The following is a 57,671-nucleotide window of genomic DNA, read 5'->3' on the forward strand; positions in this document are numbered from 1 at the left end:
CGTTCGATTTGTCGCCCAGCACCGACTTGTCGGCGAGCTCGATGCCGACGGCGTCGACCGATTTCGCGCCCTTGCCGAGCAGATCCTTCTCGAACAGGAACTTGCGCACCCGATCCATGGTCGCCCCAACCGTCTTGCTGCGCGTAAAAGCTTCGGCATCGGTGGCCTTGTCGAACAGCTTGGTGGTCGAGAGCTGGCTGTCGAAACCGGCGAGATCGGTGCCGGAGGCCTTGGCCATTGCCTCCTTGGCGGCCCTCGCGGCGGGATCGTTCGCCGTCATCTTGGAGATCGTCTCGTACCAGATGCCGACCAGCGCCTTGGCGAAGTCGGGATTGTCCTTGGCGACCGCCGTGTTCACCACCATCAGGTCCATGATCTCGCCGGGGATCTGCGAGGAATCGAACACCTTCTTGGCGTCGGGCGAGCCAAGGACTTCGGTCACAATCGGATTCCAGGTCACGACTGCAGTGACATCAGGTGTCTTGTAGGCCGCCGCGATATCGGCGTCGGAGGTGTTGATGACCTTGACGTCCTTCTCGCTCAGCTTGCTGCTCTCGAGCGCGCGCGCCAGCAGATAATGCGACACCGAGAATTCGACCAGGTTGACAGTCTGGCCCTTGATCGCGGCGAGATCGGCCTTGTTCTTGAGGATCACGGCGTCGTTGCCGTTGGAGAAATCGCCCATCACGACCGCAGTCGTATCGACGCCGCCGGCGGCGGGAATCGACAGCGCGTCCATGTTGGTGATGGTGACGGCGTCATAGCCGCCGGCGGTGTACTGGTTGATCGATTCGACGTAGTCGTTGAACTGCTTGACCTCGATCGCGATGCCGTATTTGTCCGCCCACTTCTTGACGATGCCGGTGTCGGCCGCATAGCCCCACGGCATCCACCCGACATAGATCGACCAGGCGACCTTGAAGCTTTTCTTCGGTGCGGCGTCGGCGCTAGAAGCGGCCGCGAGCGCAACTGCGCAGCCGATGACTACAGAGCGGAGGAAGAAATTGAATTTGTGCATTGCCGATCCCTCTTGCGAAAACTTCACAAAAAGGGACTGGCGAAAAGACCATCGCTCCGCCAATCCCTTGGCTAACGAGGTCTCCCGGGCTTTTATCCCGCCGTGCACCTGCGGGGATGTCTCCCCCGCAAGCGGCTGCTCTCGGACCAGCACCTTGTCTCTCAAGGTCGGAACCCTAGCGGCCAACTCAACGCCCGTGATGCACGACACGTGCCACAGCGCCGGTATTTGAATCTCATAAGATTTTTTGGTGCGGGTCGCTGCGCCGCGATGGCCGTTTGCTCAAAAACTACGCAGGCCTGCCCAGAAATGGCGCTGTCATTTCGCCGGCAACATCCGCAGCATCACGCTATCGCTGATGTCGAGAGCGACGTTCGATGCGCAAGCTTTTAAGTGCCCTCTGGCGCGGACTGCATGGCCGCTACGGCCTGACGCCGCGATGCGACGTCGGCGGTCCGAAGCGGACCACGACGCGGGCTCTCTAATGCGCAGCCATACCCTAGATCGACGCTAGTTGGACGCGCGCAAGGTAGATGGCAGCAAGCCTGTCCTATCGCGTCGCGCCCCGACGACGTGACTTGATTCGATTGACCTGGGGCTCGCAGATCGAGCGACGGAGACTCTGTTCTCGCGCTCAGCCCGTCAGAGATGAGGCTCGCCGGGCATTGGGGCTACCCCTTCTGAGCCGATCAGCCTGCTGGCAGAAACGTTCTTGATTGGTTGGCTGCAAGATTCGCCTCGGGAATTGGTGGCAAGTCCGCTCTCCCGCAGGACTGCTCCGGGGAAGATCCATCAATCTGGCACTTGTAGGACTCCCGATCCGCTGTCATCTTGGAACCTGCGGCACTCGCATGGCTGTTGCCCGAAACGGGCCGGCATCACCATAAGCAGGGGCGAACCAACGCGCCGGTTTTTGGGATCGAGACCGACATGGCCGGTGGCGGATCGTTTGACACGTTCCCCAAATTGCTGCTGCGGAATGCAGCGCAGTTGGGCACGCGTCCGGCGTTTCGCCATAAGGATCTTGGCATCTGGCAGAGCTGGACCTGGGCTCAAGTTGCCGAGATCGTGCGCGCCTACGCCGCGGGTCTGCATCGCCTTGGCTTGCGGCCGGGCGACACAATCGCCGTGGTCGGCTCCAATCGGCCGAAGCTTTACTGGACCATGATGGCAGCGCAGGTGCTGCGCGCGATTCCCGTTCCGGTTTACGCGGATGCAGTGGCCGACGAACTTGCTTTTGTTCTCGCCCACGCCGAGGCGAAGCTGGTCGCGGCGCAAGACCAGGAGCAGGTCGACAAGGTCATGTCGGTGTCCGATCGACTGCTGCAACTCGACAAGATCGTCTATGACGAGCCGCGCGGCCTTGACGGCTATGATCATAGTCGAACGATTGCAATCGGCGATGTCATCGACGACGGCCGCGCGGCACTTGCCGCTGACGCGGCGCTGGGCGAACGAATTGATGAATTGGTTCAGACAGGCAACGGTCCTGATATCGCGGTCATCCTCTATACGTCGGGAACGACCGGCGCGCCGAAGGGCGTCATGCTGTCGTCGCGAGGCTGCATCGATGCCGCAATCGATACGACGCGATTCGACGGACTGACCGACCAGGACATGGTGCTCGCCTATCTGCCGCTGGCCTGGGCGGGCGATCACTACGTCAGCTATGTGCAGGGCCTCGTGGCTGGATACTGCATCGCGTGTCCCGAAAACAGCGACACGATTGAGCAGGATCGGCATGAGATCGGACCAACCTTCTACTTGGCTCCGCCACGAATTTTCGAGGCCATGTTGACGCGGCTGATGGTCCGCATGGAGGACGCTGCGCCGATCAAACGGCGGATGTTCAACTACTTTCTCGACGTCGGGCGCCGGTATGGCGAGCAGGTCCTGACCGGAAGGCCTGTGCCGCCGTCAGGCCGCTTGCTCTACGCGCTCGGGCGCTGGCTGGTCTACGAGCCTCTCAAGAACGTTCTTGGCATGTCTCGGCTGCGCGTCGCATACACTGGAGGTGAGGCGATCGGTCCGGATCTGTTCGCGTTCTACCGCTCGATCGGTCTGAACCTGAAGCAGCTCTACGGCCAGACCGAAGCGTTCCTCTATGTCACGTGCCAGCCCGATGGCGAGATCCACTCGGATACGGTTGGTCCGCCGGCGCCCAACGTCGACATCCGCATTGTGGAATCGGGCGAAGTGCAGTTTCGATCGCCCGGCATGTTCCTCGGATATTTCAAGGATCAGGCAAAGACCGAGGAAGCCATGACGTCCGACGGATACGTCAGGACCGGCGATGCGGGCTTTTTCGACGAGAAGACCGGGCATCTGAAGATCATCGATCGTGCGAAGGACGTCGGTCGGCTGGCTGACGGCACGATGTTTGCCCCGAAATACCTTGAGAACAAGCTGAAGTTCTATCCCAATATCAAGGAAGCGATCACGTTCGGTGACTCCAGGGATTTCGTTTGCGCCATGCTCAACATCGACCCGGTCGCGGTCGCGAATTGGGCGGAACGCAACAACGTCGCCTACGGATCCTATCAGGAGCTTGCCGGGCATTCGATGGTCTACGACATGGTCGCGAAAGACGTCGCCGAGGTGAACCACTCGCTTGCCAAGGAGAAGCTGCTTGCGGGCGCCCAGATTCGCCGCTTCCTCATTCTGCACAAGGAACTCGACGCGGATGACGGCGAACTGACCCGCACGCAGAAGGTGCGCCGCCGCTTCATTGCCGAACGCTATGCGCCGTTGGTCACGGCACTCTACAACGGAGCGCATGACGCCGACATTTCCACGGAAGTGACTTTTGAGGATGGCCGGAAGGGCACGATCGCGGCACGGGTCAAGGTGCGCGACATGCAAGTCATCGGTCCGACAGAATCGCTGGGACGAGCAGCATGAGAGCGCCGGACACCAACGAAATCCTGCTGCAGGTCGAGGGCGTGGCACTGGCCTTCGGCGGCGTCAAGGCACTGCGGGACGTTTCGTTCAACGTCAGAAAAGGCGAAATTCGAGCCATCATCGGCCCCAACGGCGCCGGCAAAACCTCGATGCTGAACGTCGTCAACGGCTTCTATCATCCCAACCATGGCGTCATCACTTTCAAGGGGCGCGCCCGGGCCAAAATGCAGCCTTTCGAGGCGGCGCGCGGCGGCATCGCGCGCACCTTTCAGAATGTCGCCCTGTTCAAGGGCATGAGCGCGCTCGACAACATCATGGCAGGCCGCACCCTGAAGGTGCGTCGGGGGCTGTTTTGGCAGGTGCTGCGTTATGGCCCTGCTCTCGCAGAGGAGGCGGAGCATCGGCGCAAGGTCGAGGAGATCATCGACTTTCTGGAGATCGAGACAATCCGCAAGGTACCGGTTGGGCGTTTGCCATACGGCTTGCAGAAACGCGTCGAACTCGGTCGCGCTCTCGCAATGGAGCCCGACCTTCTTCTCCTCGACGAGCCGATGGCAGGCATGAACCTCGAGGAGAAGGAGGACATGTCGCGCTTCATCATTGATGTGAACAACCATTACGGCACGACCATCGCCTTGATCGAGCACGACATGGCCGTGGTCATGGATCTGTCGGATCGCGTAGCGGTGCTCGATCACGGCGTAAAGATCGCCGACGGCACGCCTGATGAAGTGAAGAGAAGTCAAGCCGTCATCGACGCATATCTTGGCGTCGCGCATTGAGGTGCGTCCATGATCGCACTGGGTCAGTTTCTCGAGGTCCTGATCGGCGGATTGATGTCCGGCGTGCTCTATTCGCTGGTCGCGCTCGGCTTCGTGCTGATCTTCAAGGCATCCGGCGTATTCAATTATGCTCAGGGAGCAATGGTATTGCTCGCGGGATTGGCGCTGGTTCGCTCCCTCGACCTCCTGGTCGCCAACGGCTTTCCGCTTTGGGTCGCGGTCGTCCTCGCTGTCGGGTTTGCCGCCGTGATCATGGCGGCAACGGCCTGGCTCATCGAGCGGTTCGTGATCGGACCTCTGGTCAACCAGGACGGCCTGACGCTGTTCATGTCGACGATCGGCGTGACATTCGTCATCGAGGGCGCCGCGGAGATGATCTTCGGATCGGATGTCTACCCGTTGCGGCTGTTCCCGACCGACGCCTGGTTTTTGTTTGAAGGCTTGTTCCCGGGTGGGATTCTGGTCAACAAGCTGGATGTCTGGGGCGCACTGATCGCAGGCATCCTGGTCGCCGGCCTCGCAATTTTCTTTCAGCGTACCAAGACCGGTCGCGCACTCAGGGCCGTGGCCGACGACCATTTGGCCGCGCATTCAGTCGGTATCCCGATCAGTTGGATCTGGTTCGTCGTCTGGCTTGCCGCCGGCCTCGTTGCGCTGGTCGCGGCGACCGTGTGGGGGACCAAGCTCGGCGTGCAATTCTCCATCACTTTTCTCGCGCTGAAGGCGCTGCCGGTTCTGATCATCGGAGGCCTCACCTCGATTCCGGGAGCCATCGTCGGCGGGCTCATCGTGGGGGCGGGCGAGAAGCTTGCCGAGGCGTATCTGGGGCCATCCATCGGTGGCGGCATCGAATATTGGTTTGCGTTTGTGTTGGCGTTGGCGGTGCTGCTCGTGCGGCCGCAGGGGCTGTTCGGCGAGCGGATCATCGAACGTATCTGAGACAAGGAGTTCGTCGTGCTTTATCGCGAGGCCGGCCAGTTCAAGACGAGCTACGCGGAGGACATGGCGATCTTTCCGATCCGTCAGGACCGTATTGCGCTCGCCGTCTTGCTCGCGATCGCTTTCGTCGGCGTGCCGCTGTTGGCCACCTTCCGTATCTGGCCGTTCCGCACCGACTATCTGTTGTGGGCGATCTTGCTGCCCTTCCTTATCCTGGCGCTCGCCGCCATCGGCACGAACATACTTGTCGGCTATTGCGGCCAGATTTCGCTCGGCAGCGGCGCGTTCATGGCCATCGGCGCCTATTCCGCCTACAAGCTGGCGACAGGCGTTCATATCCCGCTTGCCTGGCTGGGCTTCGCGATCTCGATGCCGCCGTTGCCCGTGCTGGCATCCATTCTGCTTGGCGGGTTCACGGCGGCGGGTGCCGGAATCCTGTTCGGCATTCCCAGTCTGCGGATCAAGGGTCTCTACCTGGCGGTCGCAACGCTCGCCGCGCAGTTCTTCTTCGATTGGGCGTTCCTGCGAATTCCCTGGTTCACCAACTACGCCCCGTCGGGATCGGTCAATGCACCGGCGCTGGATTTCTTCGGCATGGTCGTTCGCACGCCGGTCGAGCGCTACCTGCTGTGTCTGCTCTTCGTGACCGTGATGGCGGTGTTGGCGAAGAATCTCGTTCGCGGCAATCTCGGCAGGCAGTGGATGGCGATCCGCGACATGGATATCGCCGCCGAACTGATCGGCATCCGGCCGCTCTATGCCAAGCTCACAGCCTTCGCGGTCTCTTCATTCATCATCGGGGTGGCGGGTGCGCTCTGGGCGTTCGTCTACCTCGGTTCATGGGAGCCACTTGCGTTCTCGATCGACCGCTCGCTGGAGCTTCTGTTCATGGTCATCATCGGCGGGCTCGGATCGATCATGGGTTCGTTCATCGGGGCGGCTTTCATCCTCATCGCGCCGATCATGCTGAATGTGATTCCAACCGAACTCGGCCTGCCACTGTCGACGCAAACGATCACGCACCTCCAGTTCATCATCTTCGGATCTTTGATCTGTTATCTGCTGATCAAGGAACCCCGTGGCTTCGCCCGGCTGATATCGATCGGCAAGGAGAAGCTCAGACTTTGGCCGTTTCCCTATTGAAGGAGCGATCGCGCCTCAATCGCAACGCGGATGGCGGCCGCTGACAACCGAGAGGAAGGAAGCATCGCAGACCGAAAAGAGAGATTCTAAGGAGGAGGATATCAATATGGCAAGTATTGCACGCAGTGTACTGATACTAGCGACCGCCTTGGCCGGCGCGGCGTTTAGCGCACCGGCCGCAGCGCAAAACGAGCAGTTCATTCCAATTCTGTCCTACCGGACCGGACCGTACGCCGTGAATGGCGCGCCCTACGCAAACGGCGTTGCCGACTACTACAACCTGATCAACGAGCGCGACGGCGGCATCAACGGCGTCAAGCTTCTGGTCGAGGAGTGCGAGACCGCCTACGCGACCGACAAAGGCGTCGAGTGCTATGAGCGTCTCAAGAGCAAGGGTCCAACCGGCGCGGCCTTCATCAATCCGCTGTCGACCGGCATCACCTTCGCGCTCACCGAAAAGACCACGACCGACAAGATCCCGATCATCACGATGGGGTACGGCCGCGCCGATTCCAAGAACGGCGCGGTGTTCCCGTACAATTTCCCGCTGCTCGGCACCTACTGGTCCGCGGCGGATATCGCGATCCAGCACGCCGCCAAGGAGCTCGGCGGGTTCGACAAGCTGAAAGGCAAGAAGATTTCGCTGCTGTATCACGACAGCCCGTATGGCAAGGAACCGATCCCGATGCTGCAGGTGTTGGCGCAGAAATACGGCTTTGAGTTCACGCCGATCCCGGTCACCCACCCCGGTGTCGAGCAGAAGTCGCAATGGCTGGCGATCCGCCAGAATCGGCCGGACTATGTGCTGGTCTGGGGCTGGGGCGTCATGAACAGCACGGCAATCAAGGAAGCGGCCGCCGTCGCCTATCCGCGCGACAAGATGATCGGTGTTTGGTGGTCGGGCGCAGAGCCGGATGTGACGCCGGCAGGTGATCAAGCCGCCGGCTACAAGTCGCTGATGCTTCAGCATGGCGCGGGAAAATTCCCGGCACACGCGGAGATAGAGAAGTACGTCTACACCAAGGGCAAGGGTTCGACAGAACCTGGCAAGATCGGCGAAGTTCTCTACAACCGCGGCATGACGAACGCCATGCTCGGCGTGGAGGCGATCCGCAAGGCGCAGGAAAAGTTCGGCAAGAAACCGCTGACGGGCGAGCAGGTCCGTTGGGGACTTGAGAACCTCATCCTCACCGCTGATCGGATCAAGGAACTCGGCTTTGAGGGGATGTTGAAGCCGGTCAGCATTTCCTGCTCCGACCACGAGGGCGCGCGCTACGGGCGCGTCCAGCAATGGGACGGCAAGGGTTGGAAAGTGATCTCCGACTGGTACACGGCCGACGAATCGCTCATCGAACCGCTCGTGGCCGATGTGTCGGCGAAGTATGCCGCGGAGAAGAAGATCACGCCGCGCGACTGCGCGAAAGAAACCTGAGCCCGTGCAAGTGATCCGGGAGGCAGGTTTGCCTACTCCCGGATCCCGGCCCCTGTTCCAGTTTGGAGGTCTGAGCGTGTCAATCGCCAAGGTCGTCACCGCTGCGACGGAAGCGGCAGCTCTGATTCTATCGGTCAACAATATCGAGGTTGTCTACGATCACGTCATCCTCGTGTTGAAGGGAGTCTCGCTGGAGGTCCCGCGAGGCGGCATTGTCGCGCTTCTCGGCGCCAACGGCGCCGGCAAGACGACGACGCTGAAGGCGATCTCCAACCTGCTGCACGCAGAGCGCGGCGAGGTCACCAAGGGCTCGATCCTGTTCAACGGCGTCGAGGTGAAGTCCATGTCGCCAAACGACGTGGTGCGACGCGGCTGCATTCAGGTGATGGAGGGGCGGCGCGCCTTCCCTCATCTTACGGTCGAAGAGAATCTCCTGACCGGCGCCTTCACGCGCAGGGATGGCAAGTTCGCGATCAAGCAGGATCTGGAACGGGTCTATGCCTATTTCCCCCGTCTCAAGGAGCGGCGCGGTTCCACCGCCGGCTATACGTCCGGCGGGGAGCAACAGATGTGTGTGATCGGGCGCGCGCTGATGTCGCGCCCGAAGATGATCCTGCTCGACGAACCTTCGATGGGCCTCGCGCCCCAAATCGTCGAGGAGATCTTTGACATCGTGAAGGACCTCAACGTCAAGGAAGGTGTATCGTTTCTTCTGGCCGAGCAGAACACCAATATGGCGCTCAGATATGCGAGCCACGGCTACATCCTCGAGAACGGCCGCGTGGTGATGGATGGCGAAGCGCGCGCCCTCGCCGCCAACGAGGACGTCAAGGAATTCTATCTTGGCATCGCCGGCGACAAGCGAAAATCATATCGCGATGTGAAGCACTACAAGAGGCGCAAGCGTTGGCTCGCTTAGCCGACGGCAACGTTTGCCTTTGAGCGGCCACGGAGGCCCTGACACGTGTCACCGCTCAGATCTTCACAGTGTTGACCGCGACACTCTCCTTGTAGGCCGGCCGTGCCGTGACGCGGTCGAGGTACGGCGTCGCGACGTCGCAGACCCCGACGCCGTAATCGATCGCCCATACCAGGCAGGTGGTCAGCAGGATATCCGCGCTGGTGAATTGGTCGCCCATCAGATATTGGCGGCCGTCCGACAACGCGACCTCGACGTGCCGCAGTTGCTGGCGGAAATACTCCGCGGCCTTTCCGACCACATCGGGCGCGTGGCCGTAGATATGCGCGAGGCCCTTGAGGCCGTGGCGGCGCATCACGTAGAGGCTGGTCGAGTCCAGTTCAGCCACGATGAAGAAGCACCATTCCAGCCATCGCGCGAAATCGTGCTCCTCGACCGGGACAAGAGAGATGTTCGGGTTGGAGTAATGGCGCGCCAGGTAGGCGACGATGGCGGCACTCTCGCCGATCGTGAAGTCGCCATCCTGCAGCAGGGGTATTTTCTGACGCGGATTGAGCAACGTGTATTCCGGCGTCTTGGTCTCGCCCGAGCGCGGCAGGATCGGCTTGCAGTGATAGTCCAGTCCCAATTCGTGCAGCGCCCAATGGGCCCGGATCGTCCGCGATGTCCCTACCCCCCACAGCGTCAGCGTTTCCGGCATGGCGTCACCATTTCTCGACGGAGGGCCGCAGATCCAGCTCGTGGCTCCAGCCGTCGCGGCTTTGCTGGTGCACGAACCAGTAGGCCTCGGCGATCGAGGACGTGCGGGTCAGCGTGTCAGGCGGGATCGCCGACGCGTCGATGCCCGTGGCGACCTTCATCCGCTGGTGGATGGCCGGGCTGTCGACGCCGGCATCGATCAGGAGATGGGCGACATGGATGTTCTTCGGCCCGAGCTCGCGCGCCATCGCCTGGGCGACCGCGCGCAGGCCGAACTTGGCGGATGCGAATGCCGCAAAGCCGCTGCTGCCGCGCACGCTGGCGGTTGCGCCGGTGAAGAGCATGGTGCCGCGGCCATGCCGCAGCATGTGCCGTGTCGCCTCGCGCCCGACCAGGAAGCCGGCGAAGCAGGCGAGCTCCCAGGCCTTGAAGAACAGTTTTTCGCTGGTCTCGTGCAACTCCTTCTTGACGTTCGAGCCCGCATTGAACAGGCAGACCTCGATCGGCCCGAACTCGCGTTCGACCCGCTCGCAGAGCTCTTGCACCTCGGTCTCGCGCCGGGCGTCGACGCTGAGCGCATGCACCTGGCCGCCGGCGCCGGTCAACTCCTCCACCAGCGCGCTCGATTTCGCGGCATCGCGCCGCGCGATGCAGACGGTGTAACCGCCGGCCGCGAAGCGCCGCGCCACCGCGGCGCCGATCGCGTCGCCCGCGCCAACCAGCAAGGCAGTCTTGTTTGTCTCGGCCATAGGACATCTCCCACCGACGGCGGTTGTTCTGTTCAAGGATAGTGACGTTGCGTGGCGCGGCCGCTCAGACCGCGCGCACGGCCCTCTCGGCGATCATCTGTTCGATGGCCGCATCGCCGTAGCCGAGGTCGCGCAGCACCTCGCGGCTGTGCTGACCGATGCGCGGCGCCGGACCGCCGATCGCGGCAGCATCGACATCGAACCGCGCCGCGGGCTTGGGCTGCCGCACGGTGCCGACCCCGGGCTGCTCCAGCTCGGCGATCAGCCCGCGGGCAACCACCTGCTCGTTGGCGATGATCTCGCCGCGCCGGAGGATCGGCGCGCACGGCACGTCGGCCGCATCGAGCCGCGCCAACCATTCGGCGGTGGTGTGCCGGCCGATATAGTCCTGCATCCTGTTGATGCGCGCCGTCGCGTTGACCGAGCGCGAGGCCGGCGTGGCGAAACGCGGATCATTGGCCAGTTCCGGATCGCCGGTGGCCCTGCAGAAGCCCTGCCACTCGGAATCGGAGATGGTCCCGCAGGTGAGATAGCCGTCCGAGGTCTGGAACACGAGGTCGGGACGGTCGTTTGGATCCGACGTGGTCTGCTCGCGGCCGACCACCGTGTACTGCATCATGCCTTCCGGCCAGAGATAGGCGATCATCGCGTCGAGCATCGCGACCTGGATGTGCTGGCCGCGGCCGGATTTCTCGCGGGCGTACAGCGCCGCGGTGATCGCCTGCGCGGCATAGACCGCCGTCGTCTTGTCGGCCACGATGGTCCGGATCATCTGCGGACGGTTGGTGACCGGCTGCGCCTGGATATCGCAGAAGCCGGACAAGCCCTGCACGATCGGATCGTAGACCCGCTTCTTGGCGTAGGGCCCGTCTTCGCCGACGCCGCTGATCGAGACGTAGATCAGCCGCGGATTCTTGCTGCGCACCTCGTCCGGACCGAGCCCGAGACGTTCCATCGTTCCGGGGCGGAAATTCTGCACCAGCACGTCGGCCTCGAGCACCAACTTGCCCAGCACGTCGCGGCCGGCATCGGTTTTCATGTCGATCGAGAGCGAGCGCTTGCCGCGGTTCGACGAGATGAACAGCGCCGAGAATTCGCCTGTTTTGTCGACATTGGCCCGGCTGCGGCGGGTGATGTCGCCGCCGATCGGCTCGACCTTGAGAACATCGGCGCCCTGATCGGCCAGAAACATCGTCGCGAACGGGCCCGAGACGACCCCGGTCAGATCAAGTACGCGAACTCCCGCCAATGGTCCTGACATGCGCTGCTTCCTTCTCCGATTTTACGCCATGCCGGCGTACGATGGAGCAGAGGCCCGCGCTTCCGGGAAACCGCCGCGACTTGCAAAAAAGCGCCGAAACTCAGGCCCGGCACTGCTGCCGGAACAGCGACGGGCTCATGCCGGTGGCCTGCCTGAACGCCGACGAAAAATGCTGGGCGTGGCTGAAGCCCGACGCCAGCGCGATGCTGGTCACGCTGTCATCGGTCTCGCCGAGGCGGCGCTTGGCCTGGTCGATGCGGAGATCGAGCACATAGCGGTGCGGGCTGGTGCCCGTGCTCTCCTGGAAGGCGCGCAGGAAATGCCGCTTGCTCAGGCCGGCTACATCTGACAGCGCCGAAAGCGAGATCGTCTCGCCAAGGTTTGCCCGGACGAACTCCTCGATCCTGCGCAGCTTGAGCGCCGGCAATCCGCCGCGGCTCAAGGGCTTCGCAGGTTCTGTGCCGCGCGACAGCCGCGCGATATGGGCCAGCGCCTGGCTGGCCCAGCCCTCGGCGAACAGATCGAACAGATTGTCGGGTGTGGCGGCTTCCTGGCTGAGCTCGGCGAGGCCGCGGCAGAGCTGGTCATGGCCGAACGCAAGCGCCGGCCGTTCGATCACGCCGTTGAGACGGCTCTGCACGAACTTTGGATCGAGGAACACGACCACATAATCGAACGCCGGCCCGACCGACCATTCGCCCTCGATCTCGGTGCCGGCGGGAAACAGCGCGAGATTGGCCGCCTCGGAGAATTCGGATTCGACCGGCCGGCCATTGATCGTGGCGCGCAATTGCGAGCAGCCGTTGCGGAACCAGAACAGGGTCAGTTCAGGCTGGCGGAAATGCCAGTTCATGCGGGGCCGCGAGGTCCGGCTGAGCAGCTCGACCCGGATCGGCTTCGACCGCGCGATGACGGAGGACACAAGTTCACCGCCGACCTGGCGGACATACTGCTCCGGACGCGCTTCCTCCATGGGATATCTCCTCCGCGTATGGCACGGATGGGTAAGTTCTGAATCAGAATTGACTATCCCGGAGGAAAAATCCAGCCCCTTGTCGCTGGACTGTCGCGGCGCACGGAACCGTGATGCTGCTGATTGCGGCTACCGGTAACGTCGCGCCGACCGAAGCGGCGCGGCGAGCGCGCGTGACCCAGCGTCGATCAACCGCGCGTCATCCCCCGGCGGCGATCCGCAGCGCCGTCACCGCGACGCAGGCATTGCCGAACGGAATCAGCATCACTTGCGCGCCGTTCGGCAGCGCGACGGTCGAGAGCTCGCCCAGCGCGCCGCTCTGCCCATTGAGCTTGGCGAGCTCGGCGGCAACTGTCGGGCAGCTCTCCGTGCGTGGCGTCACCCGCACCAGATTGCCTTCACAGGACGATCCAACCGGCGAGGCAAACACTACGCCGGCGGCCTGCTGCGCCGCGCTGCCTTGCGCGTTACCTTGCGCATTGCCTTGCGCGGCCTGGCCAGGTGCGAGCGCGACCAGCGACTGCACCGAATGGGAATTGCCGGCCTTGGCATCCCATTGCGACTGCGCGGTGTAGTTCGAGTTCATCGCGAGACCGCGGCCGAGCGTCCCGAACAGATTGGCGCAGGTCACGATGTTGCCCTGCCGCGCATGATCGTCGAACACCGTCGGCTGCTGCGCCGCCTGCTGCGGCGGCGCCGATACCGCAGGCGATTGCGGCTGTGCTTCCTGCGGACGCGACTTGTGCGGCTGCGGCTTCGCGGCGGCGGCGGGTTTCTTGGCCGGCGCGGGCGCGCCCTGCTGCAGCGGCATCGGCTGCGCCTGGGCAGGCTGCATCTGCTGGGCATAGCCCACGACGCCGGCCGCGCTGAGCGCCGCCACGACGACCGCCGCGAAAATCAGGATGGGGGTCTTCAGTCGCATCGGCGTATTCGTCCTCTTGTCCATCATTTCAGCTTCGCCAGCACACCGGACAGTCCGTCGAGCGGCGCCGTCAGCACGATCGGCCCTGCTTGCGGCAGCTGATAGGACACAAGGCACGGCGTTGCCGCGCGGATGTGCCGCCTCAGCACATTGCCGATCGCAATCGTGGCGAAGCAGAAACTGGCATCGCAGCGATCGGTCTGCGCGACGATGCGGTCCGGACTATCACCCATGGCGAGCTCGATCTGCGCGCCGACCCCGGCGGCTGCAGGGATGCGCATCGCCATCAGCGGCTTGCCGTCGGCGGTCGCAATCAGCGACCAGTTGAAGGCGACCGCGCCCTGCGCGTTGACGATCGACTGCGTGACGTTGCAGACCCGGCGCTTCGATTTCAGGCTCTCGTCGCAGATCAGGGTCCAGTTCCGAAACGGCTGGATCATCCGTCTGAACTCGCCGAGCGTCTCGCCCTCCGGCACCACGACGTCCGACGGCTTCACGGCATAGGCGGACGGCGGCGCGCCCTGCGCGGCCGCACTCCCCGCCGCGCAGAGCCAGATTGCAAAAGCCAGACATGCCAGCCGCCTCGTCGACGCCAGGGTCAATTGAGCGTCAGGCTCACGCCGGCACTGACGCCCCAGTCGCTGCCGGCGGTGGTTGCCGCGGCGTTGCTGCGCAGCCGGCCGTTCTCGCTGGTGTAGCCGATGCCGAAGGCGAGCGCGCCCTGGCTGCGCCAGACGCCGCCGCCCGCCGATGCGCTGATCTTGCCGGGCCGGTCGTCATAGCGCAGCGACGCGGCGGCCATGCCGATCGCGGCCGCACGCCAGGCGTCCTGCCGCACCTCGCCGATCTGGCCGTTGAGCTGCTGGAACGCACTGTTGAGCTGGTTGACGTTGACCGCATCGGTGCCCGCGACGCCCGCCGCCACGTTGCTGATCGTCACCGGCCCGCTACCGCCACTGTTCAGCGTCACCTTGTTGGTGGTGTTGCCGGAGGCATCGGTGTCGTAGCGGATCGAGCCGCTCGCAACCGCCTGGAGCTGACTGACGTTGACCGCATCGGTCGCCGCCGAGCCCGCGGCGACATTGGTGACGCGGCGTTCGGCGCCGGACGAGCCGACCGAGACTTCGCCGGTCGCAACCCCCGCGACGGTCTTGCCGACGACAGGCGTATAGGCCGCATCGCTCAGATTGGCCGTGGTGGTCGAGTTCGCACCGAGCGCCAGCGAGTTGGCCTGCGTCGCCTTGGCGCCGGCACCGATCGCGACCGAGTTGGCCGCGGACGCTGCGGAACCATTGCCCATCGAGATCGCGTTGGCGCCGCTGGCGACCGATTGCGGTCCAATCGCGACGCTCTCCGCGCCGGTGGCGGAGGAATCCGCTGCGGTCGAATTGGCGTGGAAGTACTTGATGCCGCCGCTGCCGGTAGAGATGTTGTTGACGGTGGTATAGAGCGCGTCGAGCGAGGTGTTGGTGGCCCAGAGCTGCGAGCCGTTGATCGCGTCCGTCGAGGTCGCGCTGATCTGCCCCGCGGCCAGGTTGGTGAGGGTACGCTCCGAACCGCCGCTGCCGATGCTGACGGTCGAGGTCGGCGTCGTGCCGGCGAAGTTGTAGGTGGTGCCGCCGATCGTGGTGTTGGCGGTCGCGACCACGGTCGAGGTGGTCGAATTGGCACCGAGCGCGACGTCGCCGGCCTGCGCCGTCGCCTTGGCATTCGGACCGAGCGCGACACTGGTCGGATTGGTCGTCTGGGATCCTGCGCCGATCGACACCGACTGGATGCCGCTGGCCTGCGCATTGGTTCCGAACGCGATCGAATCGGCGAAGTTGGATACCGAATTCTGGCCGATCGCAATGCCGCCGGGTGCGGTCTGCGCCACGGTTGCGCCAAAGCCCATGCCGATGCCGTTGTCGCCATTGACCACGGTCTGCGGACCTACCGCGACCGAGTTGTTGCCGACCGCGAGGGAATCCGCGAGCGTCGAATTGGCGTGGAAGTATTTCGTCGTCGTGGTCGCGAACGACGACAGTGCACCGGTCAGCTGCCGCACGGTGACGGCGTCGCTCGACTGGGTGCCGTCAGCCACATTGGTGATCTGCCGGTAGCTCGTCGCATTGCCGACCGACACCGCGCCGAGCAGCGTGAGATCGGTGGTGTTGAAGGGGATGATGGTGCCACCGATCGTGCCGGACGCCGGCGCGAGCGCGCGGTTGGAGATCGAACCCGAGCCGATCGCGACGCCGTCGGCGACCGTGGCCTGGGTGTTGAAGCCGAGCGCGGTGGAGTTCGCAGCCGTCGCCGAGGCGGCGATGCCGACGGCCATCGAATTCGCACCGGTCGCACCGTTGTTGGTGTAGTTCGCAAGCTGGGTGCCGCCGTCATTGACGCTATAATAATGCGTCAGGCCGTTGCTGACGACGGTCGAGAGGCTGTCGATCGCCGAGGTGGCGGCAAACAGCTGCGAACCGTTGATCGCATCGGTCGAGCCGTTGCTGATCCGTCCCGCGGCGACGTTGGTGATGGTGCGCTCGGCACCAACGGCGCCGACGCTGACGGTCGAGAGCGGCGTCGTGCCGGCGAAGCTGTAGGCGGTGGTGCCGATGGTGATGCCTGACGTGCCGACCGCGGCAGCCGTGACGCTGCCGGAGCCGAGCGCGACAGCGCCGGCGTTGGCGGCGGTCGCGTCGGTGCCGAGAGCTATCGAATCGCGACCGGATGCCTTCGGACCGCCGCCAAAGGCGTTGCCGATCGCGATGGCACCATCATTCGTGGCCTGCCCCGCACCGATGGCAACGGCCCCGGTCAGCGGCGAATTGCTGAGCGACGCGGCAAGCGCGCCCGAACCGAGCGCCGTATCGGATGACGCCCGTGCCGCGGCGCCAGTGCCGACCGCAACACTGCTCGCGCCGGCGGCACTCGCACTGACGCCGGCCGCGAGCGCATTGGCGCCGGTGGCTCCGGCGTTGTTGTAGTTGGTGTCGGTTCCCGGCGTCGTGCTGTTGACGCTGTAGTCGTGGATCGCGCCGGCGGCGATCTGGCTCGTCAGCGTGTTGGCGACGCTGTAGAGCTGCGAGCCGTTGATGGCATCGGTCGAGGTCTGCGTGACCCGGCCCGCCGCCACGTTGGTGATGGTCCGCTCGGCGCCGACCGCGCCGACGCTGATCGTGGACCCGGGCGTGGTGCCGGCGAAGTTCCCATACGTGATGCCATTGACGACCGCATTTGGCGTGCCGACCGCGGCAGCCGTGACGCTGCCGGAGCCGAGCGCGACATCGCCGGATTTTGCCGCCGCCGTGGCGCCGTTGCCCAGTGCGACATTGCCCGCAAGACCGGCGGCGCCCGCGGTGGAGCCATTGCCGAGCGCCACGGAGCCCTGCCCGATCGCCTTGTTGTTGTTGCCGATCGCGACGGCGCCGTTGGCCTGGTTGGCGGCGGTGGCGCTGGCCGTGCCGTCGCTGTTGGCGATGTTATTCGCGCCGCCGGTGAAGGCGCCGGTGCCGCTCGCATAGCTGGGATCGCCGATCGCCACCGCGCCGTTGCCAAAGGCGGTGTTGTTCGCGCCGATCGAGACCGCCTGGCCGCCGGTCGCCACCGCGTTGGTGCCCAAGGCCACCGCGTTGGCGGAACTGGCCGCGGCATTGTTACCAATAGCGATGGCGCTTGTAGCCGACGCCTTGGCGCCGATGCCGAGCGCGGTACTGGCGACTCCGCTGGCGTTGGCGCTGACGCCGGCCGCGAGAGAGTTGTCTCCTGCCGCGCTCGCTCCAGACCCGAATGAGGAGGCGTTTTGGCCGCTGGCAACGGCTGTGTTGCCAACCGCAGTGCTGGCGGCGGCACTCGCATTTGAGGCAGTGCCGATCGCCAGCGAACTTGTGCCGGCGGCACTGGCTCCAACGCCGGTCGCGATCGAACTGATGCCGGCGGATGCCGCATTGTTGCCGAGTGCGATGCCGCCCGTCGCTGCACTGTTGACGATTGCGCCCGATCCGATCGCGACCGAGCCCCCGGTGCTCAGTGCCTGCGACTGATTGCCCAAGGCAACGCTGAAATCCGCTGACGCCTTGGCGAGGTTGCCGGCGGCCAACGAACTGATGCCCGACGCGGCCGACTGGATGCCAAAGGCCGCGGCGTTGGAGCCGCTGGCATTGGCGAGGTATCCCACGGCTGCGGCCCCTACCGCGGAAGCGGTCGCCCCGTTACCAACTGCGGTGGCCTGATTTGCCGACGCCGTGGCCGACGTGCCGAAAGCGCTGGAGCCCGTGCCCGTCGCTGAAGCGCTTGGGCCGACGCTGGTCGACCAGGCCCCCGTGGCGGTGGAACCCGTGCCGAGCGCAACAGCCTCGAACGTGAAGCCGGCGGGCGCGGTCCCGCTGGCATTGGCATTCGTGCCGATGGCGATTGGCGACCCGCCGCCGACTCCGGCGTTTGCTTTGGAGCTGACCCCGATGGCCGTGCCCGAGCCGTTTGGAGATGAGGCAGCGGAGGACAATCCAATCGCGATCGAGGCGCCACCGGAGGCGCTCGCCGTCGATCCTAGCGCTAAGGCACCCACTCCATTTGCAGTGGTGTTGACGCCGAAGGATGAGGATCCGTCCCCGGTGGAATGCGCGTTCCCACCTATGGCGAGAGCGTTGGTGCCGGTCGCGTTCGCAAACACACCCATACCGATCGCATTCAGGCCGTTCACGGAGTTGGAATAGCCCACGATGATCGAACCATCGCCGTTTGCGGTGTTCGAATCGCCTACCGCCAGGGAATTCTGGCCATTCGCATTGGTATTGGCGCCAATGGCGGTTGCGGTGGTGCCGGCAGCATGGGCGCCGCAACCAATAGCAGTGCTGCCTGCAGTTGCAGCGGTGGGATTGGTGCAGTTGGCGGGGTTGCTCAAAACACCATTGCCGATGGCAACCTGCGCGAACGCCGCCTGCGGGGTCATGATTCCCATGACGACGAGCAGCGCGCCGACCGCACCGCCGGCACCGAGTGAGCCGAGCCCGAGCCGGTCACGCTTGACGCCGAGTCTCCGGTGTGCCTGGCGCAGCACCGCCATCAGCCGGCGGCGCAGCGAACGGCTGTCCGCATCTGCAGATGCGACCCAGCTCCGGACGAAGCCTTGCGATCTCACGCGTGCAACAGAGTTCCATGCGACAGCCATGGCGCGTCCCCTTTGTGACATCTTGTCCAGACGCCGGGGAGCTACGCCGCGGACTGTGCCAACCTGCGTGTTCTCTGGGAACGCAGGTGGAGAAGTGAAGACGGCGCGATGTGCGCGCGCCTTCCGGTCCTGGCCAGCGATGTGTCGCGTTCAGCGAGCGCGCTCTTGCCACCCAGCGCTCGCTCGACCGCCCCATCAAAATGCCCCGAGTCGTCATGTTGCAAAATGATAGACACAATTCTGCCAGCGTCACTCAGCAGCCCGTCCAAATAGCTGGCAGATCGTCTCACAAGTTGAACGATCTGCACGCCACACGGCAGACGATCTCGCCACAACTCAACCGGTAGTTGATCAGCCGCGTGCGCGCTCGCGCGCTTCGCGTGGGCTGACGCCGAATTCGCGGCGGAACGCGCGCGTGAAATCCGATGCCAGCTTGAAGCCGTGGCGATAGGCAATCTCCTGCACCTGCCTGTCGGCGCTCCCGACCAGCTCCGCATGCGCGGCGCGCAGACGCTTGCGCATGATGTAGCCGGCAACGCCGCCGACGCTCTCAAAGGCACGGTAGAGGTTCGAGCGCGAGATCCGCAATTGCTGCGCCACGCGGTCCGGCGTGAGGTCAAAGTCGCCGAGATGCGCCTCTATATAACGGCGCGCACGCTCGAACAGGATCGATTCGATGGTGCTTCGTCCCTGCTCCGGCCCGGCGGACAGCTCGATACACGCAGCGATCATGTTCGCGGTCGCCCGTCCGGCCAGCCTCAGCTCGTCCGGTGACATCTGAATCAAACGCATCTCGAGCCGGTCCAGATAATCCGCCAGCAGCTCGATCAGATTGCCCGAGAGAATGGTGTTGCAGACGCTGTCGACTTGCTCGGCGGCACCCGCAAAGGCGCCGCGCCGCAAGCCAATCACCAGGCCGTCATAATCCGTGATGCGGCCGCGGAAGTCGTCGTCAAGCGAGATCATGAACATGGCGCCAGGCCCGGCAAGGATTTGCCGCTCGCCGGTCTCGAACCAGGCTTCTCCCGAGCGCACGCGGAACAACCACCAGATATCGACCGGGGAACGCTGCGACGACTCGGACACACGCGCAAAGGTCTGACCGGCAAACTGCCCGGATGAGAACACGATGTCAGCCATGTTGCAGGTGAGGTATTCGACCTCGAACCCGCGTGCAGGGTCGTGGCCGTCCGGTGGCGCCACGTCGAGCAGCGAGGCCATGCGCGTCTTCCAGACCTCAAACTGTTCCGGCGCCGGATAGGGTCTGGTCGAGAAGAGACGCGGCGGCGCCGGCGTGGTGTCCCTGATGTCCCGGGGCTCGCGCGGCAGGGGAACCTGTTCCAGGAGCTTGGCTGCGCTCACCGGCCTATTGTCGTCTTCTTGCATGTAATTTCGTCCCCCGTTGTCGCAAACGACGAACGTCGGCTCAACGGAGGCGCATTCCCAAGGTTGCGTCGCCGGCCTCTGACGGACGGGCGAATTTTCAGGCAGACGGAGAAGCGGGATTTTCTGGATGCGCGCATGTCACCCTGCTTACGATGGCCGCTCCTGATAGGGCCGATGCAGGTTCCTGCGGCAGTCGTGCTCACACATGGCATTCATCATTGTCGCGATTGTATTGTCGCGTGGTTGCCGGATCCGGCTCGGGAGCCCATCGCCGAGATCGCTCGAGTGATCTAGAGAACAATCTGCGCGAGAACCAGAGGAGCGGCAACGCGCATCGTGAAGAAATCCAAAATTGCTTTCGTGCGATGCGATCGGGCAACGCATCGTCGCGGCGTGTTCAGAAAATTTTCGCGATCTTCGCGCTGAGACGAAACGCACGTAGCGGCCGAGAACAGACGTAAGCACGGTACATGACATATCGAGAATCCAGCGCACCGGATTCCCGTCGACCGCGACTGAAGACGTGTGCCTAATCATGTGGCAATCCACCGCGCGCGACGCGAATGCGATCCATGCGAACAGAACACGCGGGCTGCGCGAGCCGCACATGTTGTCGCAGGTTGCGGCATCCTCATATGAACGTCGAGATGACGAAGGTCATAACGGCTCGTCACATTGCGCGGCGACCCTGCGCGTTGCGCGAGCGGCGCCGGATCACCGGCACCCTCATCATCGATGGCGGACACGACCTCTGTTCGGGCGTCGCCCCCGGCTATGCCTTGCTTTGCCCGATCTGGTCGAGCCATGCCGCAAAACGCGGATGCCTCACGAATCTCACTCGCACAGCCGCCAATTCCTGCTGGAAGACAGGCAGGGAGAGCACCCTTTCGATGTCGGGCTCCCGGATCTTCCAGATCGCCGGCGGAATGAAGCCATTCACCTTGAGCTCGTAGAGCTCGAAGATCGAGAAGATGACTTCATGCACGATCCGGCGCTCTTCCGGCATCATCTCAATGCTGCCGGCAGGGCCCTCGTCAAGGAACGCCGCCGTTGGCAGGCGGCGTCGCAGGTCGGAAATGCGGTCGGAATATCTGAGGAAGATATCGGCGCCGAGCCGCCGGTTGTTGGTGTGGAGCGCGGTGTAGATCGCGGTGATGCCGACGATGATGGTCCCGAGCGTCATGAATTTCAGGATGTGATCGAGCACTGCGATTTCTCCTCCGACCTTCCATGATCGCGCGAGAGGCCCTGTGCGACCTCTGGTTCCCGTCCCTTTATTACCGCAGCCGCAGCAATCGTCGAGATGCGGATCACTGAGTTGCCCGACGGCGCAAGCCCCCACAGCAAAAATATTTCTATTTATCAGAACACCCAACTCAGTGTATGGTTCGCCCGTCTCACCCGAGGAGGGGCGGGTCGCGATCGTCACGAACGCGGTGTGGGATGCGGTGGACGCTGAGATCACGACGGACGAAGCGTGATTGATGCGGACGGTGAAGTCGTGTGGTCCTGACGCCCTAGTTGTGGCCGGTGTCCCCTTGTAAGACGCAATTGCGTCTTGCGAAGGCGGTGACAAACAAGCCCAGTCTCGCCGGGGAGAGCGCGAAGTAAGCCGTAACCCATCGCGCAGGGAAAGCCGGAGTTTCCGGTTACACCTGTGGTCCTACCCCCGAGCTTTCTACCTTTTGCTCGGGGCCCATGGGTGCGATCGGCACCCGGCTTTCCCTGCGCCCTCTGCGAAGAGAGAGGGTGAAACGAAGAGCAAAGCTCGGGCAAATATGTCGCGAGAATGCGAAGCTGCGTCCCCACTACATTTGTCATCGCCCGGCTCGACCGGGCGATCCAGTACGCCGCGGCCCCTCGGTTCAAGCACCGGCGTCTCCGGAATACTGGATCACCCGCATGCGCGGGTGATGACACCGAACTAGCTGTTTGACAGGTTGAATCGGAAGATCGTCGCCGTTGCCAAAGCGTGGCTTGCCGGCTGAAGCTCGCGGCGCCAGTCCGTCTTCGCTTTCACGTTCGTTCAAGCTACGCCGGACACGCTTCGACCTGAAGGTCCCCGCGTGGCTGCGCCACGCGAAGCCCGTCAGGGCGAAGCGTGGTGGGTGCGACAGGGATCGAACCTGTGACCCCTACCATGTCAAGGTAGTGCTCTCCCGCTGAGCTACGCACCCAAAGCGCTGTTTGGATCGGGACCCTATAACGGACCGCGGCGGGGCAGGCAAGGACGCAAAGTGAGGCTTTTTTGGCGAATCAGGCCGCCAGCAACTTGTTCACTTCGCTGACCAATTCCCTGAGGTGCACGGGCTTGGCCAGCACCTTGGCATTTTTCGGCGCCTCCGAATCGGAATTGAGGGCGACCGCGGCGAAGCCGGTGATGAACATGATCTTGATGTCGGGATCGAGTTCCGAGGCACGGCGCGCCAGCTCGATGCCGTCCATCTCGGGCATCACGATGTCGGTGAGGAGCATTTCGAACGGCTCCTCGCGCAGCCGCTGGTAGGCCGACATGCCGTTGTCGTGCGGCGAGACCTTGAAACCCGCGTTTTCGAGCGCCTTGACCAGGAAGCGGCGCATATCGGTGTCGTCTTCGGCGAGGAGAATTTTCGGCATGACTGAATCGTCGAATCCGGCTTGGAGGATCTGTCCGAACAGTAGGCACGACAGACGGTAAATTTCGGGTGAAATTTGCGGCAGGCCTGAGGCTGCGACCACCACCTATTTGTGGACCGAACCCCGCAGCGAATCAACCTTGGTTGGCATTTCCTGCTTTTAAGACCCGTTCCAGCGGAAACCACACTCTTTTCACTTGGCAGAATGATCGCGATTACCGACAATGCCCGCCCATAAATCTCCGCTTTTCCGGCAGAATCAATTCCTGCGGGGCGAGGCGGACGCAAGGGACGGCGCCAAGGGAATGAGCGAATTTGCTGGCGAGTTGTCGCCCCCGTTCGAGATCGTTGAGCCGCAGGCCTGGCGCGCGCCGATCATCTTCAATTCCCCGCATTCGGGTTCGGTCTACCCCACCGAATTCCTCGAAGCTTCGCGCATCGATCTGACGTCGCTGCGCCGCTCCGAAGATTCCTTCATGGACGAGTTGATCGCGGGCGTGAGCGATCGCGGCTTTCCGATCGTCCGGGTCAACTTCCCGCGCTCCTATGTCGACGTGAACCGCGAGCCCTATGAGCTCGACCCGCGTATGTTCACCGGACGGCTGCCGAGCTTTGCCAACACGCGCTCGATGCGGGTGGCCGGCGGCCTCGGCACCATCCCGCGGGTGGTCGGCGACGGCCAGGAAATCTACCGCGAGCGGCTCGACGTCGACGAGGCGCTGCGGCGGATCGAGGTGCTCTACAAGCCCTATCACCGGGCGCTGCGCCGGCTTATCAACAAGGCGCACCAGGCATTCGGCGCCGTGATCGTGGTCGACTGCCATTCGATGCCGTCGGTCGGGGTGTCGCGTGACGAGCCGCGCCGGCCCGACGTCGTGATCGGCGACCGCTACGGCACGAGCTGCGCGCCGCTGCTGCCCGACCTGGTCGAGGAGATGATGAGTTCGCTCGGCTATTCGATCGGCCGCAACAAGCCCTATGCCGGCGGCTTCATCACCGAGCATTACGGCAACCCGGCGAGCGGCCTGCACACCGTGCAGATCGAGCTCAACCGCGCCGTCTATATGGATGAGCGCCACCGCGAGCGCGGGCCGCGCTTCGCCCAGGTCGCGGCCGACTTCGCGAAGCTGGCGGATGCACTCGCGAAAATTCCGTTCGGGGATCTCGGCCCGTTCCAGGCGGCGGCGGAGTAGACAAGTCTCGGACAGGCACTGCGGTGCCCGTCGAAGTCATGAACAGAGAATCCATTTCGCGACGCGAGCCGAGCGCCGAACTGGATTCCAGGTTCACGCGCGGAAATGTCGGCCTAAGAAAAAAGGGCCGCTTGAATGAACAAGCGGCCCAAGTCTAGGGAGGAAACGCCCAAGGAGGGCAGCGATAGCGCGAGGCGCTACCGCACCGCAACAATATGCGGCCGCGCTGCACAAAACGCAAGAACTTTCGAAACATTTCCTCTGCAATGTTGGTAAATCTGGCGAAACTGCAACAGGCCGCACGCTCTAATTTTTGTCATTTAGATTCAATTGCTTATGGCAAAAATCTGAGGCGTCCAGCGCCCTGCGCATAGCTTGTATACCAGGACTCGCAACTTCGTGATCCGCCGCCAAGCCCAGGAGACTTTCGAATCCTAAGCCAAACGAAAGTGGGGAACCCCGTCATCAGGCCGGGATAACACTCCGTTAATCGTGCGCGCCGCGCCGGATTGAGCTAGGCAGATCGCATCCGATTTCTACCGCGTCGTTTGCGCATTTCAGGGACATGCCGTGACGGTCATCGACTTCACCGCCTTCATCGGCCGCCTCGCGACCGCATCCGGCGAAACCATCCTTCCGTTCTTCCGGACCTCGCTCTCGGTCGACAACAAGAGCTCGAACGATTTCGATCCGGTCACCGAGGCAGACCGGGCCGCGGAAGCCGTGATGCGGCGGCTGATCAAGGCGAACTTCCCCCAGCACGGCATCGTCGGCGAGGAATTCGGCAATGAGCGCGAGGACGCCGACTATGTCTGGGTGCTCGATCCGATCGACGGCACCAAATCCTTCATCGCCGGCTTTCCGATCTGGGGCACGCTGATCGCGCTGCTGCACAAAGGTACGCCGGTATTCGGGATGATGCACCAGCCCTATATCGGCGAGCGCTTCTCCGGCGACAGCGGCTCGGCGCATTATTCCGGGCCGTCGGGCCATCGGCGGCTCTCGGTGCGGCGCTGCACCTCGCTGAAGGAGGCGACCGTGTTCACCACGAGCCCGCTGCTGATGAATCCGGATGACCGCGCCCGCTTCGGCCGCATCGAAAATGCGGCTCGCCTGTCGCGCTACGGCGGCGACTGCTACTCCTATTGCATGCTCGCAGCCGGCCATCTCGACCTCGTGGTCGAGACCGAGTTGAAGCCCTACGACATTGCCGGCCTGATCCCGATCGTCACCGGGGCCGGCGGCATCGTCACCACCTGGGACGGCAAGCCGGCGCAAAGCGGCGGCCGCATCATCGCCGCCGGCGATCCGCGCGTGCACGAAGCGGCGATGAAGCTGCTCAATGCCTGATTTCCTGGCGTGATCTCTTGGCCTGATTTCTTGAGTTGCCGCGCGATTGATCTGCGCCCATCCTGACGGCAACAAGAAAAGTCAGGGATGGATGGGCGCACATGACGATTTGCGGCAGGCTGCTGGCAACCCTTCTGCTTCACGCGCCCGGCGCAGCCTCGGCCCAGGATTATCCGACCAAGCCGATCCGGCTGATCGTGCCGTTCCCGCCCGGCGGGCCGAACGACATCATCGCGCGGGTGATCGGGCAGAAGATCTCGGAACTGGTGAAGCAGCCGATCATCGTCGACAACCGCGCCGGCCAGGGCGGCGTGCTCGGCACCGACGCGGTCGCGAAGGCCGCGCCCGACGGCTACACGGTTGCGATCGCGAGCGCCGGCGCGCTCGCCATCAGCCCGAGCATGGAGAAGGTCGCCTACGACACGCTGAAGGATCTCGCGCCGGTGACGCTGGTCGCGACCGTGCCGGAGATGCTGGTGGTCGCCACCAATGTGCCGGCGAACAACATGAGCGAATTGGTCGCGCTTGCCAAAGCGCAGCCGGGCAAGCTCAACTTCGCCTCCTCCGGCCCCGGCAGCCTGCCGCATCTGGCCTGCGAATTGTTCAAGCTGACGGCGAAGATCGACATCGTGCACGTGCCCTATCGTGGCGCGGCACCGGCGGTGAACGACCTGCTCGGTCAGCAGGTGCAGATGACCTTCCTCGACCTGCCGGTGATCCTGCCGCAGATCAAGGCGGGCGCGCTGCGCCCAATCGCGCTCGGCGGCCGTGAGCGCGCCCCGACCGCGCCCGACGTGCCGACCACGGCGGAAGCCGGCATGCCCGATCTCGTCATCGAGAACTGGTATGGCATGGTCGCGCCCGCCGGAACGCCGCCGGCGATCGTCGCGAAACTGAACAGCGTCGCCACCGAGGCGATAGCCGACCCGGCGGTGAAGCAAAAGCTCGCCGAGTAGGGCCTGACACTGGTCGGCGACACGCCGGACCATTTCCGCGACTTCGTCGCCGCCGACATCAAGAAGTGGGCCAAGGTGATCCAGGATGCCGGCGTCGTGACGGCGAAATAAGGGTGCCGTCAGCGCTGCGCTTCGGCCCGGAGATACTCCACGAGCTGCTTGGCCGCCCGCGGCAGCGCCTTGAAGCTGCGGGCGCAGATCGTCAGCCGGCGGTTAGCCCAGGCGTCGCGGATCCGGATCGTTGTGATCGGCATCGAAGCCGCGCAGCGCCGCGCAGCGGTTTCCGGGATCACGGCGATGCCGACGTCGGCGGCGACCATCTGGCAGATGGCGTCGAAGCCGCGCAGCCGGGCGCGAAAGCGTAGCCGCGCCCCGAGCTTGGCCGCGTGGCGCGAAATATGGACCTGCAGCGCCGACGTCGCCGTAAGCCCGACGAAATCGCGGCCGACCACTTCCTGGAAGTCAATCTGGCGGCGGCCGCCGAGATCGCTGCGCCGCGACGCCACCAGCATCAGGCGATCCTCGCTGAACAGGAAACGCTCGACGCTGTCGGGCAGCGCGTGTTCCGCGGCGAAGCCGAGATCGGCGGCGCCGCTGGCGATCGCGGTCGCGATATCGGTGCTCTCGCGCTCCTCGACATCGACGCTGATGTCGGGATATTCGTGCAGGAAGGCCGCCAGCGCCCGCGGCAGGTGCTCCGACAGGCCCGAAGTGTTGGCGAGCAGCAGCACGTTGGCGCGGACGCCGCTGGCATAGGCGGCAAGATCGCTCTGCAACGCCTCGACATTGTGGATCACGATGCGGGCGTGGCCGAGCAGGCTCTCGCCCGCCGCCGTCAGTTCGACGCCGCGGCGACCGCGCTTGAGCAGCGCGACGCCGAGCGCCTCCTCGAGGCCCTTGATCCGCTCGCTGGCCGAAGCCAGCGCCATGTTCGCGCGCGCCGCGCCCTGCGTGATGCTGCGCGCATCGGAAACCGCGATGAACAATTGCAAGTCGATCAGGTCGAACCGCATGTTTTTTCCCGCCCCATACCTTCGCCCGGTCCGAAGGCTAACTCCGTAACCTCCAGATTGTGCCGATCGGATCGATCGGTCAATGTGCCGCTATGGTCGACCATCTCCTGATCTTCATCGCCTTCGCCTTCCTGCTCGCCGGCTTCGTCAAGGGTACGCTCGGCCTCGGTCTGCCGACGGTCGCGATGGGGCTGCTCGCAACCACGATGCCGCCGGGCCAGGCGATCGCGATCGTGATCGTGCCGGCGATCGTCACCAATATCTGGCAGACCTTCGTCGGCCCCTATCTGCGCGACATCATCAAGCGGCTGTGGCCGCTGATGCTCGGCACCGTGGTCGGGATCTGGATCAATGCCGGGCTGTTGACCGGGCCTTACGCGGCCTACGGCACCGTCGTGCTGGGCGTGCTGCTGGTGATCTACGCGATCGTCGGCCTGAGCCGATTCAACTTCAAGGTCGCGCGCCGCAACGAAAAATGGATCGGTGGCGTCGTCGGCGTCATCACCGGGCTGATCTCGGCCGCGACCGGAGTTCAGGTCATCCCCTCGATGCCGTTCATGCAGGCGATCGGCATGGAGAAGGACGAACTGGTGCAGGCGCTCGGCGTCTTCTTCACCACCGCAACCATAGCGCTCGCCTTCAACCTCACCGCCTCGGGCCTGCTGACGGCGGCCACCGCACTGCCGGGCGCGGTCGCGATGGTCGCATCATTCACCGGCATGTTCATCGGCCAGGCTGTCCGCACACGGATGCAGCCGGACGTCTTCCGCCGCTGGTTCCTGATCGCGATGATCCTGCTCGGCATCTATCTCGCCGGCAGCGCGCTGCTCAAGATCCACGGCTAGGTGTGGAGCCTCAAGAGGTTATTCCCGGTTAATCCGAGCCGGCTGATCGGTGGCTTTGAGCCGATACTGCCATGAGGACGATGCCAGTTGTAGCGGTGAAGCCATCGTGGCAGCTCGGCAGCTCGTTCTGTAGAGGTGTTGTAGGCCTGCGCGTAGGCCCATTCTCGTAGGCTGGTTTGAATGAAGCGTTCGGCCTTGCCATTGGTTTTGGGCGTATAGGGCTTGGTGCGGATATGCTTGAGGCCGAGGCGCTTGCACGCCCTTCGGAAGGCGAAGGATTTGTAGCACGCGCCATTGTCGGTCATGACGCGCTCTACCTTCACGCCCAGGCTGACGTAATAGGCCACGGCGGCCTTGAGAAAAGCGACGGCACAGCCCTTTCGCTCGTTCTTCTTGACCTGGCTGAAGGCGATCCGCGACGCATCGTCGATGCAGACATGTACGTTATTCCCAACCTGGTCCGTGACCGCGAGAACGCAGATTGCTCGATCCATGTCGATCGCCGGTGATCCGGTGGCCGATCCGATTGAACTTGCCGAGCTTTTTGATGTCGATGTGGATCAGTTCGCCGGCACGTTCGCGCTCATAGCGCCGGATCGGCTCGGCCGGCTCCAGAGCAGCCAGCCTGTTCAGACCGAGCCGGCGCAGGATGCGGCTGACGGTTGCTGCTGAGACCCCGACTTCGAGCGCGATCTGCTTGCCGGTGTGGCGCTGCCGGCGGAACGTCTCGACAGCGGCGCATGTGGCTGCAGGGGTTTGGCTTGGCGATGAAAGAGGCCGTGAGGAACGATCCTGCAAACCATCGACGCCTTCTACGCGGAAGCGCCTGACCCATTTGGCGACCGTCTTTGCCGTGACATTGAATTGGAGTGCAGCTGCGGCCTTCGTCAGGCCGCCCTCGATCACACTCCGCACCATCGCCTCTCGACCTTTTGGCGTCAGAGGCGCATTCTTGTGGATGTTCATCTGGTCTCTCCGGGGAACACTGAAGCTTCGCAACCTCAGCTTCCTCGGTTCAGACCAGATGGACAACCTCCTGAAAGCTCACAGCTAGGGCATGATCCGGAAAAGTGCGAAGCGGTTTTCCCTCGCGACAAACGCGGAACGCGTTTGCGCGGAGATCATGCCCAAACTAAAGGGCTGAAGCGCGAGGACGATTCACCCCAATCTCATCGCGCTTAGCGCGCCTCCAGCATGGCGACGCGGACGCCGAGATAGATGAAGAGCGCGCCGAGCGAGCGGTTGATCCAGGCGACTACGCCGGCCGATTGCCTGATACGGCCGGCGGCCCTCGCCGCAAACGCGGCGAGGCCGAAGCACCACAGCGTGCCGCCGGTGATGAAGATCAGCCCGAGCACCAGGAAGGCCAGAGTCTTGTGCGGCGCGTCCGCCGCCACGAACTGCGGCAGGAAGGCCAGGAAGAACAGCGCCACCTTGGGATTGAGGATGTTGGTGAGCGCCCCCTGCCAGAACACAAGCGAGATCGAGGTCTCACCGCCCTGCCCGGTGATCTCCGTGATCGGCTTGGCGGGCGACAGCAGCATCTGCAGGCCAGTCAGCACCAGATAGGCCGCGCCGATCAGCTTGACGGCCAGGAACGCGGTCGACGACGCCATCAGCAGCGCCGACAGCCCGATCGCCGCGCCCAGCACATGGACCAGGCAGCCGCAGCTGATACCGATTGCCGCAGCGGCACCGCCGCGCCATCCCAGCTGAATCGTGCGCCCAACGATATAAGCGGTATCCGGCCCCGGCGTGATGTTGAGCAGCAGGCCGGACAGGACGAAAAGCCAAAGTTCGTGAATTCCCAGCATGTCAGCGCAATTAACCTATGTAAGTAACCGCCCCGGAAAGGATGACCAGCCGACCGGCGCCATCCCGGCGACACACGAATCCAGTAGACAAACGGACTGTACGATCCGTTGGTCGCATGCCAAATCCTGCTACTATGCATTATAGGTGCCTGCAAACCGAGCTTCCGCCGGACCCGGCCTGTCTTGTAAGTATCGGATACGGTCACCTCGGCTGAGTGGCCATTCCAGGGCACAGGAAATATGGAAAGACGGCTCGCTGCCATTCTTTGCGCTGACATTACCGGCTATTCCCGCATGATGGGCGCCGACGAGGCGGGGACGCATGCCTCGTTCAAGGCGCATCGCAGCGCGATCTACCCGATCATCCTCAACCATGGCGGCCGCATCGTCAAAAACACCGGCGACGGCTTCCTCTTGGAATTTCCGAGCATCATCGGCGCCATCGAAGCCGCCGTCGCCATGCAGACCATGATGGCCGAGCGCAACGAGCATCTGCCGGCCGACCGCGCCATGCATTTCCGGATGGGCGTCCACATGGGCGACGTCATGGCCGACGAGGACGAGGTGTTCGGCGACGACGTCAACATTGCCGTCCGTCTCGAGACGGTCGCAGCGCCCGGCGGCATCGCGGTATCGGACAAGGCCCGCACCGAAGCGGGGCGGCGGCTTGCCGTCATCCTGGCGGACGCCGGCCCGCACCGCTTCAAGAACATCGCCGAACCGATCCATGTCTGGACCTGGGCGCCGGCCGGATCCGATCTGCAGGAGAAGACCCCGGACGACGGTCCGCATCTGCCGGGGCAATACCGGACCGCAATCGTCGGCGTGCTGCCGTTCGACAATCTCAGCGGCGGCGCCGACGAATATTTCTCCGACGGCCTGACCGAGGATCTGATCCACGCGCTGTCGCTGCAATCCTTCTACCGCGTGCTGAGCCGCAACTCGACCTTCGCCTACAAGGGCAAAAGCGTCTCGACCCGCCTGATCGCGCGCGAGATCGACGCGACCTATCTGATCCAGGGTTCGGTACGCCGCGCCGGCAACAAGATCCGCGTCTCCGCCGAACTGATCGCTCCCGAGAAGGGCGAGCAGCTGTGGACCGGCCGCTATGATCGCGACATGGGCGACCTGTTCGCGATGCAGGACGAGATCACCGCCAACCTCTCCGCCGCGGTGGCCCAGGAGATCTACCGTGCCGAGGCCTCGGCACCGGCGCGCTCGCCGAATGCCGAACTGACGGCGTGGGACCGCTTCCTGAAGGGCCTGTCGCACTACTATCACCAGACCAAGGACGACTGCGACACCGCGATCGCGCTGTTCAAGGAGGCGATCGAGCTCGACCCCGCGCTGTCGATCGCGCGCGCCTATCTGGCGCTGATCCAGATCCAGAGCATCCAGTTCGGCTGGATCCCGAGCACGCGCGAATTGTGGGCCTCGTCGGTCAGCCTGGCCGAGAGCAGCGTCCGGCTCGACCCGCGCTCCTCGTTCGCGTTTTCGCTGCTGGCCTATCTGCACGCGATGCAGGGCCACTACGAAGCCGCGATGGATGCCATCAAGCGGGCGATCGAGCTCAACCCCTACGACATGGGCGCGCGCGGCGTGCTCGGAATCTGCCACATGGTGATCGGCGACCACCGCAAGGCGGTCGACCTGTTCTCGACGGCGGTCCAGCGTGGCAACAGCGACCCGCGCTACCAATGGGCCGGGCTGAACGCGTTCAGCCATTATCTGCTTGGACAATATGACGCGTCGCTGTCGTGGTCGCGCGAGGGGCTGTATCTCAACCCGAACCATCTGCAGTGCCTTGCGGTGCGCACCGCGGCGCTCGCCCAGCTTGGCCGCGCCGACGAGGCCGCGCAGGCGGCAGAGGCGCTGCTCGCCAGTCATCCCGATCTGACGGTCGAACGTCATTTGCGGAATTTCCACTGGAAGAACCCGGCCGACATCGCGCATTACCGCGATGGCCTCTTGAAAGCCGGCCTGCCCTTCGGCAAACTCGTTCTGGTTGCATCTACGCCGAAATTCGCCGCTGAATCCTGAGCGAGTTCATCCGCTGGTAATGGATGCTTTTTAGGCTGAAGCTTTTCAGGATGTGGTTTGATGTCCGATATGCCTGCAAGCGAGGCCGCTGCCCCGCAGGTTTCCCCCAATAATCCTTGCCCGTTCCTGCGCGCACTCGTCGCCGGCAACTATGTCGGCGGTCATATCGTGCCGCTGCCCGAACTGACCGGGACGATCGGACGCGCCACCGGCAAGACGGGCCTGGCGGGTGCCGACGCAAAGGCGAAGATCTTCATGGTCGCGCAGATGGCCAACGGCATCGGCCCGTTCAGCCAGTTGCGCAGCCTGACCCATGGCGCGATCCTCGACGAGCTGCGCAACGGCCCGCTCGACAAGCACGGCGCCGGCTCACGCATTCTCGACCAGCATGCGGTGGTGCATGAGGACGAGATCGCCAGGCTCGCCACCTTCGGCAAGGACTATCCGAATCCTGACGGTGGCACCGAACGCGGGCTGTCGGCGTCCGACATCAAGACCTTCATGGCCGCGAACTTCCAGCGCGCCAAGGACGAGCATCCGCCGTCCTACGCGATCCTGCACGGCTACTATCCGCTGTTGATGCTCGGCGAGTGGCCGGTGCTGCTCGACATCATGGGCAAGGGCGACGGCAACGACCGCTATCTCAGCGTCGCCGAGGTCAGGACGCTGTTCGTCGAACGGCGCTTTCCGGACCGCATCGTCACGTTGCTCAACGCCTGAGCCACAGGCCTTCCGCAAACAGGCGGATCACTTGAAAAGCGGCGTGCCCGGCACGAAGGCGTCGAACGCCGCCCAGAATTGCCCGCGATAGCGATCCTGCTCCTGCAGGATCTCGTGCTTGGAGCCGGCGATCACGAGATGCGAGCCGGCGCGCAAATGATAGGCGAACTCCTCGATCGCCGCCGTCGACACCACCTCGTCATTGCTCGCCGCCAGCATCAGGATCGGCTGGCGGATTTCGGACGGATACGACATGCCGCGGAAGGTGCGCATCGCCTTGAACGCGGTGTCGGCCCAGGCGATGGTCGGCGCCGCGATGCCGAGCGTCGGGTCTTCCTCCAGGATAGCCGCGTTGCGGGCGTGGCGCACCAGATCGCTGGTCACGGGATTGCCGATGAACGGCGCGAGGCCAACCAGTTCGCCGCCGCCGCCCGGAACGTAGCGGCCGCCCTGACCGGCCAGGCGCATGATCCGGAGCAGCGCGCTCGGAAAGAACGACACGCGCCGCCGCGGCAGGTCGATCATCGGCGCCGACAGCACCATGCGGTCGAACCAGCGCTTGCCGGCATGCGCAAGCCGCAGCATCACCGCGCCACCCATCGAATGCGCCAGCGCGAAATAGGGCGGCGGGCAATCCGGCAGCACCACCTGCTGCACGAAGGTCTCGACGTCGACCTCATAGTCGGCGAAGTCGCGCACATAACCCTTGCGCGGATCGCGCAGCCGCCGCGACGAGTGGCCCTGCCCGCGCCAGTCGATCGTCGCCACCGCAAAGCCGCGGTCGCGCAAATCGCGCACCGTCTCGAAATATTTTTCGATCATCTCGCCGCGTCCGCCGAACACGCAGACCGTGCCCTTGCGGCCGGGCGGCGGCGCCCAGCGCGCAAAGCGCAACTCGGCCCCGTCGGGGGTCTTGATGGTGCCACTGACCACGTCGTCCGGAACCGGATTGGCAGGAATCGAGACGAGCGTCATGCGGGGAACCGGTAGGTGGGACGGAGTGGAGATCAAGGGCACGGGCGTCAAAAGCGACGCTGTTTCCGTCCCTTGAACGCGACGTAACCCCTCCCATATCACCTCAGTGCAGGCCGCTACCAGTGTTTCGGAACCGGAACATCAGGCTGCACACATCTAAGCCCGGCCCGATGGCGGGCGGGTAACTGAAACAGTCGCTCACTGGAGGACTAGCTCTATGCGTACCTACGACCTCACTCCGTTCTATCGTTCCACCGTCGGCTTTGACCGCCTCTTCAACCTGCTCGATCAGGTGACCTCGGACGGCAGCCCCGGCTACCCCCCCTACAACATCGAGCGCACCGGCGAGAATGCTTACCGGATCAGCGTCGCGGTCTCCGGCTTCTCGCAGGCCGAGCTGTCGATCGTCGCGAAGGAGAACACGCTGACGATCAAGGGCGAGAAAACCGCCAACGAGAACTCCGGCAACACCTCCGAAGTGCTCTATCGCGGCATCGCCTCCCGCGCCTTCGAGCGCGTCTTCCAGCTTGCCGATTTCGTGCAGGTGAAGAACGCCTCCCTCGAGAACGGTCTGCTCCACGTCGATCTCGTCCGCGAGATTCCCGAGGCCAAGAAGCCCCGTAGCATTCCAATCGGCGGCGGCGAGAAGGCTCCGCAGGTCGTCGACGGCTCGGCGAAGGTCGCGGCCTAAGCAACACGTCCCGCGTCAGCAGATATTGGCTGCACGCGAAAACGCCCCGGGAAACCGGGGCGTTTTTTGTTGCTGGTAACCGTCACTCCAACCCCTGCACCTTCGGCATGTCCTGGGTCGGCAGGATCGCGGGCGCGGGCGGCGCCGGCGGCGGAGCGGCCTGGCCGACGGTTGGAGCTTCGGCACGCTGAACGGCAGGCGGCGCCGCCTGGGCCTCGGCCGGCTTCGGCGCTGCTGCGGCCTGCTGGGCAGGCTCAGGCGCGGCCGCCTGGGTGGGCGCGGGCTGCGGGACCGCGGCCGGGACAGCCGCCTGGGCCGCCGGAGCCGGAGCGTCCGCGGGAACCTGCGCCTTGGCCGCAAGCGGACTGCGCTTCGGCACCGGCACGCGGCTCGCGACATGGGGGATCGGAGCCGGCGGCCGCGGCACCCGGGCCTGGATCGCCCGCGGCATCGGGCCGAACGGACCGTAGGTCGCGCTCAGCTCCTCTTCGTAATTGTCGCCGAGCCGATAGGCTGGGGTGAAGCGGAGAATGTGCCCGTCGCGGGCGTCGATCACCAGCCGGCCGTCGTCGCCGCCCTGATCGATCACCGAGATCGTGTAGACGAAACCCCGCTGCCGGGGGGCGCCGAGCGGCAGATAGCCGTTCTCGCGGAGCACGGTGTAGACCTCGACCGGCGGCAGCAGGCTCGGGACACGGCCGAAGCGCGGCGGCGGCGGAACCTCTGGCATGGCGGCATAGGGTCCGCCCATGTCGGATACCTTGATCAAAGCCGGGCTGCCGATCCTGGCCGATGTCGCCAGCTGGGCCTGGGCCGAGAGTGCGCTGAGCGCGAGGGCAGCGGCTGCAACCGAACCTGTGAACAACTTCATCGCCGTTACTCCTGTCTTGCCCACGCCCTTAAGGAGCTTCCCGCTCTCTGGCCGGCTTGCCCGGAGTAAAATTCAGTTTGAAATCCGGCGGTCCTTGGTCGCTCCTTGGGCCAGATCACGGCGTGTTTGCTTCGAATCAGGGGCGCGGCGGGCCGGCCGAGCCGTTCGTTCCAAGCATGCGGGCGAGGACTTCCTCGCGCTTGTGTGATAGACAAAAATTTGGCAAGGTCGAAGTTAGGACAGCAAGACTGTCTCAAATTCGAGGCCATTCCGGCATAGGGATTGCAACGAAACCTCGGCGCCCCGGGCTCCGAGAATGCTGCAGGCAGGGCCGTTCCGCAGGGGACGTTGAAACGCCCGACGTCTGAATTTAGGAAAATGCGGCTCGCGGCGGACGAGCGGTGGCCCGGTGGGTGCCGCAACGTCCAAGGTGCGCCAAATACGGTGAGGCCCCTGACGCAAGGGAGAGGACACATGAGCGGGTCGGAATTCGAGCGCGAAATCATCGTGGCAGGTACGCTGTCGGCGACCGCGGACTCGAAAGCCGCTGATGCCGCGCATGACGCCTTATATGATGCGTCTTTTGGGCCGCACACTCCCGAGCTGCACACCTGGCGTCCGCAAGCCGAAGGCCTCTACGACCTCAGCCTGGAAAAGGATTCCTGCGGCGTCGGCTTCATCGCCAACATCAAGGGCCAGAAGTCGCATCAGATCGTCTCCGACGCGCTGAGCATCCTGTGCAACCTCGAACATCGCGGCGCCGTCGGCGCCGACCCGCGCGCCGGCGACGGCGCCGGCATTTTGGTGCAGATCCCGCACGCCTTCTTCGCGCGCAAGACCGCCGAACTCGGCTTCAAGCTGCCGCAGCCCGGCGAATACGCCATCGGCGCGCTGTTCATGCCGCGCGATGCCGCGTGGCGGAACGTGATCAAGAGCATCATCGCCGACGAGATCAAGAACGAGGGCTTCAAGCTGCTCGGCTGGCGCGATGTACCGTCTGACAATTCCTCGCTCGGCGTCACCGTGAAGCCGACCGAGCCCTATCACATGCAGGTCTTCATCGGCCGCAACGGCGCCGCCAAGACCGAGGACGATTTCGAGCGCCGGCTCTATATCCTGCGCAAGTCGATCTCGCAGGCGATCTATCAGCGCCGCGACCGCGGCATGGCGGGCTATTACCCGTGCTCGCTGTCGTGCCGTACCGTGATCTACAAGGGCATGTTCCTGGCCGACCAGCTCGGCAAGTACTATCCCGACCTGCATGAAGCGGATTTCGACAGCGCGCTGGCGCTGGTGCATCAGCGCTTCTCGACCAACACCTTCCCGACCTGGTCGCTGGCGCATCCGTACCGAATGATCGCCCATAACGGCGAGATCAACACGCTGCGCGGCAACGTCAACTGGATGGCGGCGCGGCAGGCCTCGGTGCATTCCGAAGCCTACGGCAAGGACATCAGCCGTCTCTGGCCGATCTCCTATGAAGGCCAGAGCGATACCGCCTGCTTCGACAACGCGCTCGAATTCCTGGTGCAGGGCGGTTACTCGTTGCCGCACGCCGTGATGATGATGATTCCGGAAGCGTGGGCCGGCAATCCGTTGATGGATGAGCAGCGCCGCGCCTTCTACGAATATCATGCCGCGCTGATGGAGCCGTGGGACGGCCCGGCCGCGATCGCCTTCACCGACGGCCGCAAGATCGGCGCCACGCTCGACCGCAACGGCCTGCGTCCGGCGCGCTATCTCGTCACCAAGGACGACCGCATCGTGATGGCGTCCGAAATGGGCGTCTTGAAGATTCCGGAGGACCAGATCGTCACCAAGTGGCGGCTGCAGCCCGGCAAGATGCTGCTCGTCGACCTCGAGCAGGGCCGCCTGATTCCGGACGACGAGATCAAGGCAGATCTCGCCAAGAGCCATCCCTACAGCGACTGGCTGCATCGCACCCAGATCCAGCTCGAGGAGCTGCCGGATGCGGCGGCCAAGGGCGTGCGCTCCAACCTGCCGCTGCTCGATCGCCAGCAGGCGTTCGGCTACAGCCAGGAAGACATCACCATCCTGATGACGCCGATGGCAGCCACCGGCGAGGAAGCCGCCGGCTCGATGGGCAACGACACGCCGATCTCGGCGCTGTCGGACAAGCCCAAGCAGCTGTTCACCTACTTCAAGCAGAACTTCGCGCAGGTCACCAACCCGCCGATCGACCCGATCCGCGAGGAGCTCGTGATGAGCCTCGTCTCGATCATCGGGCCGCGGCCGAACCTGTTCGACCTGCAGGGCCTGGCCTCGACCAAGCGCCTCGAAGTGCGGCAGCCGATCCTGACCGACGCCGACCTCGAGAAGATCCGCTCGATTTCCGACGTCGCCGAGACCCACTTCAAGTCGCGCACGCTGGACACCACCTTCCATGCCGGCTTCGGCGCGGCGGGCATGGAGCAGGTGCTCGACGAGCTCTGCGCACGCGCCGAGGGCGCGGTGCGCGAGGGCATCAACATCATCATCCTGTCGGACCGCATGACCGGCACCGACCGGATCCCGATCCCGTCGCTGCTGGCCTGCGCCGCCGTGCATCATCATCTGATCCGCACCGGCCTGCGCACCTCGGTGGGACTGGTCGTGGAGTCGGGTGAGCCGCGCGAGGTGCATCACTTCGCCTGTCTCGCCGGCTACGGCGCCGAAGCAATCAACCCCTACCTCGCGTTCGAAACCATCCTCGCGATGAAGGACCGGCTGCCCGCAGCACTCGACGACTACGAGATCGTCAAGCGCTACATCAAGTCGATCGGCAAGGGCCTGCTCAAGGTGATGTCCAAGATGGGCATCTCGACCTACCAGTCCTATTGCGGCGCGCAGATCTTCGACGCGGTCGGCCTGAAGGCGGACTTCGTCGCCAAGTATTTTGCCGGCACCCATACAAGGATCGAGGGCGTCGGCCTCGCGGAGATCGCGGAAGAGACCGTGCGTCGTCACGACGACGCGTTCGGTGACGGCCAGATCTACAAGAGCGCGCTCGATGTCGGCGGCGAGTATGCCTACCGCACCCGCGGCGAGGACCATGCCTGGACCGCGGAATCGGTCTCGACGCTGCAGCACGCCGTGCGCGGCAACTCGCTGGAGCGCTACCGGGCGTTCGCAAAAATCCTCAACGAGCAGTCGGAGCGTCTGCTGACGCTGCGCGGCCTGTTCCGGATCAAGAGCGCCGAGGACGACAAGCGCAAGCCGGTCAAGCTCGAGGACGTCGAGCCGGCCAAGGACATCGTCAAGCGGTTCTCGACCGGCGCGATGTCGTTCGGCTCGATCTCGCGCGAGGCGCACACCACGCTCGCGATCGCGATGAACCGGATCGGCGGCAAGTCGAACACCGGCGAAGGCGGCGAGGAATCCGACCGCTTCAAGCCGCTGCCAAACGGCGACAGCATGCGCTCGGCGATCAAGCAGGTCGCCTCGGGCCGGTTCGGCGTGACGACGGAATATCTCGTCAATTCCGACATGATGCAGATCAAGATGGCGCAGGGTGCCAAGCCCGGCGAAGGCGGCCAGCTGCCCGGCCACAAGGTCGACGCGACCATCGCCCGCGTGCGGCATTCGACGCCGGGCGTCGGCCTGATCTCGCCGCCGCCGCATCACGACATCTACTCGATCGAAGACCTCGCCCAGCTGATCTACGACCTCAAGAACGTCAATCCTGACGGCCAGGTCTCGGTCAAGCTGGTGTCGGAAGTCGGCGTCGGCACGGTTGCCGCCGGCGTCGCCAAGGCGCGCGCCGACCATGTGACCATCGCGGGCTTCGAGGGCGGCACCGGTGCCTCGCCCCTGACCTCGATCAAGCATGCCGGCTCGCCGTGGGAAATCGGTCTTGCCGAAACCCATCAGACGCTGGTGCGCCAGCGGCTGCGCAGCCGCATCGCGGTCCAGGTCGATGGCGGCTTCCGCACCGGCCGTGACGTCGTGATCGGCGCGCTGCTCGGCGCCGACGAGTTCGGCTTCGCCACCGCGCCCTTGATCGCGGCGGGCTGCATCATGATGCGCAAGTGCCACCTCAACACCTGCCCGGTCGGCGTCGCGACCCAGGATCCGGTGCTGCGCAAGCGCTTCACCGGCCAGCCCGAGCACGTCATCAACTACTTCTTCTTCGTCGCCGAGGAAGTCCGCGAGATCATGGCGCAGCTCGGCTACAAGACGTTCGACGAGATGGTCGGCCAGGTCCAGATGCTGGACCAGACCGCTTTGGTCTCGCACTGGAAGGCCAAGGGCCTCGATTTCTCCAAGCTGTTCGTGCGGCAGAAGGAGGAGAAGGGCCAGACGATCTATCACTCGGAAACCCAGAACCACCATCTGGACGCCGTGCTCGACCGCCGGCTGATCGACAAGGCGCAGGCCGCGCTCGATCGCGGCGCGCCGGTCAGGATCGAGGAAGAGATCAACAACACCGACCGTTCCGCCGGCGCGATGCTGTCGGGCGCGGTGGCCAAGATCTACGGCCATGCCGGCCTGCCGCTCGACAGCATCCATGTCAGCCTGAAGGGCACCGCGGGACAGGCGTTCGGCGCCTGGCTCGCCAAGGGCGTCACCTTCGATCTCGAAGGTGAAGGCAACGACTATGTCGGCAAGGGTCTCTCGGGCGGACGCATCATCGTCAAGCCGCCGAAGAACTCCGGCATCGTGCCGGAGGAATCGATCATCGTCGGCAACACCGTGATGTACGGCGCGATCGCGGGTGAGTGCTATTTCCGCGGCATCGCCGGCGAGCGTTTTGCCGTGCGTAACTCCGGCGCGGTCGCGGTCGTCGAAGGCGCCGGCGATCACTGCTGCGAATACATGACCGGCGGCATCGTGGTGGTGCTCGGCAAGACCGGACGCAACTTCGCGGCCGGCATGTCCGGCGGCATCGCCTATGTGCTCGACGAGAGCGGCGACTTCGCCAAACTCTGCAACCTGTCGATGGTCGAGCTCGAGCCGGTACTGTCGGAGGAGCTGATCAACGCCGGCACCTACCACCACTCCGGCGATCTCGAGGCGCATGGCCGGGTCGACGTGTTCCAGAACCTGCTCGACTCCGATGTGGAGCGACTGCATGTCCTGATCACGCGTCACGCCAAGCTGACCGGCTCGAAGAAGGCGGCCGAGATCCTCGCCGACTGGAAGACCTGGCTGCCGAAATTCCGCAAGGTGATGCCGGTGGAGTACCGCCGCGCGCTGAAGGAAATGAAGGCGAACGCCGACGCCGAGCCGAAAATCGCGATCGGCGCGTAATATCACCAGGCGTCATTCCGGGGCGCGCGAGGCGCGGACCCGGAATCTCGCCAACCGACTTCGGGACCTTCGGGTCTGCGCCTCGCGGCGCAGCCCGGAATGACGGAACAACTGAGATGCAGGGGCATCGGGTTTCAATGGGTAAGATCACAGGTTTTCTCGAGATCGAGCGGCATGACCGCAAGTACGAGCCGGTTGCCGAGCGGCTCAAGAACTTCAACGAGTTCGTCATTCCGCTGAGCGAGAAGGACACCCGCGACCAGGCCGCGCGCTGCATGAATTGCGGCATCCCCTATTGCCACGGCACCGGCTCGACCGCGCCGGGCACGCCGGGCTGCCCGGTCAACAACCAGATCCCCGATTTCAACGACCTCGTCTATCAGGGCAACTGGGAAGAGGCGTCGCGCAATCTGCACTCGACCAACAATTTCCCCGAGTTCACCGGCCGGATCTGCCCGGCGCCGTGCGAGGCGTCCTGCACGCTCAACATCGACGACAACCCGGTCACCATCAAGACCATCGAATGCGCGATCGTCGACCGCGCCTGGGACAATGGCTGGCTGAAGCCGGAGATCGCACCCCAGAAGACCGGCAAGAAGGTCGCCGTGATCGGCTCCGGTCCCGCCGGCATGGCCTGCGCGCAGCAGCTCGCGCGCGCCGGCCACGAGGTGCATGTCTACGAGAAGTTCGCCAAGGCCGGCGGCCTGCTGCGCTATGGCATTCCCGACTTCAAGATGGAGAAGAACATCATCGACCGCCGCGTGGCGCAGATGGAAGCCGAGGGCGTCACCTTCCACTACGGCAAGGCGGTGGGTGGCTCAACGCCCGGCGCGATCGATCCGCAGGAACTCGCCAAGCAGTATGACGCGGTGGCGCTGACCGGTGGCGCGGAAGCCCCGCGCGACCTGCCGATCCCCGGCCGCGACCTCGCCGGCATTCACTTCGCGATGGACTTCCTGCCGCAGCAGAACCGCCGCGTCTCCGGCGAGCCGCTGGACGGCACCGCCGACATCCTCGCCGGCGGCAAGCATGTCGTCGTGATCGGCGGCGGCGACACCGGTTCGGACTGCATCGGCACCTCGTTCCGGCAAGGAGCGCTGTCCGTGACCCAGCTCGAGATCATGGCGGCGCCGCCCGAGCACGAGAACAAGGGCGTGACCTGGCCGAACTGGCCGCTGAAGATGCGGACGTCGTCGAGCCAGGCCGAGGGCGCGGTGCGCGAATACGCGGTGCTGACGACGAAGTTCGAAGGCAAGGACGGCAAGGTCAGCAAGCTGCACTGCGTCAAGGTCGACGACAAGTTCAAGCCGCTGCCCGGCACCGAGTTCACGCTCGACGCCGAACTCGTGCTGCTGGCGATGGGCTTTGTCCATCCGGTGCACGAGGGCCTGCTCAAGACGCTCGGCGTCGAGCTCGACCAGCGCGGCAACGTGCGCGCGTCCCTGCACGACTACCAGACCTCGCGCGCAAAAATCTTCTCCGCCGGCGACATGCGCCGCGGCCAGTCGCTGGTGGTCTGGGCAATCCGCGAAGGCCGCCAGTGCGCCCGGTCGATCGACGGCTTCCTGATGGGGAAGACGGATTTGCCGGGATAAGGACCGGCAGTCTCGTCGAACCGCATCTCACAAACGCAACTGTCATCGCCCGCGAAAGCGGGCGATCCAGTATTCCAGAGGCGCCTGCTGGATATTCTGACGCCGCGGCAGGGTAAAGCCGGAGGCATCGATACCATTTGCATTCTTAATTGGTGTCATTGGCTCAATTAATTTCACCGTGCCCGTTACAGCTGTCAGTATCGCCGCCCACGGCGAGGAATTGAAACGATGCTGGCAGGACCGCGGCCGGAATGGCTGACCTTCGATTGCTACGGGACGCTGATCCAATGGGACGAAGGTCTGGGTGCTGCGGTTCGCAGCATCCTTTCCGGCAGCGGAGGACGGGTCGATCCAAATAAGCTCCTGGCGATCTACGACCGCCATGAGCATCGGTTGGAGCAGCAGCGCCCGCATCTGTCTTTCAAGGAAGTCAGTACTGAAGCGTTGCGCCTGACGATGGCGGAGCTGGCGTTGCCCTTCGACGCCAGTCAGGCGGAGATTCTGATATCGTCGATCAGCGCGATGCCTCCTTTCCCGGAAGTGGTCGAGACGCTGGGCCGCCTCAAGGCCGCGGGCTTTAAGCTCGCGATCATCTCCAACACCGATGATGCGATCATCGCCGGCAACGTCGCGCAACTCGGTGGCCATATCGATCGCGTCATCACCGCCGAGCAGGCCGAAGCCTACAAGCCGTCCGCGCGGATATTTCAACACGCCTGGAACGCCATCGGCGTCGGCAAGGACAGGCTCCTGCACATCTGCGCCAGCCCGCATCTCGACCTCGCGGCGGCTCGCGAACTCGGCTTTCGGGCCATCTGGATCGATCGCGGCACGGGCCGGCAGCCTTTGCCGGACTATGTGCCCAACGCAACGGCCAGAGCGCTCGATAGGGTGCCCGAGCTGCTGCGCGCTGCCGGCTGGATGTGACACCGTGCGCGACGATAACGGCTATGCGGGTCCCAGGATGATCGCGGCGCAAGCGGACGCGCGCTAAGCTAGTTCTGCACCCGCACGCCGAGCATCACCACCGTCGATGCCGAGCTCTGTCCCGGCTGGTTCGAATCCAGCCAGTCGCGGCGCAGGGTGCCCTTGATCCAGAGGCTGCGGGTCATCTTGTAGATCAGGTCGCCGGACACCGAGTAGATGGTGTCGTTGCGGTTGTCGCCCTGGTAGTCGAGCGTGCCGTAGGTGAACCTGCCAATGCCGGTCAGCCAGCGGCGGAAGTCGTGGTCGACCTCGACGGTGTAGGTGCGCGACAGCACGCCCGAGGTGCCGGGCAGCGTGGTCTCGCCGAGCTGGGTGTCGGAATAGAATTTGGCCGTGGTCAGCGGCGTCGCGGTCCAGGTCAGCGAGGCGGTGGTGAGCAGGCCCTCGAGTGGGCTAAGCCGCGGGTCGACATAGTCGCGCCTGGCATAGCCAATCGAGACCTCGCCGAACAGCAGCCGGGTGAACTCGAACGACGTACCGACCTTGGCATAACCGCCCGAGGAGTTGCGCGCGTAGCCGGAGCGGTCGAGATAGAGATCGTGGAAGCGGCTGTCGCCCTCCACCTCGACGAACGCCTTCACGGCCGGATTGAGCTCATAGCTGACGCGGCCGACGCCGCCATATTGCGTGAAATTGCGGTCGTCGTTCGACGACGAGGTGCCGTCGGTGAGCTTGGACCATTGGTAATCGGTACGGTCGACGGTGGCGCCGAGCGAGACCTGCAGGCGGTTGAAATGCTGGTCGATGCCGAAGGTGCCGCCGACCGTGGTGTAGATCGGATATTTGGCGAGGCCAGCCTGCACGTTCGGGCTGCCGGGATTGTCGGTCGAGACCAGCAGGCGGGCCTGCCCCAACAAATGCGTGTCTCTGGAGACGTCGAGACGGCCGTCGATATGGCCGGTGAAATTCGGACGGTCGACGTCGAGCGGCGCCGACAACGGCGTGCCGTCGGCGTTCGGCGTCAGCTGGGAACCGTAGCCGGTGAACGAGCCGCGCAAATCGGCGACGATGGCGTGACGCTCCCAGTCGGATACCGCGAGGAATTCCGGCGCGACCATGTAGAACGCCCTGCCCTGCGGCGAATAGAGACGGCCGGGGTTGGTGTCGTAGCCGGCCATCACCTCGACCGCAGTCTTGACCATGAACGAGCCGGCGTAATCGCCGACCGCGCCGAACGGATCGTCGTCGATCCTGAGCCGCCTGCGCGGCGGCTGGCCGACGATGGTGCCGGCCATCGCCGGCGGTAGCGGCGGCTTGCTGGCGGTTTCCGACGGCGGGATCGACAGCCGCAACTGACCGCTCGCGCTCAGCGGCGGCGGCGTGGGCACCGGCGAGCCGGGCCCCGGCGGCGGCTTCGGCTTGGCCTGGCCCGGATAATATTTCGGCTTCAGGCGCTTGCGGTTGAGCGAGTCATAGCCCGACGTCGCGGCGCCGTTCGCAGCGGGGAGGCCGTAGGTCGGGACCTGCCCGATCCGCTGCGACGTTGATGTCGATGAAGACGACGAACGCCGGTCACGATCGGCATCCGGCAGCCTCAAGCCGTTGAGCGGATCGAGCGCCTCGGCCGTGGTCCGGCGCAGCGGCGAATCCTGTGTGATCACCTGGCTCTGGCGGCTCGGGCTGAACAGATCCGGCGTCACGGTCTGGGCGTTGGCGAGCCCGGTGGCCGCGGTCAGCGCAAGGCATGGCAAAACCACGCGAACGAAGCGTCCGCGCCGATTTGGGCCGCTTGCTGGCCGCCGCCACACGATGGAAATACTCCAACGAATTCATGTACTTGACGTACGCATCCCGCCAGGCGGCGGAAAACGTCCTTAATGGAGTTAAAACAATTATGGTTAATGACCCGTTGAGGATCGGCCGCCGCGCGTCGCATCGCGGAATCGAACGTGCTAAGGGAGACGCCCGGGTGCAAAACCCCTCCCCTGGAATGCGAAATGGCCAAACCGAAACCGCTGATGACCAAATCATCCGGCCCCGATGACGGCGCCATTCAATCGGCGCTCCGCACCCTCGATGCCGAAGCAAGCGGCGTCGCAGCCCTTTCCGCGGCCCTGAAGTCCAACCTCGGCGCGCCGTTCGCGGCGGCGGCCGAGCTGATCGGCAAGGCCAAGGGACGCCTGATCGTCACCGGGCTCGGCAAATCAGGCCATATCGGCCGCAAGATCGCCGCGACCTTCGCCTCGACCGGCACGCCTTCGTTCTTCGTGCACGCCGCCGAAGCGAGCCACGGCGACCTCGGCATGATCACCGTCGATGACGTGATCCTGGCGCTGTCATGGTCCGGCGAGCAGCCGGAGATGCGCAATCTGATCGCCTATGCCGCGCGCTTCGGCATTCCGCTGATCGCGATGACCGCCGACAAGGATTCGACGCTGAGCAAGGCCGCCGACGTGCAGCTGACGCTGCCCAAGGCCCGCGAGGCCTGCCCGCACAACCTCGCGCCGACCACCTCCTCGCTGATGATGCTGGCGCTCGGCGATGCGCTGGCGATCGCGCTGCTCGAAGGCCGCGGCTTCACCTCGACCGATTTCAGCGTGCTGCATCCGGGCGGCAAGCTCGGCGCGCTCTTGAAATATGCCCGCGACCTGATGCACAGCGGCGACGCGCTGCCGCTGAAGCCACTCGGCACCAAGATGTCGGATGCGCTGGTCGAGATGACTTCGAAGGGATTCGGCTGCGTCGGCATCGTCGACCGCCACGGCCATCTCGTCGGCATCGTCACCGACGGCGATCTGCGCCGGCAGCTGCGTCGACCCGACCTTCTGGCGCTTTCCGTCGACGAGGTCATGACCAAGACGCCGAAGACGATCAGCCGCGACACGCTGGCCGGCGAAGCGCTTGAGCTGCTCAACGCCTCGAAGATCACCACGCTGATCGTGACTGATGCGAAGAAGCCGGTCGGCATCATCCATCTGCACGATCTGCTGCGCGCGGGCGTGGCGTAATTTCCCTCCGTCATTCCGGGGCACGCGAAGCGTGAACCTCAGATGCGCAATTGCGCATCGGGGAACTCGAGATTCCGGGTTCGATGCTACGCATCGCCCCGGAATGACAGCGATTATTTCGGAAACCGCGCCGCGGTCGCCTCCAGCGGCAGGGCCAGCGCGTTGGCGAGGTAGGAGACGGTGCGGTAGAAGCCGCATAGCAGGATGATCTCCAGCACCTGATTGTCATCATAATGCGCCGACAGCGCCGCGTACTCGGCGTCATCAAGCGTCGCCCGCGCATGCAGCGCGTCGACCGCCGCGATCATCGCCTGTTCGGCCGGCGACCAGCAATCGGCGTCGGCCTTGCCGCGCACGGTAGCGTCGACCTGCTGCTCCGACAGCCCCGCGGCGGCGCTGAACGCCGTGACATGCACGCCCCACTCATATTCGCAAGCGTTGAGCGCGCAGGTGCGGTCGATCACGATCTCGCGCTCCCGCAACGGCAGCGGCCCGCGGTCGAGCAGGCTGCCGTCGCGAAACTTCTCCCAGGCGCGCGGATGGCCCGCCATGATGCGGAACAGCACCAGCGGCGGCTTGCCGCGCATGATGCGGTCGAAATGCTGTTGAACATCCGCCGCATAGGGCGGATCGAGCGGCGCGATACGTGACATGGCTCGATCTCCTTGCTACATTTACTGTAGCATCACGCTACAATATCTGTAGCGATCGACGCAAGCGGGATTCAGAAGGGATTCGCGACATGGCAAAGCAGGCTCCCGCCGCAAGACCGGGCGTTCGCGGCTCGCGGAGCGGCCGCCCGATCATGGCGCTGCTCGATCTCTTGGGACGGCGCTGGACCTTGCGCGTCATCTGGGAGCTGCGCGAGACCGCGCTGACCTCGCGCGCGCTGCGCACCGCCTGCGACGAGGCCTCACCGACGATCCTGCAGACGCGATTGACCGAGCTGCGCGAGGCAGGGTTCGTCGAACTGAGGGACGATGGTTACGGCCTCACCGCACTCGGCAGGGAGCTATTCCAGACCTTAACGCCACTCAATCGCTTCGCCGAGCGATGGAGCAAGCAGGGCGCCTGCTAGACCCCAGCCACCGTTAGGCTCGCGCCATCGGCGCGGACCACCTTGACCCGGCTGCCGGCCGGCGCATCGGGGCCGGCGACGCGCCAGACCGTGTCGTCGATCCGCACCGTGCCTGAGCCGTCGACGATTGGCTTCTCCAGCGTAAATTCGCGGCCGACCAGGGCTTCGTTGCGGCGGTTGAGGAATGGATTGCTCTTGCTCGCCTCGGTCGCGCCCCTGGCGAAATGCCGCCAGACCGGCACCGCGAGCGCAGCAAACACCGCGAACATCAGGAGCTGCGTCTGCCAGGACGGCGTGAAGACGAACGACAACAGCCCGACCAGCAGCGCCGCGAGCCCGAGCCAGAACAGGAACACGCCTGGCGCCGCAAGCTCCAGCGCCATCAGGATGAAGCCGAAGATCAGCCAGTTCCAGGTACCCAATGTCGAAAACATCTCGGCCATGACATGACCTCTATCATTGCGGGCGTGATGCCGTCATGCCCTCACCGCTGCGGCGGCACCGGCGGTGGCGGTGTTGGACCTGCCGGCGGCACCGAGCCGCGCCGCGCGGCGGCCGCGGCGGAGGCAGCGCTCTCACCGAAGGTGGCCTTGGCGATCTCGCCGATGCCGGCGAGCGAGCCGAGGATGCTGGTCGCCTCGATCGGCAACATGATGATTTTCTGGTTCGGCGAGTCGGCCAGTTGCCCGAACGCCTTGATGTACTTGTCGGCGATGAAATAGTTCAGCGCCGCCACGTCGCCCTTGGCGATGGCATCGCTGACCATCTGGGTTGCCCTCGCCTCGGCCTCGGCGGAACGCTCGCGCGCCTCGGCGTCGCGGAACGCAGCCTCCTTGCGGCCTTCGGCCTGCAGGATCTGGCCCTGCTTGGCGCCCTCGGCGCGCAGGATCTCCGATTGCCGCTGGCCCTCGGCCTGCAAAATGTCGGCGCGCTTGACGCGCTCGGCCTTCATCTGCCGGCCCATCGCCTCGACGAGGTCGGCCGGCGGCACGATGTCCTTGATCTCGATGCGGTTGACCTTGAGGCCCCAGGGCGAGACCGCGGCGTCGACCACGCGCAGCAGCCGCTCGTTGATCTCGTCGCGATGCGACAGCACCTGGTCGAGATCCATCGAGCCCATCACCGAGCGGATGTTGGTCATGGTCAGCACGATGATCGCCTGGTTGAGATTGGCGACCTCGTAGCTCGCCTTCGCGGCATCGAACACCTGGAAGAACGCGACGCCGTCCACCGTCACGGTGGCGTTGTCCTTTGTGATCACCTCCTGCTCGGGGATGTTGATCACCTGCTCCATCATGTTCATCTTGCGCCCGATGCGATCGAAATAGGGCACGATCAGATTGAGGCCGGGCGACAGCGTGCGGGTGTATTTGCCGAACCGTTCGATGGTCCAGTCATAGCCCTGCGGAACGGTCTTGATCCCGGCGAACAGCGTGACGATGACGAGAAGAACAAGCGCGATCGCGAAAATATCGAAGCCAGTCATAAAGTCCTCCAGGGCCCGCGAGACCATCGCCAGGCACGGTCCGTGCATTGGTCGGCAGGACCGCTCCGCCGGTTCAGCCGGCGGTTGTTCTCCCTAGCACATAGGAAGCTGTTGTCGGATGACCAGATGTATGCGAATGGCCGTGTCCGGTGTCACGGTTCGTTAACAATCAGGCCAAGGCCTTGCTAGATCCAGCCTTGCTAGATCCGGCCTTGTTAAATCCAGCTCTGTTAAATCCAGCCTTGCAGCTCGCGCAGCACCAGCTGGCGGATCACGTCCATGCCGCCGTCGCTGTCGTTGAGGCAGGGGATGGCGGCGAACTGCTCGCCGCCATTGTGGCGGAAGATTTCCGCGTTCTCCTGCGCGATCTCCTCCAGCGTCTCCAGGCAATCCGCGGAGAAACCGGGCGTGACCACGGCCATGCGCCGCACGCCGTCCTTGGCGAGCTTCTCGACCGTCTTGTCGGTATAGGGCTGCAGCCACTCGGCATTGCCGAAGCGCGACTGGAAGGTGAGGATCAGCCCGTTGGCATCGAGCCCGAGCCGCTTGCGCAGCGCATTGGTCGTGGCAATGCAATGCGCCTGATAGGGATCGCCCTTGTCGACATAGTCCTTCGGCATGCCGTGGAACGAGGCGACGATGATCTCGGGCTGGAACGACAGCGTCGCGAGATGCTCATTGATCGAGACCGCGAGCGCCTCGATGTAATCAGGGTCATCGTAATAGGGCGGCGTCACCCGCAGGATCGGCTGCGCACGCATGGCGGCCAGCACGCGAAACGCTTCGTCGCAGACGGTCGCCGACGTCGCAGCGGAATATTGCGGATAGAGCGGCACCAGCAGCAGCCGGCCGCAGCCTTGCGCCGCCAGCGCCTCGATGCGCTGCTTGATCGAGGGGTTGCCGTAGCGCATCGCCCAATCCACCACGACATGGTCGTGATCGGCGATCGCCTCCGCGAGCTTGTCGGCCTGCGAGCGCGTGATGGTCTTGAGCGGCGACTCGTTCTTCTCGGTGTTCCAGATCTTCAGATAGTCCTGCGCCTTGCGGGCCGGGCGGACGCGCAGGATGATGCCGTTGAGGATCAGCCTCCAGAGCAGGCCCTGATCCTCGATCACCCGCGGATCGGACAAGAATTCCTTCAGATAGACCCGCACGCCCGTGGCATCCGCGGTATCCGGCGTGCCGAGATTGACCAGCAGCACGCCGACGCGTTCCGGCTTCGGCGCCGCGGCAGGCTTCGCGCTCTCGAAGGGGATGACCGTACTCATGATGGCCTTGCGCTTGGGGTCCTTTGGGCTTCGCGCGTTGCTCCAACCTTGTCAAGCCGAGTGCCGGTTGGCTACGTTCCCGTCCGGAATATGGGGAGGAACCATGACGATCGCCGAATGGTGCGTCTTCGGGACGCTGATGCTCTCGCTCCTGACGATCGTGTCGGTGAAATGGGCCGGCATCCGCGGGTTCGACAATTCGAAGCCGCGCGATCCCGACTTCTACGACGACCCGATCCGCGCGCGGGCGCTCGGCGCCCACCAGAATGGCATCGAGGCCTTCCCGTTCTTTGCATTCGCCGTGCTGCTCGCCGAATTCCGCGTCGGCCCGCTGCGGCTGATCGACGAGCTCGCGGTGCTGTTCCTGATCGTGCGGATCGCCTACGTCTTCACCTACATCGGCAACCGCCCGACGCTGCGCTCGATCCTCTGGAGCATCGGCTTTGCGATCAACATCGCGATCTTCTTCCTGCCGGCGATAAGGGGATACCTGACGAGTTGAGCCTGAATTCCGTCTCCTTCCCGTCATCCTGAGGAGCGCGCTCTTGCGCGCGTCTCGAAGGATGCACGGCCCGGCCGGTGGCCGTCGATCCTTCGAGATGCCTGCTGCGCAGGCTCCTCAGGATGACGGATCACTTGGAGTTAGAGCCCTAAAGGCACGTCGCCCGTTCGGCCGCGACATAGCCGAGCAGCAGCCCGAGGCCGAACAGCAGCACCAGGCCTGCGGCGGCGAACTCCAGGCCGCGCATGATGACCATGCCGCCGCCGTCGCGCGCCGCGCTCAGCCGTTCCGCCAGGCCGCGCGCCGACACCGCGACCAGCGCGATCGCAGCCACCGTGATGGCGGTGCCGAGCCCCATCACGAAGGTCGCGGCAATGCCGGCCCAGAACAGGCCCTGCGCCAGCGCGAACACCAGCACCAGGATCGCGCCCGAGCAGGGCCGGATCCCGACCGTGAGGATCGCGCCGAGGCCGCGCCGCCAGCCGCCGGGACCGGCGAGCTCGGCTGGCGTCGGCCCGTGCGAATGGCCGCAATGCTCGTCATGGACATGCTGCGCGTCATGACCGTGATCGTGGCCGTGATGGTGATCGTGGTGATGATGGCCGCGATCGTCATGAGCATGGTCTTGGGCGTGACGATGATGGTGATCATGGCCATGGTCGTGGTCATGGTGGCCATGGCCATGATCGTGCTGCTGCGCACCGGCCATCGCCAGCGCCGGGCGCGGCACCTGGAGCGCGCGGAAGAAGCCGCCGCCCTTGACCCAGACCAGCCGGGCTCCGAACGCCGCGATCAACGCGTAGCTTGCGATCTCGATCCCCTTCTCCGCCCCGCACATGGTCTTCGCCGTCGCATTGAGCAGCCAGGCGCAGACGCCAACGACGAGAACGGCGACCAGCGACTGCATCAGCGCCGAGGCGAACGACAGCACGATGCCCCGTCGCGCAGTCTCGCGATTGGCGACCATGTAGGAGGAGATCACCGCCTTGCCGTGGCCGGGGCCGGCGGCGTGGAAGACCCCGTAGGCAAAGGAGATCGCAAGCAACGTCCAGACCGCCGAACCGTCGGATTTCGCGGCGCGGATGGTCTGCGAGATCTCGCGATAAAACTCCGACTGCTTGGCCAGCAGCCAGCCGACCAGCCCGCCCTGCGGCTCCGCCGCGCGCGGCGCCCCGAACGGATTTTGCGCCAGCAGCACATGTACCGCGCCATCGAGCAGCGCCATCGCAGCGACCACGGCAGCGGAAACGGCAAGGCCCCGCATCACGCGGGAGACGATCGGCGTCATGGGCATTCCACCGTGATCTTGTTAGCGAACATCATGGCGAAGTTGCCGGCATTGCCGTCGAGGAAGTTCTGCTCGCCGAGCTTCGCTGCGGCAGCGGTGCCGTCACTCGGCCGCTCGAACTGCAGCTTGCAGTCGGCCGCGGCGCCGACCAGCTTGACCGGCTCCTTCTCGGCGAACTGGAAGTCGATGAAGTAGGTCGGGTCGAACACTTCGAGCGAGAGCTGCCTGGCCTTGAACGGCGCCTTGACCGGCAGGGTGAAGTGCAGCGTCAGCGCCGAATCCTTGTATTCGAGGTAGTAGTCGACCGGCTCGGTGAACTTCTGCTTCTTGCCGTCTCCCTTGGCGAAGGTGAAGTAGGCGTATTCCTTCAGCGATTCGACGTTGGTCTGGGCCAGCGGCGCCAGCTCCTCGCGGCTGTAGGCGCCCTTCACCTTGGTCTCGAGGCCCTGCAGCGCGTAGGTCGAGAACATGTCGTCGAAGGTCCAGGCGTGGCGGACCCCGGTGATGGTGCCGTCAGGCGCGTAGATCAGCTCGCTCCGGGCGGTGATCCAGACATGGGGATGGGCCTCGGCGACCGCCGTGCCGAGCACGACGCACACCGCAAGCACCAGCCAAGCGATCAGGCGGTTGAAGGCGAGCCGCACCTTCAGGCCGCCTCGGGCGTTTCAAGCAGACCGCGTCGGCGCAACAGCGCATCCGGCTCGGGCTCGCGGCCGCGGAAGGCGACATAGGCCTCCTCCGGATCGCGCGAGCCACCCGACGAATAGATGTCGTCATGCAGCCGCTTGGCGGTCGCCGGATCGAAGATGTCGCCGGCTTCCTCGAAGGCGACGAAGGCGTCGGCGTCCATCACCTCCGACCACATGTAGCTGTAGTAGCCCGACGCATAGTGGTCGCCGGAGAAGATGTGGCCGAACTGGGTCGGCCGGTGCCGCAGCGAGATTTCGGCGGGCATGCCGATCTTTTCCAGCTCCTTCTGCTCGAAGGCCCTGATATCGCGGCTCGCCGCCGCCGGCTGGGTGTGGAATTCGAGGTCGACCAGCGCCGAGGAGACGAACTCCACGGTGGCAAAACCCTGGTTGAACTTGCGCGCCGCGAGGAAGCGCTTGAGCAGGTCGTCCGGCAGCGCCTCCCCGGTCTGGTAGTGGCGGGCGAAGCGCTGCAGCACCTCGGGCCGCTCCTGCCAGTGCTCGTAGAGCTGCGAGGGCAGCTCGACGAAGTCGGTGAACACCGATGTCCCCGACAGCGACGGATAGGTCACGTCGGAGAGCATGCCGTGCAGGCCATGGCCGAACTCGTGGAACAGGGTCCGCGCGTCGTCGGGCGACAGCAGCGACGGCGCACCGTCGGCGCCCTTGGCGAAGTTGCAGACGTTGATGACCAGCGGCGCGACGGCGCCGTCGAGCTTCTGCTGGTCGCGCAGCGAGGTCATCCAGGCGCCGGAGCGCTTCGAGGGCCGCGCAAAGTAGTCGCCGTAGAACAGCGCCTTGTGCTTGCCGTCGCGGCCCGTGACCTCCCAGACCCGGACGTCCGGGTGCCAGACCGGCACGTCCTTGCGCTCCTCGAAGGTGACGCCGAACAGGCGGGTGGCGCAGTCGAAGGCGGCCTCGATCATGTGGTCGAGCACCAGATAGGGCTTGATCGCGGAATCGTCGAAATTGGCGCGGCGCTGGCGCAGCTTCTCGGCGTAGTAGCGCCAGTCCCAGGACGCCAGGGTGAAATTGCCGCCTTCCTCAGTGATCAGCGCCTGCAGCGCGTCGCGATCGGCGAGCGCCCGCGCCCGCGCCGGCTTCCAGACCCGCTCCAAGAGGCCGCGCACCGCCTCCGGCGTCTTGGCCATGGAGTCCTCGAGGCGATAGGCGGCATAGGTTGGGAAGCCCAGGATCTTCGCGGTCTCCTCGCGCAGCGAAAGGATTTCCACGATGGTCGCGTTGTTGTCGTTGGCGTTGCCATTGTCGCCGCGGGCCGTGAAGGCCTTGTAGACCTTCTCGCGCAGGTCCCGCCTGTCGGAGCTCTGCAGGAACGGCTCGACCGAGGAGCGCGACAGCGTCACGATCGCCTTGCCAGGCATGCCGCGCTCTTCCGCCGCGGCCTTGGCGGCCGCCACGAATGTGTCGGAGAGGCCGGCGCGGTCGTCCTCGCCGAGCTCCATGGACCACTCCTGCTCGTCGCCGAGCAGATGGTGGCTGAACGAGGTGCCGAGATGGGCGAGCCGCTCGTTGATCTCGGCCATGCGGGCCTTGGCCGCGTCGTCGAGCCCGGCGCCGGAGCGGTGGAAGCGGGTATAGGTGCGCTCCAGCAGCCGCATCTGCTCGCCGGTCAGGCCAAGCGAAGCGCGCTTCTCGTGCAGCATGGCGATGCGGCCAAACAGCACAGCGTTCATCATGATCGGATTCCAGTGCCGCGCCATCCGGGGCGACACCTCCTTGTCGATCTCCAGGATCGCCGGGCTCGAATGGGCCGAGACCAGGTCGTAGAACACCGCGGAGACCTTCGACAGCAGCTTGCCGGAGCGCTCCAGCGCCGTGATGGTGTTGTCGAAGTCGGGCAGCGCCGGATCATGGGTGATCGCAGCCACTTCAGCCGAATGGTCGGCAAAGGCCTGCTCGAAGGCGGGGAGGAAATGCTCCGGCTTGATCTCGGCGAAGGGCGGCGTCTCGAGCGGCGTCTGCCATGCCTTCAGGAGGGGGTTGGCCAAATTCTGGACCTCGGCTTCTGCGCTGGTTTCTGACATCGAATGTCCCGTTTTTCGCCTTGAAAATGCGGCCCAATCTATATCACGCGATACGGCATTTTTGGGCCTTTTGCGCTTGATAGATGGGCACTTTTCGGAGAGATTGCGCCCCCTGAACAGGACCTATTCCATGACCATGCAGCCCTCCACCTCAGGCAACCGCACCATCGCCTGGCCGAGCGTCATCACCGTGATCTCGGCGGCGATCCTGATCGGCGCGGAAGTGTTCGGCGCGGCGTTCGCCGGCGGCTGGGCGCTCGCGATCCTGCTTGGGCTCAGTGATGTCGGCGCGCACATCCTGCAGGCCGTGCTGTTCGGCATCGGCGTCCTGATCATGATCGCCTTCATCCGCGCGGCGCAGCGCGTCGAGCCGTTCACGCGTCGCGCCTGACCGCTGCGATTCAAGAAAGCGCTGCGGCACAGGGCTAAAACGCCACACGCTTCCTTAGTCATTCTTAACAGCCGTTCATCTTCACCGCCCCGACCGTGTGCTGCGCGCGAGATCGCAAGCACGCGTTAGGGAAATTTGTCGCTACCGCAAAAAAATTCTTGCACCCCGAATTCAAAAGATTTATTTCCTGCCTTGCCCAATTTCGCACGTGCCTGTGGTCGTGTGTCAGTCGGTAGGTATCCGGACAAGAGGCCGGACAGCCGCCAAGGGGTGGAAGAACCGAGGGTCGCTTACGTCCATCAGGACACGAGGCGGCCAGCCTCCCTCTCCAGGGATGCCGTTGAAGGTCTCACCACTCTTTGCAACCGTGACTGGCAGCCGGAGGCGAACCGGCGCACCCCGCTCTCAACGGGGGACGCGACTTAAAGCAACGACGGATCGGGCTTTTTTGGTCTCTACCGGCAGTCCAAAGCCGGCGCGGGCTACTGAAAAGGCTTGTCCTTCATTGCCAGGTGAGCGGGCGGGAAACTCTCCCAACCAATCCACGGCAGCACAGTCTGGTTTGAGTCTTTTGGCTTCGTTGCGCCTCCATCGCGCAATGTGGCCAGAGCACTCCTATCCGACGTCACGTTGATGCGGATCCCGTCGCTGGGGCCGTTGGAGAGTGCCATGACCGAACGTATCCAGGAATTCCTGCGTCACCGCCGCAGCGAAGGTCTCGACACCGAGCCGTGCCTCGTCGTCGACCTCGACGTCGTGCGCGACAATTACCAGACCTTCGCGAAGGTGCTGCCGGACAGCCGCGTGTTCTACGCGGTGAAGGCCAACCCGGCGCCCGAAGTGCTGTCGCTGCTCGCCTCGCTCGGCTCCTGCTTCGACACCGCGACCGTTGCGGAGATCGAAATGGCGCTGGCCGCCGGCGCGACGCCGGACCGCATCTCCTATGGCAACACGATCAAGAAGGAGCGCGACATTGCGCGTGCCTTCGCGCTCGGCATTCGCCTGTTCGCGGTCGACTGCGCCGCCGAGGTCGAGAAGATCTCCCGCGCCGCTCCCGGCGCCAAGGTGTTCTGCCGCATCCTCTATGATTGCGCCGGTGCCGAGTGGCCGCTGTCGCGCAAGTTCGGCTGCGACCCGGAGATGGCGGTCGACGTGCTCGACCTCGCCAAGCGCCTGGGGCTGGAGCCGTGCGGCATCTCGTTCCATGTCGGCTCGCAGCAGCGCAAGGTGAAGGCGTGGGACCGCGCGCTCGCGATGGCCTCGACCGTGTTCCGTGACTGCGCCGAGCGCGGGATCAACCTCACCATGGTCAACATGGGCGGAGGTTTCCCGACCAAGTACCTCAAGGACGTTCCGCCGGTCCTGCAGTATGGCCGGTCGATCTTCCGCGCGCTGCGCAAGCATTTCGGCAACCAGATCCCGGAGACGATCATCGAACCGGGCCGCGGCATGGTCGGCAATGCTGGAATCATCGAGACCGAAGTCGTTCTGATCTCGAAGAAGAGCGATGAGGACGAGGTGCGCTGGGTCTATCTCGACATCGGCAAGTTCGGCGGTCTCGCCGAGACGATGGACGAGTCGATCCGCTACGCCATCCGTACCCCGCATGACGGGGCGGACATGACGCCGTGCGTGCTCGCGGGCCCGACCTGCGATAGCGCCGACGTGCTGTACGAGAAGCTGCCGTATCCGCTCCCGGTGACGCTCGAGATCGGCGACAAGCTGCTGATCGAAGGCACCGGCGCCTATACGTCGACCTACTCGTCGGTGGCGTTCAACGGCATTCCGCCGCTGAAGACCTACCACATCTGACCCGCCTCCTTTTCGAGGCCTGATAAACCGGGAGCCGGCCCCGCCGGCTCCTTCCCGATCATTTTTGATTTTCTGAACGACGCTTGCCGCGGCGTACGACACGCCGTTGCAAGCGGGGACTGACGTGCCATGACTGCAAAACGGAACACCCCCGTTGCCCTCATCCGACAAGCCGCTCCGTTCGCGATCCGTGCGGAGCGAGCCTCGGACGTCGTCGCGCGCGAGGCGCTGCTGGATGCCTGCTTTGGCGAAAATCGCCATGCCCGCATTTGCCAGCGCCTGCGCGACGGACGCGCGCCCGCCGAAGGCCTGAGCCTTGCGGCCGTGCGCCAGGACGGCCGGCTGGTTGGAACCGTGCGGTCGTGGCACGTCAGCGCGGGGGGCCGCAGCGCGCTGATGCTAGGGCCGCTGGCAGTCGACGATGACTGCCGCGGCCTCGGCGTCGGCGCCGCGCTCATGCAGCGCGCGCTCGCCGCCGCCAAGGCGCGTGGCCATGGCGCGGTGATCCTGCTTGGCGATGCGCCCTACTACGCCCGTTTCGGCTTCTCTGCCGGCAAGACCGGCGAGCTGTCGCTGCCCGGTGCTTTCGAGCGCGACCGGCTGCTCGGCCTCGAGCTTGTCGAGGGAGCGCTTGATGGCGTCTGGGGCATGATCACGCCGACCGGCGCAGTGCCTAAGGTGAAGGCATCCCGGACCCGGAAGGCACCGCTCGCCGTGCCGCACGCGGCGTAAGGCGGCGGCCATGTCGGACCACTTTCCCGCAACCGACGGCGCGCGCCCGCGTTGGCGAGGCCTCGTCACCACGGTCATGCTGATCCTGATCTCGGTCATGATCGTCAGGGACATCCTGATCCGGCGCTGGACCGGTGCGCCTCCGGCGCCGCCGGACACCACGCAGCAGTCCCACTAGCGCCGGCCGCAGGGCCAAAACCCAAGTCAGAATCTCAAGTCAGAATGCCAGGTCAGAATCCGG

General features: G+C 64.6%; 46 protein-coding genes, 1 tRNA gene, 2 pseudogenes and 1 riboswitch (1 of these 50 running past the window's edge). Of the genes and pseudogenes, 23 read left to right on the forward strand and 26 right to left on the reverse strand.

Annotated elements, in window-relative coordinates:
* Positions 1-1,018 carry the 5' portion of a putative urea ABC transporter substrate-binding protein gene (locus G6P99_RS42365; protein ID WP_029079383.1) on the reverse strand. The gene continues 56 nt to the left of window position 1, outside the view, so only the first 1,018 of its 1,074 coding nucleotides appear in the window; its start codon is at positions 1,016-1,018; its stop codon lies beyond the left edge, outside the window.
* 79 nt (positions 1,019-1,097) lie between these two features.
* Positions 1,098-1,208, reverse strand: a riboswitch (guanidine-I (ykkC/yxkD leader).
* A 740-nt stretch (positions 1,209-1,948) separates the two neighbouring features.
* Between G6P99_RS42365 and G6P99_RS42370 the strand changes: the two genes are divergently transcribed.
* From G6P99_RS42370 to G6P99_RS42395, 6 genes are all read left to right on the forward strand, one after another.
* On the forward strand, positions 1,949-3,919 hold the full coding sequence (locus G6P99_RS42370) for an AMP-binding protein (protein WP_029079384.1): 1,971 nt from the start codon (positions 1,949-1,951) through the stop codon (positions 3,917-3,919).
* Positions 3,916-4,701 carry an ABC transporter ATP-binding protein gene (locus G6P99_RS42375; protein ID WP_029079385.1) on the forward strand — a complete coding sequence of 262 codons (786 nt, stop codon included), beginning with the start codon at positions 3,916-3,918 and terminating at the stop codon, positions 4,699-4,701. Before G6P99_RS42370 ends, G6P99_RS42375 begins: the two co-directional genes overlap by 4 nt.
* A 9-nt stretch (positions 4,702-4,710) precedes the next feature.
* On the forward strand, positions 4,711-5,640 hold the full coding sequence (locus G6P99_RS42380; protein ID WP_084518351.1) for a branched-chain amino acid ABC transporter permease: 930 nt from the start codon (positions 4,711-4,713) through the stop codon (positions 5,638-5,640).
* A gap of 15 nt (positions 5,641-5,655) precedes the next feature.
* A complete protein-coding gene (locus tag G6P99_RS42385) occupies positions 5,656-6,783 on the forward strand; it encodes a branched-chain amino acid ABC transporter permease (RefSeq protein ID WP_029079387.1) in 1,128 nt (375 codons plus the stop codon).
* Between the two features lie 106 nt (positions 6,784-6,889).
* Complete coding sequence (locus tag G6P99_RS42390; protein WP_035976421.1) at positions 6,890-8,215, forward strand: ABC transporter substrate-binding protein; 1,326 nt, start codon at positions 6,890-6,892, stop codon at positions 8,213-8,215.
* A 76-nt stretch (positions 8,216-8,291) separates the two neighbouring features.
* Positions 8,292-9,134 carry an ABC transporter ATP-binding protein gene (locus G6P99_RS42395; protein WP_029079389.1) on the forward strand — a complete coding sequence of 281 codons (843 nt, stop codon included), beginning with the start codon at positions 8,292-8,294 and terminating at the stop codon, positions 9,132-9,134.
* 55 nt (positions 9,135-9,189) lie between these two features.
* Here the strand turns inward: G6P99_RS42395 and G6P99_RS42400 are convergent, their stop codons facing one another.
* From G6P99_RS42400 to cpdR, 11 genes are all read right to left on the reverse strand, one after another.
* A complete protein-coding gene (locus G6P99_RS42400; RefSeq protein WP_029079390.1) occupies positions 9,190-9,834 on the reverse strand; it encodes a glutathione S-transferase family protein in 645 nt (214 codons plus the stop codon).
* A 4-nt stretch (positions 9,835-9,838) separates the two neighbouring features.
* On the reverse strand, positions 9,839-10,582 hold the full coding sequence (locus G6P99_RS42405) for an SDR family NAD(P)-dependent oxidoreductase (RefSeq protein ID WP_029079391.1): 744 nt from the start codon (positions 10,580-10,582) through the stop codon (positions 9,839-9,841).
* A gap of 64 nt (positions 10,583-10,646) precedes the next feature.
* Positions 10,647-11,843 carry a CaiB/BaiF CoA transferase family protein gene (locus G6P99_RS42410; RefSeq protein WP_029079392.1) on the reverse strand — a complete coding sequence of 399 codons (1,197 nt, stop codon included), beginning with the start codon at positions 11,841-11,843 and terminating at the stop codon, positions 10,647-10,649.
* A 100-nt stretch (positions 11,844-11,943) separates the two neighbouring features.
* Complete coding sequence (locus G6P99_RS42415; RefSeq protein ID WP_029079393.1) at positions 11,944-12,816, reverse strand: AraC family transcriptional regulator; 873 nt, start codon at positions 12,814-12,816, stop codon at positions 11,944-11,946.
* 199 nt (positions 12,817-13,015) lie between these two features.
* Complete coding sequence (locus G6P99_RS42420; protein WP_156928442.1) at positions 13,016-13,738, reverse strand: hypothetical protein; 723 nt, start codon at positions 13,736-13,738, stop codon at positions 13,016-13,018.
* Between the two features lie 23 nt (positions 13,739-13,761).
* Positions 13,762-14,340 (reverse strand): invasion associated locus B family protein, encoded by a 579-nt coding sequence (locus G6P99_RS42425; RefSeq protein WP_165126372.1) that lies wholly within the window; start codon positions 14,338-14,340, stop codon positions 13,762-13,764.
* A complete protein-coding gene (locus G6P99_RS42430) occupies positions 14,337-18,890 on the reverse strand; it encodes a beta strand repeat-containing protein (protein WP_165126375.1) in 4,554 nt (1,517 codons plus the stop codon). The genes G6P99_RS42425 and G6P99_RS42430 overlap by 4 nt, the downstream gene beginning before the upstream one ends.
* 351 nt (positions 18,891-19,241) lie before the next feature.
* On the reverse strand, positions 19,242-20,111 hold the full coding sequence (locus tag G6P99_RS42435) for a helix-turn-helix domain-containing protein (protein WP_334261879.1): 870 nt from the start codon (positions 20,109-20,111) through the stop codon (positions 19,242-19,244).
* A gap of 937 nt (positions 20,112-21,048) precedes the next feature.
* Positions 21,049-21,483, reverse strand: coding sequence for a hypothetical protein (locus G6P99_RS42440; protein WP_029079397.1), 435 nt, complete (start codon positions 21,481-21,483; stop codon positions 21,049-21,051).
* An 895-nt stretch (positions 21,484-22,378) separates the two neighbouring features.
* Positions 22,379-22,453 (reverse strand) — tRNA-Val (locus tag G6P99_RS42445).
* Positions 22,454-22,532: 79 nt separating this feature from the next.
* Positions 22,533-22,892 carry a cell cycle two-component system response regulator CpdR gene (gene cpdR, locus G6P99_RS42450; RefSeq protein WP_016843340.1) on the reverse strand — a complete coding sequence of 120 codons (360 nt, stop codon included), beginning with the start codon at positions 22,890-22,892 and terminating at the stop codon, positions 22,533-22,535.
* A 304-nt stretch (positions 22,893-23,196) separates the two neighbouring features.
* Here cpdR and G6P99_RS42455 point away from each other — a divergent pair, with 304 nt between their 5' ends.
* From G6P99_RS42455 to G6P99_RS42465, 3 genes and pseudogenes are all read left to right on the forward strand, one after another.
* The gene (locus tag G6P99_RS42455) at positions 23,197-24,084 is read left to right on the forward strand and encodes an N-formylglutamate amidohydrolase (protein ID WP_029077514.1); all 888 of its coding nucleotides are present in this window, start codon (positions 23,197-23,199) and stop codon (positions 24,082-24,084) included.
* A gap of 570 nt (positions 24,085-24,654) precedes the next feature.
* Positions 24,655-25,434 (forward strand): histidinol-phosphatase, encoded by a 780-nt coding sequence (gene hisN, locus G6P99_RS42460; RefSeq protein WP_029077515.1) that lies wholly within the window; start codon positions 24,655-24,657, stop codon positions 25,432-25,434.
* 101 nt (positions 25,435-25,535) lie between these two features.
* Positions 25,536-26,501, forward strand: a pseudogene (locus G6P99_RS42465) (Bug family tripartite tricarboxylate transporter substrate binding protein).
* A gap of 8 nt (positions 26,502-26,509) precedes the next feature.
* Here G6P99_RS42465 and G6P99_RS42470 read toward each other — a convergent pair.
* A complete protein-coding gene (locus G6P99_RS42470; RefSeq protein ID WP_029077516.1) occupies positions 26,510-27,403 on the reverse strand; it encodes a LysR family transcriptional regulator in 894 nt (297 codons plus the stop codon).
* 92 nt (positions 27,404-27,495) lie between these two features.
* On the opposite strand from G6P99_RS42470, the gene G6P99_RS42475 reads away from it, so the two are divergent.
* A complete protein-coding gene (locus G6P99_RS42475) occupies positions 27,496-28,248 on the forward strand; it encodes a sulfite exporter TauE/SafE family protein (RefSeq protein WP_165126378.1) in 753 nt (250 codons plus the stop codon).
* On the opposite strand, the pseudogene G6P99_RS42480 reads toward G6P99_RS42475, so the two are convergent.
* Both G6P99_RS42480 and G6P99_RS42485 read right to left on the reverse strand, forming a co-directional pair.
* Positions 28,245-29,214: pseudogene (locus tag G6P99_RS42480) on the reverse strand (IS481 family transposase). The gene G6P99_RS42475 and the pseudogene G6P99_RS42480 sit on opposite strands and share 4 nt — an antisense overlap.
* Positions 29,215-29,426: 212 nt before the next feature.
* Complete coding sequence (locus G6P99_RS42485; RefSeq protein ID WP_029077518.1) at positions 29,427-30,062, reverse strand: LysE family translocator; 636 nt, start codon at positions 30,060-30,062, stop codon at positions 29,427-29,429.
* 240 nt (positions 30,063-30,302) lie between these two features.
* On the opposite strand from G6P99_RS42485, the gene G6P99_RS42490 reads away from it, so the two are divergent.
* Positions 30,303-32,102, forward strand: a complete 1,800-nt coding sequence (locus tag G6P99_RS42490; protein WP_029077519.1) for an adenylate/guanylate cyclase domain-containing protein — start codon at positions 30,303-30,305, stop codon at positions 32,100-32,102.
* A 60-nt stretch (positions 32,103-32,162) separates the two neighbouring features.
* Positions 32,163-32,822, forward strand: coding sequence for a hypothetical protein (locus G6P99_RS42495; protein ID WP_029077520.1), 660 nt, complete (start codon positions 32,163-32,165; stop codon positions 32,820-32,822).
* A 27-nt stretch (positions 32,823-32,849) separates the two neighbouring features.
* Here the strand turns inward: G6P99_RS42495 and G6P99_RS42500 are convergent, their stop codons facing one another.
* On the reverse strand, positions 32,850-33,797 hold the full coding sequence (locus G6P99_RS42500; protein ID WP_029077521.1) for an alpha/beta hydrolase: 948 nt from the start codon (positions 33,795-33,797) through the stop codon (positions 32,850-32,852).
* 217 nt (positions 33,798-34,014) lie between these two features.
* Here G6P99_RS42500 and G6P99_RS42505 point away from each other — a divergent pair, with 217 nt between their 5' ends.
* Positions 34,015-34,488 carry an Hsp20 family protein gene (locus tag G6P99_RS42505; RefSeq protein WP_029077522.1) on the forward strand — a complete coding sequence of 158 codons (474 nt, stop codon included), beginning with the start codon at positions 34,015-34,017 and terminating at the stop codon, positions 34,486-34,488.
* Between the two features lie 82 nt (positions 34,489-34,570).
* Here G6P99_RS42505 and G6P99_RS42510 read toward each other — a convergent pair whose 3' ends face one another.
* Positions 34,571-35,359: a hypothetical protein gene (locus tag G6P99_RS42510; protein WP_029077523.1), complete on the reverse strand. Its 789-nt coding sequence runs from the start codon at positions 35,357-35,359 to the stop codon at positions 34,571-34,573.
* Positions 35,360-35,833: 474 nt separating this feature from the next.
* Between G6P99_RS42510 and gltB the strand changes: the two genes are divergently transcribed.
* From gltB to G6P99_RS42525, 3 genes are all read left to right on the forward strand, one after another.
* On the forward strand, positions 35,834-40,609 hold the full coding sequence (gene gltB / locus G6P99_RS42515; protein ID WP_029077524.1) for a glutamate synthase large subunit: 4,776 nt from the start codon (positions 35,834-35,836) through the stop codon (positions 40,607-40,609).
* Positions 40,610-40,746: 137 nt separating this feature from the next.
* On the forward strand, positions 40,747-42,204 hold the full coding sequence (locus G6P99_RS42520) for a glutamate synthase subunit beta (protein ID WP_029077525.1): 1,458 nt from the start codon (positions 40,747-40,749) through the stop codon (positions 42,202-42,204).
* 228 nt (positions 42,205-42,432) lie between these two features.
* Positions 42,433-43,131 carry a haloacid dehalogenase type II gene (locus tag G6P99_RS42525; RefSeq protein WP_035975763.1) on the forward strand — a complete coding sequence of 233 codons (699 nt, stop codon included), beginning with the start codon at positions 42,433-42,435 and terminating at the stop codon, positions 43,129-43,131.
* A 68-nt stretch (positions 43,132-43,199) separates the two neighbouring features.
* Here G6P99_RS42525 and G6P99_RS42530 read toward each other — a convergent pair whose 3' ends face one another.
* The gene (locus G6P99_RS42530) at positions 43,200-44,882 is read right to left on the reverse strand and encodes an outer membrane beta-barrel protein (RefSeq protein ID WP_084518225.1); all 1,683 of its coding nucleotides are present in this window, start codon (positions 44,880-44,882) and stop codon (positions 43,200-43,202) included.
* Between the two features lie 246 nt (positions 44,883-45,128).
* Here G6P99_RS42530 and G6P99_RS42535 point away from each other — a divergent pair, with 246 nt between their 5' ends.
* Complete coding sequence (locus tag G6P99_RS42535) at positions 45,129-46,139, forward strand: KpsF/GutQ family sugar-phosphate isomerase (RefSeq protein WP_029077528.1); 1,011 nt, start codon at positions 45,129-45,131, stop codon at positions 46,137-46,139.
* Between the two features lie 113 nt (positions 46,140-46,252).
* Here G6P99_RS42535 and G6P99_RS42540 read toward each other — a convergent pair whose 3' ends face one another.
* The gene (locus G6P99_RS42540) at positions 46,253-46,792 is read right to left on the reverse strand and encodes a carboxymuconolactone decarboxylase family protein (protein ID WP_029077529.1); all 540 of its coding nucleotides are present in this window, start codon (positions 46,790-46,792) and stop codon (positions 46,253-46,255) included.
* Positions 46,793-46,881: 89 nt separating this feature from the next.
* On the opposite strand from G6P99_RS42540, the gene G6P99_RS42545 reads away from it, so the two are divergent.
* Positions 46,882-47,217: a winged helix-turn-helix transcriptional regulator gene (locus G6P99_RS42545; RefSeq protein ID WP_165126384.1), complete on the forward strand. Its 336-nt coding sequence runs from the start codon at positions 46,882-46,884 to the stop codon at positions 47,215-47,217.
* On the opposite strand, the gene G6P99_RS42550 is transcribed toward G6P99_RS42545, so the two are convergent.
* The 3 genes from G6P99_RS42550 to hemH form a co-directional block, all read right to left on the reverse strand.
* On the reverse strand, positions 47,214-47,660 hold the full coding sequence (locus G6P99_RS42550) for an NfeD family protein (RefSeq protein ID WP_029077531.1): 447 nt from the start codon (positions 47,658-47,660) through the stop codon (positions 47,214-47,216). The genes G6P99_RS42545 and G6P99_RS42550 overlap by 4 nt on opposite strands.
* A 41-nt stretch (positions 47,661-47,701) precedes the next feature.
* Positions 47,702-48,703, reverse strand: coding sequence for an SPFH domain-containing protein (locus G6P99_RS42555; protein ID WP_029077532.1), 1,002 nt, complete (start codon positions 48,701-48,703; stop codon positions 47,702-47,704).
* Between the two features lie 230 nt (positions 48,704-48,933).
* Positions 48,934-49,971 carry a ferrochelatase gene (gene hemH / locus G6P99_RS42560; protein ID WP_165126387.1) on the reverse strand — a complete coding sequence of 346 codons (1,038 nt, stop codon included), beginning with the start codon at positions 49,969-49,971 and terminating at the stop codon, positions 48,934-48,936.
* A 103-nt stretch (positions 49,972-50,074) separates the two neighbouring features.
* Between hemH and G6P99_RS42565 the strand changes: the two genes are divergently transcribed.
* A complete protein-coding gene (locus tag G6P99_RS42565; protein WP_029077534.1) occupies positions 50,075-50,473 on the forward strand; it encodes an MAPEG family protein in 399 nt (132 codons plus the stop codon).
* Between the two features lie 148 nt (positions 50,474-50,621).
* Here G6P99_RS42565 and G6P99_RS42570 read toward each other — a convergent pair whose 3' ends face one another.
* Genes G6P99_RS42570 through G6P99_RS42580 form a run of 3 tightly spaced genes read right to left on the reverse strand, consistent with a single transcriptional unit; the run spans position 50,622 to position 54,495 of the window.
* Positions 50,622-51,767, reverse strand: coding sequence for a nickel/cobalt transporter (locus G6P99_RS42570; protein ID WP_029077535.1), 1,146 nt, complete (start codon positions 51,765-51,767; stop codon positions 50,622-50,624).
* A complete protein-coding gene (locus tag G6P99_RS42575) occupies positions 51,758-52,384 on the reverse strand; it encodes a DUF1007 family protein (protein ID WP_029077536.1) in 627 nt (208 codons plus the stop codon). The genes G6P99_RS42570 and G6P99_RS42575 overlap by 10 nt, the downstream gene beginning before the upstream one ends.
* A gap of 23 nt (positions 52,385-52,407) precedes the next feature.
* Entirely contained in the window at positions 52,408-54,495 is a 2,088-nt protein-coding gene (locus G6P99_RS42580) for a M3 family metallopeptidase (RefSeq protein ID WP_165126390.1), read from the reverse strand.
* A gap of 130 nt (positions 54,496-54,625) precedes the next feature.
* Between G6P99_RS42580 and G6P99_RS42585 the strand changes: the two genes are divergently transcribed.
* The gene (locus G6P99_RS42585) at positions 54,626-54,886 is read left to right on the forward strand and encodes a hypothetical protein (RefSeq protein WP_029077538.1); all 261 of its coding nucleotides are present in this window, start codon (positions 54,626-54,628) and stop codon (positions 54,884-54,886) included.
* Positions 54,887-55,368: 482 nt separating this feature from the next.
* Here G6P99_RS42585 and G6P99_RS42590 read toward each other — a convergent pair whose 3' ends face one another.
* The gene (locus G6P99_RS42590; RefSeq protein ID WP_029077539.1) at positions 55,369-55,557 is read right to left on the reverse strand and encodes a hypothetical protein; all 189 of its coding nucleotides are present in this window, start codon (positions 55,555-55,557) and stop codon (positions 55,369-55,371) included.
* On the opposite strand from G6P99_RS42590, the gene G6P99_RS42595 reads away from it, so the two are divergent.
* From G6P99_RS42595 to G6P99_RS42605, 3 genes are all read left to right on the forward strand, one after another.
* Positions 55,556-56,698, forward strand: coding sequence for a type III PLP-dependent enzyme (locus G6P99_RS42595; protein WP_029077540.1), 1,143 nt, complete (start codon positions 55,556-55,558; stop codon positions 56,696-56,698). The two genes, G6P99_RS42590 and G6P99_RS42595, sit on opposite strands and share 2 nt — an antisense overlap.
* Before the next feature lie 129 nt (positions 56,699-56,827).
* Complete coding sequence (locus tag G6P99_RS42600) at positions 56,828-57,430, forward strand: GNAT family N-acetyltransferase (RefSeq protein WP_029077541.1); 603 nt, start codon at positions 56,828-56,830, stop codon at positions 57,428-57,430.
* A gap of 10 nt (positions 57,431-57,440) precedes the next feature.
* Positions 57,441-57,608, forward strand: a complete 168-nt coding sequence (locus G6P99_RS42605; protein WP_165126393.1) for a hypothetical protein — start codon at positions 57,441-57,443, stop codon at positions 57,606-57,608.
* Positions 57,609-57,671: the final 63 nt, after the last annotated feature.

It is taken from the genome of Bradyrhizobium sp. 6(2017), from assembly GCF_011058295.2.
In the GTDB taxonomy this organism is placed as follows: domain Bacteria; phylum Pseudomonadota; class Alphaproteobacteria; order Rhizobiales; family Xanthobacteraceae; genus Bradyrhizobium; species Bradyrhizobium septentrionale.

Bases quoted from the DNA above. Each gene is read 5' to 3' on its own strand.
- G6P99_RS42370 (WP_029079384.1), top strand. From the start codon at position 1,949: ATGGCCGGTGGCGGATCGTTTGACACGTTCCCCAAATTGCTGCTGCGG.
- G6P99_RS42375 (WP_029079385.1), top strand. From the start codon at position 3,916: ATGAGAGCGCCGGACACCAACGAAATCCTGCTGCAGGTCGAGGGCGTG.
- G6P99_RS42380 (WP_084518351.1), top strand. From the start codon at position 4,711: ATGATCGCACTGGGTCAGTTTCTCGAGGTCCTGATCGGCGGATTGATG.
- G6P99_RS42390 (WP_035976421.1), top strand. From the start codon at position 6,890: ATGGCAAGTATTGCACGCAGTGTACTGATACTAGCGACCGCCTTGGCC.
- G6P99_RS42400 (WP_029079390.1), bottom strand. From the start codon at position 9,834: ATGCCGGAAACGCTGACGCTGTGGGGGGTAGGGACATCGCGGACGATC.
- G6P99_RS42405 (WP_029079391.1), bottom strand. From the start codon at position 10,582: ATGGCCGAGACAAACAAGACTGCCTTGCTGGTTGGCGCGGGCGACGCG.
- G6P99_RS42410 (WP_029079392.1), bottom strand. From the start codon at position 11,843: ATGTCAGGACCATTGGCGGGAGTTCGCGTACTTGATCTGACCGGGGTC.
- G6P99_RS42415 (WP_029079393.1), bottom strand. From the start codon at position 12,816: ATGGAGGAAGCGCGTCCGGAGCAGTATGTCCGCCAGGTCGGCGGTGAA.
- G6P99_RS42420 (WP_156928442.1), bottom strand. From the start codon at position 13,738: ATGCGACTGAAGACCCCCATCCTGATTTTCGCGGCGGTCGTCGTGGCG.
- G6P99_RS42430 (WP_165126375.1), bottom strand. From the start codon at position 18,890: ATGGCTGTCGCATGGAACTCTGTTGCACGCGTGAGATCGCAAGGCTTC.
- G6P99_RS42435 (WP_334261879.1), bottom strand. From the start codon at position 20,111: ATGGCCTCGCTGCTCGACGTGGCGCCACCGGACGGCCACGACCCTGCA.
- cpdR (WP_016843340.1), bottom strand. From the start codon at position 22,892: ATGCCGAAAATTCTCCTCGCCGAAGACGACACCGATATGCGCCGCTTC.
- G6P99_RS42455 (WP_029077514.1), top strand. From the start codon at position 23,197: ATGAGCGAATTTGCTGGCGAGTTGTCGCCCCCGTTCGAGATCGTTGAG.
- G6P99_RS42470 (WP_029077516.1), bottom strand. From the start codon at position 27,403: ATGCGGTTCGACCTGATCGACTTGCAATTGTTCATCGCGGTTTCCGAT.
- G6P99_RS42475 (WP_165126378.1), top strand. From the start codon at position 27,496: ATGGTCGACCATCTCCTGATCTTCATCGCCTTCGCCTTCCTGCTCGCC.
- G6P99_RS42485 (WP_029077518.1), bottom strand. From the start codon at position 30,062: ATGCTGGGAATTCACGAACTTTGGCTTTTCGTCCTGTCCGGCCTGCTG.
- G6P99_RS42490 (WP_029077519.1), top strand. From the start codon at position 30,303: ATGGAAAGACGGCTCGCTGCCATTCTTTGCGCTGACATTACCGGCTAT.
- G6P99_RS42495 (WP_029077520.1), top strand. From the start codon at position 32,163: ATGTCCGATATGCCTGCAAGCGAGGCCGCTGCCCCGCAGGTTTCCCCC.
- G6P99_RS42500 (WP_029077521.1), bottom strand. From the start codon at position 33,797: ATGACGCTCGTCTCGATTCCTGCCAATCCGGTTCCGGACGACGTGGTC.
- G6P99_RS42505 (WP_029077522.1), top strand. From the start codon at position 34,015: ATGCGTACCTACGACCTCACTCCGTTCTATCGTTCCACCGTCGGCTTT.
- G6P99_RS42510 (WP_029077523.1), bottom strand. From the start codon at position 35,359: ATGAAGTTGTTCACAGGTTCGGTTGCAGCCGCTGCCCTCGCGCTCAGC.
- gltB (WP_029077524.1), top strand. From the start codon at position 35,834: ATGAGCGGGTCGGAATTCGAGCGCGAAATCATCGTGGCAGGTACGCTG.
- G6P99_RS42520 (WP_029077525.1), top strand. From the start codon at position 40,747: ATGGGTAAGATCACAGGTTTTCTCGAGATCGAGCGGCATGACCGCAAG.
- G6P99_RS42525 (WP_035975763.1), top strand. From the start codon at position 42,433: ATGCTGGCAGGACCGCGGCCGGAATGGCTGACCTTCGATTGCTACGGG.
- G6P99_RS42535 (WP_029077528.1), top strand. From the start codon at position 45,129: ATGGCCAAACCGAAACCGCTGATGACCAAATCATCCGGCCCCGATGAC.
- G6P99_RS42540 (WP_029077529.1), bottom strand. From the start codon at position 46,792: ATGTCACGTATCGCGCCGCTCGATCCGCCCTATGCGGCGGATGTTCAA.
- G6P99_RS42545 (WP_165126384.1), top strand. From the start codon at position 46,882: ATGGCAAAGCAGGCTCCCGCCGCAAGACCGGGCGTTCGCGGCTCGCGG.
- G6P99_RS42550 (WP_029077531.1), bottom strand. From the start codon at position 47,660: ATGGCCGAGATGTTTTCGACATTGGGTACCTGGAACTGGCTGATCTTC.
- G6P99_RS42555 (WP_029077532.1), bottom strand. From the start codon at position 48,703: ATGACTGGCTTCGATATTTTCGCGATCGCGCTTGTTCTTCTCGTCATC.
- hemH (WP_165126387.1), bottom strand. From the start codon at position 49,971: ATGAGTACGGTCATCCCCTTCGAGAGCGCGAAGCCTGCCGCGGCGCCG.
- G6P99_RS42565 (WP_029077534.1), top strand. From the start codon at position 50,075: ATGACGATCGCCGAATGGTGCGTCTTCGGGACGCTGATGCTCTCGCTC.
- G6P99_RS42570 (WP_029077535.1), bottom strand. From the start codon at position 51,767: ATGCCCATGACGCCGATCGTCTCCCGCGTGATGCGGGGCCTTGCCGTT.
- G6P99_RS42580 (WP_165126390.1), bottom strand. From the start codon at position 54,495: ATGTCAGAAACCAGCGCAGAAGCCGAGGTCCAGAATTTGGCCAACCCC.
- G6P99_RS42585 (WP_029077538.1), top strand. From the start codon at position 54,626: ATGACCATGCAGCCCTCCACCTCAGGCAACCGCACCATCGCCTGGCCG.
- G6P99_RS42595 (WP_029077540.1), top strand. From the start codon at position 55,556: ATGACCGAACGTATCCAGGAATTCCTGCGTCACCGCCGCAGCGAAGGT.
- G6P99_RS42590 (WP_029077539.1), bottom strand. From the start codon at position 55,557: ATGGCACTCTCCAACGGCCCCAGCGACGGGATCCGCATCAACGTGACG.
- G6P99_RS42600 (WP_029077541.1), top strand. From the start codon at position 56,828: ATGACTGCAAAACGGAACACCCCCGTTGCCCTCATCCGACAAGCCGCT.
- G6P99_RS42605 (WP_165126393.1), top strand. From the start codon at position 57,441: ATGTCGGACCACTTTCCCGCAACCGACGGCGCGCGCCCGCGTTGGCGA.